Annotated in this window: 43 protein-coding genes and 1 pseudogene (2 of these 44 only partly in view); 16 read left to right on the forward strand and 28 right to left on the reverse strand. The window is 70.8% G+C overall.

Annotation, left to right across the window (positions count from 1 at the left end):
* Positions 1–632 (forward strand): annotated as a pseudogene (locus ASG51_RS14350) (IS3 family transposase); it begins 496 nt to the left of the window's first position.
* 634 nt (positions 633–1,266) lie between these two features.
* On the opposite strand, the gene ASG51_RS14355 reads toward ASG51_RS14350, so the two are convergent.
* The gene (locus ASG51_RS14355) at positions 1,267–1,983 is read right to left on the reverse strand and encodes a gamma-glutamyl-gamma-aminobutyrate hydrolase family protein (RefSeq protein WP_056381458.1); all 717 of its coding nucleotides are present in this window, start codon (positions 1,981–1,983) and stop codon (positions 1,267–1,269) included.
* Positions 1,984–2,320: 337 nt separating this feature from the next.
* Here ASG51_RS14355 and ASG51_RS14360 point away from each other — a divergent pair, with 337 nt between their 5' ends.
* On the forward strand, positions 2,321–3,973 hold the full coding sequence (locus tag ASG51_RS14360) for a GAF domain-containing protein (protein WP_082514010.1): 1,653 nt from the start codon (positions 2,321–2,323) through the stop codon (positions 3,971–3,973).
* A 112-nt stretch (positions 3,974–4,085) separates the two neighbouring features.
* Positions 4,086–4,487 (forward strand): response regulator, encoded by a 402-nt coding sequence (locus ASG51_RS14365; protein ID WP_200941282.1) that lies wholly within the window; start codon positions 4,086–4,088, stop codon positions 4,485–4,487.
* A gap of 112 nt (positions 4,488–4,599) precedes the next feature.
* On the opposite strand, the gene eat is transcribed toward ASG51_RS14365, so the two are convergent.
* Complete coding sequence (gene eat, locus ASG51_RS14370) at positions 4,600–5,970, reverse strand: ethanolamine permease (protein WP_056381462.1); 1,371 nt, start codon at positions 5,968–5,970, stop codon at positions 4,600–4,602.
* 94 nt (positions 5,971–6,064) lie between these two features.
* Complete coding sequence (locus ASG51_RS14375; protein WP_244472767.1) at positions 6,065–7,249, reverse strand: ceramide glucosyltransferase; 1,185 nt, start codon at positions 7,247–7,249, stop codon at positions 6,065–6,067.
* 153 nt (positions 7,250–7,402) lie between these two features.
* On the opposite strand from ASG51_RS14375, the gene ASG51_RS14380 reads away from it, so the two are divergent.
* A complete protein-coding gene (locus tag ASG51_RS14380) occupies positions 7,403–8,374 on the forward strand; it encodes an FAD-dependent oxidoreductase (RefSeq protein WP_156389714.1) in 972 nt (323 codons plus the stop codon).
* A 10-nt stretch (positions 8,375–8,384) separates the two neighbouring features.
* A complete protein-coding gene (locus ASG51_RS14385) occupies positions 8,385–9,287 on the forward strand; it encodes a histone deacetylase (RefSeq protein WP_056381464.1) in 903 nt (300 codons plus the stop codon).
* Here the strand turns inward: ASG51_RS14385 and ASG51_RS14390 are convergent.
* Both ASG51_RS14390 and ASG51_RS14395 read right to left on the reverse strand, forming a co-directional pair.
* A complete protein-coding gene (locus ASG51_RS14390) occupies positions 9,245–9,472 on the reverse strand; it encodes a hypothetical protein (protein ID WP_056381466.1) in 228 nt (75 codons plus the stop codon). The two genes, ASG51_RS14385 and ASG51_RS14390, sit on opposite strands and share 43 nt — an antisense overlap.
* Positions 9,473–9,645: 173 nt before the next feature.
* Positions 9,646–10,218, reverse strand: a complete 573-nt coding sequence (locus ASG51_RS14395; protein ID WP_056212657.1) for a TetR/AcrR family transcriptional regulator — start codon at positions 10,216–10,218, stop codon at positions 9,646–9,648.
* A gap of 306 nt (positions 10,219–10,524) precedes the next feature.
* Between ASG51_RS14395 and ASG51_RS14400 the strand changes: the two genes are divergently transcribed.
* The 3 genes from ASG51_RS14400 to ASG51_RS14410 are packed head-to-tail and all read left to right on the forward strand — an operon-like array spanning position 10,525 to position 15,826.
* Positions 10,525–11,571, forward strand: coding sequence for an efflux RND transporter periplasmic adaptor subunit (locus ASG51_RS14400; protein WP_244476319.1), 1,047 nt, complete (start codon positions 10,525–10,527; stop codon positions 11,569–11,571).
* Positions 11,568–12,659, forward strand: coding sequence for an efflux RND transporter periplasmic adaptor subunit (locus tag ASG51_RS14405; RefSeq protein ID WP_056381470.1), 1,092 nt, complete (start codon positions 11,568–11,570; stop codon positions 12,657–12,659). Before ASG51_RS14400 ends, ASG51_RS14405 begins: the two co-directional genes overlap by 4 nt.
* A 59-nt stretch (positions 12,660–12,718) precedes the next feature.
* Positions 12,719–15,826, forward strand: coding sequence for an efflux RND transporter permease subunit (locus ASG51_RS14410; protein ID WP_056381473.1), 3,108 nt, complete (start codon positions 12,719–12,721; stop codon positions 15,824–15,826).
* Positions 15,827–15,861: 35 nt separating this feature from the next.
* Here ASG51_RS14410 and tsaA read toward each other — a convergent pair whose 3' ends face one another.
* On the reverse strand, positions 15,862–16,359 hold the full coding sequence (gene tsaA / locus ASG51_RS14415; RefSeq protein ID WP_056381474.1) for a tRNA (N6-threonylcarbamoyladenosine(37)-N6)-methyltransferase TrmO: 498 nt from the start codon (positions 16,357–16,359) through the stop codon (positions 15,862–15,864).
* A gap of 105 nt (positions 16,360–16,464) precedes the next feature.
* Entirely contained in the window at positions 16,465–18,840 is a 2,376-nt protein-coding gene (locus tag ASG51_RS14420; protein ID WP_056381476.1) for an EAL domain-containing protein, read from the reverse strand.
* Between the two features lie 283 nt (positions 18,841–19,123).
* Between ASG51_RS14420 and ASG51_RS14425 the strand changes: the two genes are divergently transcribed.
* The gene (locus ASG51_RS14425; RefSeq protein WP_210168765.1) at positions 19,124–20,593 is read left to right on the forward strand and encodes an AMP nucleosidase; all 1,470 of its coding nucleotides are present in this window, start codon (positions 19,124–19,126) and stop codon (positions 20,591–20,593) included.
* A gap of 99 nt (positions 20,594–20,692) precedes the next feature.
* Here ASG51_RS14425 and ASG51_RS14430 read toward each other — a convergent pair whose 3' ends face one another.
* From ASG51_RS14430 to ASG51_RS14480, 11 genes are read right to left on the reverse strand one after another with little or no spacing between them, the layout of a single operon-like run.
* A complete protein-coding gene (locus ASG51_RS14430) occupies positions 20,693–21,973 on the reverse strand; it encodes an ATP-binding protein (RefSeq protein ID WP_056381481.1) in 1,281 nt (426 codons plus the stop codon).
* Positions 21,974–22,001: 28 nt separating this feature from the next.
* Positions 22,002–23,039 carry a lysylphosphatidylglycerol synthase domain-containing protein gene (locus ASG51_RS14435; protein WP_056270971.1) on the reverse strand — a complete coding sequence of 346 codons (1,038 nt, stop codon included), beginning with the start codon at positions 23,037–23,039 and terminating at the stop codon, positions 22,002–22,004.
* 58 nt (positions 23,040–23,097) lie between these two features.
* Entirely contained in the window at positions 23,098–23,808 is a 711-nt protein-coding gene (locus tag ASG51_RS14440) for a uracil-DNA glycosylase (protein WP_244480154.1), read from the reverse strand.
* Positions 23,798–24,562, reverse strand: coding sequence for a PIG-L family deacetylase (locus ASG51_RS14445; protein ID WP_056381484.1), 765 nt, complete (start codon positions 24,560–24,562; stop codon positions 23,798–23,800). Before ASG51_RS14445 ends, ASG51_RS14440 begins: the two co-directional genes overlap by 11 nt.
* 4 nt (positions 24,563–24,566) lie before the next feature.
* Positions 24,567–25,790 (reverse strand): glycosyltransferase family 4 protein, encoded by a 1,224-nt coding sequence (locus ASG51_RS14450; protein WP_056381486.1) that lies wholly within the window; start codon positions 25,788–25,790, stop codon positions 24,567–24,569.
* Positions 25,787–26,632, reverse strand: a complete 846-nt coding sequence (locus ASG51_RS14455) for a sugar phosphate isomerase/epimerase family protein (protein WP_056381487.1) — start codon at positions 26,630–26,632, stop codon at positions 25,787–25,789. The genes ASG51_RS14450 and ASG51_RS14455 overlap by 4 nt, the downstream gene beginning before the upstream one ends.
* A complete protein-coding gene (locus ASG51_RS14460; protein WP_056381489.1) occupies positions 26,629–28,218 on the reverse strand; it encodes a YcaO-like family protein in 1,590 nt (529 codons plus the stop codon). Before ASG51_RS14460 ends, ASG51_RS14455 begins: the two co-directional genes overlap by 4 nt.
* Positions 28,219–28,237: 19 nt before the next feature.
* Positions 28,238–29,254, reverse strand: coding sequence for a Gfo/Idh/MocA family oxidoreductase (locus ASG51_RS14465; RefSeq protein WP_056381491.1), 1,017 nt, complete (start codon positions 29,252–29,254; stop codon positions 28,238–28,240).
* A complete protein-coding gene (locus tag ASG51_RS14470; RefSeq protein ID WP_056381494.1) occupies positions 29,254–30,438 on the reverse strand; it encodes a methyltransferase domain-containing protein in 1,185 nt (394 codons plus the stop codon). The genes ASG51_RS14465 and ASG51_RS14470 overlap by 1 nt, the downstream gene beginning before the upstream one ends.
* A gap of 31 nt (positions 30,439–30,469) precedes the next feature.
* Positions 30,470–31,393, reverse strand: a complete 924-nt coding sequence (locus ASG51_RS14475; RefSeq protein WP_056381495.1) for a hypothetical protein — start codon at positions 31,391–31,393, stop codon at positions 30,470–30,472.
* Positions 31,393–32,583, reverse strand: a complete 1,191-nt coding sequence (locus ASG51_RS14480) for an inositol-3-phosphate synthase (protein ID WP_056212625.1) — start codon at positions 32,581–32,583, stop codon at positions 31,393–31,395. The genes ASG51_RS14475 and ASG51_RS14480 overlap by 1 nt, the downstream gene beginning before the upstream one ends.
* A 314-nt stretch (positions 32,584–32,897) precedes the next feature.
* Here ASG51_RS14480 and ASG51_RS14485 point away from each other — a divergent pair, with 314 nt between their 5' ends.
* Positions 32,898–34,085, forward strand: coding sequence for a transglycosylase SLT domain-containing protein (locus ASG51_RS14485; protein WP_082514011.1), 1,188 nt, complete (start codon positions 32,898–32,900; stop codon positions 34,083–34,085).
* A 1-nt stretch (position 34,086) separates the two neighbouring features.
* Here the strand turns inward: ASG51_RS14485 and ASG51_RS14490 are convergent, their stop codons facing one another.
* Both ASG51_RS14490 and ASG51_RS14495 read right to left on the reverse strand, forming a co-directional pair.
* Positions 34,087–35,625 carry a DHA2 family efflux MFS transporter permease subunit gene (locus ASG51_RS14490; protein ID WP_244480156.1) on the reverse strand — a complete coding sequence of 513 codons (1,539 nt, stop codon included), beginning with the start codon at positions 35,623–35,625 and terminating at the stop codon, positions 34,087–34,089.
* Positions 35,626–35,723: 98 nt separating this feature from the next.
* Entirely contained in the window at positions 35,724–36,995 is a 1,272-nt protein-coding gene (locus tag ASG51_RS14495) for an HlyD family secretion protein (protein WP_082514020.1), read from the reverse strand.
* 220 nt (positions 36,996–37,215) lie between these two features.
* On the opposite strand from ASG51_RS14495, the gene ASG51_RS14500 reads away from it, so the two are divergent.
* The 5 genes from ASG51_RS14500 to ASG51_RS14520 all read left to right on the forward strand — a co-directional run bounded on the left by ASG51_RS14500 (position 37,216) and on the right by ASG51_RS14520 (position 44,908).
* Positions 37,216–37,860 (forward strand): HdeD family acid-resistance protein, encoded by a 645-nt coding sequence (locus tag ASG51_RS14500; protein ID WP_056270948.1) that lies wholly within the window; start codon positions 37,216–37,218, stop codon positions 37,858–37,860.
* A gap of 88 nt (positions 37,861–37,948) precedes the next feature.
* Complete coding sequence (locus tag ASG51_RS14505; protein WP_056381500.1) at positions 37,949–40,504, forward strand: PBP1A family penicillin-binding protein; 2,556 nt, start codon at positions 37,949–37,951, stop codon at positions 40,502–40,504.
* Between the two features lie 164 nt (positions 40,505–40,668).
* Positions 40,669–43,167: a heavy metal translocating P-type ATPase gene (locus ASG51_RS14510; protein WP_056381502.1), complete on the forward strand. Its 2,499-nt coding sequence runs from the start codon at positions 40,669–40,671 to the stop codon at positions 43,165–43,167.
* Positions 43,164–43,640 carry a Cu(I)-responsive transcriptional regulator gene (cueR, locus tag ASG51_RS14515; RefSeq protein WP_082487633.1) on the forward strand — a complete coding sequence of 159 codons (477 nt, stop codon included), beginning with the start codon at positions 43,164–43,166 and terminating at the stop codon, positions 43,638–43,640. Before ASG51_RS14510 ends, cueR begins: the two co-directional genes overlap by 4 nt.
* A gap of 92 nt (positions 43,641–43,732) precedes the next feature.
* Positions 43,733–44,908 (forward strand): M20 aminoacylase family protein, encoded by a 1,176-nt coding sequence (locus ASG51_RS14520; RefSeq protein ID WP_056381504.1) that lies wholly within the window; start codon positions 43,733–43,735, stop codon positions 44,906–44,908.
* Positions 44,909–45,275: 367 nt separating this feature from the next.
* Here the strand turns inward: ASG51_RS14520 and ASG51_RS14525 are convergent, their stop codons facing one another.
* Together ASG51_RS14525 and ASG51_RS14530 are read right to left on the reverse strand one after the other, a co-directional pair.
* Positions 45,276–46,220, reverse strand: coding sequence for an alpha/beta hydrolase-fold protein (locus tag ASG51_RS14525; RefSeq protein WP_082514012.1), 945 nt, complete (start codon positions 46,218–46,220; stop codon positions 45,276–45,278).
* Positions 46,221–46,284: 64 nt separating this feature from the next.
* Entirely contained in the window at positions 46,285–48,477 is a 2,193-nt protein-coding gene (locus ASG51_RS14530; RefSeq protein WP_056381505.1) for a TonB-dependent siderophore receptor, read from the reverse strand.
* Positions 48,478–49,470: 993 nt separating this feature from the next.
* Here ASG51_RS14530 and ASG51_RS14535 point away from each other — a divergent pair.
* Complete coding sequence (locus ASG51_RS14535; RefSeq protein ID WP_056381507.1) at positions 49,471–49,845, forward strand: hypothetical protein; 375 nt, start codon at positions 49,471–49,473, stop codon at positions 49,843–49,845.
* Positions 49,846–50,250: 405 nt separating this feature from the next.
* Here ASG51_RS14535 and truB read toward each other — a convergent pair whose 3' ends face one another.
* From truB to rimP, 6 genes are all read right to left on the reverse strand, one after another.
* On the reverse strand, positions 50,251–51,279 hold the full coding sequence (gene truB / locus ASG51_RS14540; RefSeq protein ID WP_056381508.1) for a tRNA pseudouridine(55) synthase TruB: 1,029 nt from the start codon (positions 51,277–51,279) through the stop codon (positions 50,251–50,253).
* Positions 51,280–51,412: 133 nt separating this feature from the next.
* Positions 51,413–51,847: a 30S ribosome-binding factor RbfA gene (rbfA, locus tag ASG51_RS14545; protein ID WP_056352948.1), complete on the reverse strand. Its 435-nt coding sequence runs from the start codon at positions 51,845–51,847 to the stop codon at positions 51,413–51,415.
* A 297-nt stretch (positions 51,848–52,144) separates the two neighbouring features.
* On the reverse strand, positions 52,145–55,063 hold the full coding sequence (gene infB / locus ASG51_RS14550) for a translation initiation factor IF-2 (RefSeq protein WP_056381510.1): 2,919 nt from the start codon (positions 55,061–55,063) through the stop codon (positions 52,145–52,147).
* Between the two features lie 73 nt (positions 55,064–55,136).
* On the reverse strand, positions 55,137–55,880 hold the full coding sequence (locus ASG51_RS14555; RefSeq protein WP_056381512.1) for an RNA-binding protein: 744 nt from the start codon (positions 55,878–55,880) through the stop codon (positions 55,137–55,139).
* A 74-nt stretch (positions 55,881–55,954) separates the two neighbouring features.
* The gene (nusA, locus tag ASG51_RS14560; RefSeq protein WP_056270923.1) at positions 55,955–57,556 is read right to left on the reverse strand and encodes a transcription termination factor NusA; all 1,602 of its coding nucleotides are present in this window, start codon (positions 57,554–57,556) and stop codon (positions 55,955–55,957) included.
* Between the two features lie 74 nt (positions 57,557–57,630).
* Positions 57,631–57,671, reverse strand: partial view of a ribosome maturation factor RimP gene (gene rimP, locus ASG51_RS14565; RefSeq protein WP_056381514.1) — the 3' end only. The gene runs 778 nt beyond the window's last position; the window shows 41 of its 819 coding nt (coding positions 779–819); the start codon falls outside the window, past its right edge; it ends in the stop codon at positions 57,631–57,633.

Below are 57,671 nucleotides of genomic sequence, written 5' to 3' on the forward strand. Positions count from 1 at the left end.
AACCATAAGCGCACCTACCGGATCTACTGTGACGAAGGGCTGTCGATCCGGTCCAAGCTGCCCAAACGCAAGGGGGCTTGGCGGTATCGCCAGGGACGACCGGCGATCCGTGGACCCAACGAGGTCTGGGCCATGGACTTCGTATCCGACCGCATCTTCGACGGGCGTCCGTTCCGGATCCTGACGGTTGTCGATTGCCATACGCGAGAGGCGCTCTCCCTCACGCCGAGAGCTAACTTCCGCGCCTTCCAGGTGACCGAGGCTCTGGACGCCTTGGTCAAGCTGAGGGGACGGCCCAAGAGCTTGCGGGTCGACAATGGACCGGCTTGCGGGTCGACAATGGACCGGAGTTCGCCGGTCGCATGCTCGACCAGTGGGCCTACCTGAACGGGGTCGAGATCGACTTCTCACGACCGGGCAAGCCGACCGACAACGCCTATATCGAGTCGTTCAACGGCCGCCTACGAGCGGAATGCCTAAACGCCTCGTGGTTCCTGTCGCTGGCTGATGCCCGCGACCGCATCGAGGACTGGAGGTGCCACTACAACGACGATCGGCCCCATACGGCCCTGGGCGGCTCGACGCCACGAGCCTTCGCCAACCAAGCTGTCACAGCCCGAGAACTTGCATAGGCCGTGGACCACAAACGGGGTCAACTCCAAACATGCAGTAGCCTCTCAATCGGCTCGGTCCAAAATACCGGTCAGGTCAACATCCCAACCGCGTTCTGGCGAACGACTTGTGGCTGCAGGAAGCATCGTTTATTTTCTTAATGAATCGTACAAAGGCGGTTCCATTTTATTGCGGTCGATAAGGCAGGAGTGTCCTTAAAGGCCGTTGGTCTTTTCCTGCCGCGCTGCCCAAGCACCTGAGCCAAACTTCTATCCCCTGGTGAGGCTAAGCTCGGTCGGCGCACCTGATGTGACAATCACCTGCAAAGCCTTCTGAAGAACCCGCTGAGTGGTCGCGCGCGTCGCTCGATGGGGGCATCACGCGCTGGCTCGAGCCGACGGGTCGGTGAGGTTGTCCCTTGAACGCAGGGCGAGCCAAGGCCCCACCCTTGTGAAGCTGCGTGTCAAGCGTGGCCGTTCCGGCAGGGTGTCGTGGCGGCGCGGGGGTCGTGGACGCGGAGATCCATCCGCCGGATGCCCCTCGGTTTGGACGCGGGCAGCCGTTCGCAAGGCCCTGGGCCTTCCTCCTGCCCAGCGGTTCGCGCGTCACGTCGCATCGCTCGCGAAGGGGGGATCACGGCCGTGAGCCCTTCGCTCAGACGCCTCGGCCCTGTTCGGCAGGATCCCTGAGGAATCGCCGAATCCATCCGCCGACGCGCGCGCCGTCGTTGGGAGCATCGAGTGACGCCAGGGCCCGGGCCCGCACGGCCGCGTCGAGATCGCCCGGACGGTGCCCGGCGATCAGGGCACGGGCATAGTCGGTGGTGAATTCCGGGTGGAACTGGACGGAGAAGGCGCGCCGGTTCGAATAGGCGAGGATGCCGTGGGGCGTGAAGGCGCTGCCCGCCAGCGTTCGGCTCCCCGGCGGCGCCTCGACGACCTGATCCTGGTGGATGGCCGGGACGGCGACCCGCGGCTCTCCATCCATCCAGTCTGCCGCCCGATGAATGTCGTAGGTGTGCAGCCCGATCCCCCAGCCCTTCGGCGATTTCTCGACCCGTCCGCCGAAGGCGGCCGCCATGACCTGATGCCCGAAGCAGATCCCCACGAGAGGCTTGTCCGGGTCGAGATCACGCAGGGAGGCGATCAGCGTTCCGATCCAGGGGAGGGGATCGTAGGCGCCGGCCGGCGAACCCGTGACGAGGGTGGCGTCGAAGGTGTCCGGATCGGTGGGCCATTCGTCCCGGTTCACCCGGAACACCGAGACGTCGTGCCCGGGGCCGAGCCGGTCGGCGGTCATCCGGCCATAGCCCGGGTATCGGCCGGCGAGCCGCTCCGGGGGCGTGCCCGCTTCGAGAATTGCGATCTTCATGGATGGGAGACGGTGAACCGGCGTTTCACCCCCGATACCAGAACCCCCTCCGGTCAGCCCGCCGATTCTTCATGTCAATCGCGCCGCGGCGGTGATCCACGATTCGGGCTTCGGGAGGTGGGCGATAGGGCCCGCGTCCGGCGGCCCGACCGACCGGCACCGCGATCCGGCGCAGGATCCGGTTTCGCGCGCGCCCCCGTTGTGCAACAGTTCCGGAACACGTCCGCATGGTCTTCATCCATGGGAGTCGTCCCGTGGCACCCTTGTGCCGACACGGGCTCAGTGACTTCATCCGAAACGGAGGATACAACGGCTGGCCGCCGGGGAAGTTCCCTTCATGAGCTGTCATCTCGATCAGGGTATCAGGCCAGATACATCCGATCCGCAGCGGCTTGCTGAGCTGGCCGCGCTCGACATCCTCGACACAGCTCCGGAGCAGGCGTTCGATGATGTCGTTCAACTGGCCCGGTTGCTGTGCGGATCGCCCGTCGCCTTGATCAGCCTGGTCGACAGCGATCGGCAATGGTTCAAGGCCCGCGTCGGGTTTCCCCGCTGCGAGACCGATCTCAATGCGTCGGTCTGCGTCTACGCCCTGAGCGAGCCCGACCTGCTCGTGATTCCCGACCTGACGGGCGATCCCCGCACCTGCCGGAACCCTCTCGTCACGGGAGACCCGCATATCCGCTTCTACGCCGGCGCCCCCCTGCGGATGCCCAGCGGCCGCGTGCTCGGCACCCTGTGCGTGCTCGATCACCAGCCGCGCGCGGGTGGTCTGACGGACGATCAGGCGGACGGTCTGCGCCGCCTGACGCGTCAGGTGACGACGCTGATCGACGAGCGCCGGCAGATCGCCCTGGTGAAGGCCGAGGAGGTCTATGCCCGTGCGGCCTCCCTCCGGCGCGCCGCGCTGATCGAACTCGGGGATTTCCTGCGGAACGAGGCCTCCGTGCCGGCGATGACGCACCGGGCGGCGGAGATCGTCGGCCGGACCCTGGACGCCAGCCGGACCGGATACGGCGAACTCGACGGGGCCGGCGAGTACATCACCATCCATAGCGACTGGATCACCGTCGGCTCGGACAGCCTCGTCGGGCGGCATCGCTTCATGGACCACGAGACCCTCGGCCCCTGCCTTTCGCGCGGGGAGACCCTCGTGGTCGACGCCGTGGCCGAGGATCCGCGCACCGTTGAGGCGGCCGCGCTCCTCTCGCGAATCAATGTCGGCGCGATGCTCAACGTCCCGGTGCGTGAGCGCGGTCGCAGCGTCGGCCTGTTCTTCGTGCACAGTGACGCGCCGCGCCCGTGGCGGCACGAGGAGATCGCCTTCGTCCGCAACGTCGCGGATCGCGTCCAGGTGGGCATCGCGCGCCTGCGGGCCGAGGAACATCAGGCGGTGCTCAACCGTGAGCTCAGCCATCGCATGAAGAACATGCTGGCCATGGTCCAGGCGATCGCGACCCAGACCCTGCGCAGCGCACCCGACCTCGAGACCGCCAGGGACGTGCTGGCCGACCGCCTGATCGCGATGAGCAAGGCCCACGACCTGCTTCTCAGCGGAACCCGCGAGAGCGCCAGCATCGAGGCGGTCATTCGCGGGGCTCTCGAGATTCACGACGATGCCCGGTCGGAGCGGCTGCACCTGGCCGGTCCCTTCGTCCAGGTCGGCTCCAGGGCCGCCCTCTCCCTTGCGTTGATGGTCCACGAACTGGCGACGAACGCGGCCAAGTACGGGGCGCTGTCCCGATCCGAGGGCTCGGTCGCCGTGATCTGGACCATCGAGACCGAGGGGCCCGAAGCGATGCTGTCCCTGTGCTGGACCGAGCGTGGCGGCCCCGCGGTGGTCACCCCGACGCGCCGGGGTTTCGGAAGCCGCCTGATCGAGCGCGGCCTCGCCGGCGCGGTGGGCGGGGCGGTGAGCACCACCTACGCGTCCACAGGCCTGGTCTGTACCCTGGCTGCGCCCCTGCGCGGGATAGAAGCGGAGGAGTAAGGCCCATAGGGTCCGCCGGCTCGGAGTGCGGGACGCGAGGATCGCTCGATGCCGGTGGCGGCGACAGGGCCGCTATGCCGGACCTTTTCTCGACCGCGAAGCGTTGAGGTTCATGCCCTACCCGACCTCCTCCAAAGGCTCGCACGCTCTCGTGGTGGAGGATGACGGTTTGATCCGCATGGATGCCGTCGATATTCTCGAGCGGGCGGGCTACGCCACCCTCGAGGCTCAGACCGCGGATCAGGCCCTGGACCTGCTGCGCCGCTGCCATCGGGACGTGACCGTCCTGTTCACCGATGTCCGGATGCCCGGCACGCAAGACGGCTTCTCCCTGGCGCGGGAGACCGCGCGGACCTACCCGCACATCGCCATCCTGGTCTCGTCGGGAATTGCCCGTCCCGTCGTCGGCGACATGCCCGCGCTCGCCCATTTCATCGAGAAGCCCTTCAGCGCCCGCATCGTCAATCGCCATCTGCAGCAGATGATCGACGAGAACGGGATGAAGGTTCAGTAGCGCCTGGGCCTGGGCTACGCCCCCGGGCGCCTTTCACCGCGCCCCTTGCCCCCGGCCACCACCGCGCGGCATTGCGAAAGGCGCCGCGATCGGCCTCCGGCGGCATTCGGGTTCAGAGCGCCGGGTCGCAGAGCGGCTTGCCCGAGGCCGGCGTCGCAAACCCTTTCGCCGCGAGCACGGCCAGACCCATCAGGACGAGGAAGATCGCGAAGATCACCGGGTTGTAGACGACCAGGGCGACGAAGCAGACCGCCGCCAGGGTGAGGGCGAAGGCGGGCGCCGCCGGGTAGAGGGGAGCGCGATAGGGGCGGGCGAGATCCGGCGCGATCCGGCGCAGCTGGAACAGGCTCGCCAGGCTCATCCCGTACATCACCAGCGCGCCGAACACCGCCATGGTGACGATGCTGGCGGTGAGCGACTGCCCCGCGATGGTCACCAGGTTGTCGCTGTAGATCGCCGCGATCCCGACGACGCCCCCGGCGAGGGTGGCGACGTGCGGCGTGCGGAAGCGCGGGTGCAATCGGGCGAGTCCGCGGGGCAGGAAGCCGGCCCGGGCCAGGGCGTAGATCTGGCGCGAGTAGCCCATGATGATGCCGTGGAACGAGGCGACGAGGCCGAACAGGCCGAGCCAGACCAGCATATGCAGCCAGCCGCTGGATTCCCCCACCACGCCCTTCATCGCCTGGGGGAGGGGATCGTTGAGATTGCTCAGGGTCCGCCAGTCGCCCGAGCCGCCGGCGAAGAGCATCACGCCGAAGGCCAGGACCGTCAGGGTCAGCACGCCCGTGATGTAGGCGAGGGGGATGGTGCGTTTGGGGTCCTTGGCCTCCTCGGCGGCCATCGCCACGCCTTCGATGGCGAGGAAGAACCAGATGGCGAACGGGATCGCGGCGAACATGCCGCCGATCGCCGGCAGGCCGAACCGGTCCGCGCCGGCCCAGCCGTGGGCGGCGAAGTGCGACCAGGCGAAGGCCGGGGCGACGACGCCCATGAAGACCAGGAGTTCGGCCACCGCCAGGATCGTCACGAACAGCTCGAAGGTCGCGGCGATCTGCACGCCGACGATGTTGAGGGACATGAAGACGAGGTAGGCGCCCAAAGCCGCGTGCTTCGGATCGAGGCCCGGGAACTGCACGTTGAGATAAGCGCCGATCGCCAGGGCAATGGCGGGCGGGGCGAACACGAACTCGATCAGCGTGGCGTAGCCGGCGATGCAGCCGCCCACCGGCCCGAAGGCGCGCCGGCTGTAGGCGAAGGGGCCGCCGGCCTGCGGGATCGCCGTGGTGAGTTCGGTGAAGCTGAAGATGAAGGCGACGTACATCGCCGCCACGGCCGTGGTGGTGATGAGGAAGCCCAGGGTCCCGGCGGAGGCCCAGCCGTAGCTCCAGCCGAAATACTCGCCCGAAACGACGAGCCCGACTGCGATGCCCCAGAGGTGGAAGGCGTTCAGGCCCCTGTGGAGGCCGCTCGTCTCGGTCTGCATCGCCCTGGCTCCGTCCGCCCGCCGCGGGCGGGGGAGCTTGAAGCAAGAGCGCTGCCGTGCCCTCGCGTCGGACGGAGGACTGGCACCGGCGCGTTCAGGCGGCGCTGGCGCGGGGCCGCGGGCGGCGCCAGGGGTTGCGCCGGGAGGGCTCGGACGCCTTCGTCCGGATGTCCATGGGATTGCCGCGCCAGACGATGGCGCCCCGCAGCCAAGCGCTCACCCACAGGGCGGGAACCAGGGCGTCGCGGATCAGGAAGGCCAGGAGCAACCGGGGGTGCCGGTACCAGCGCGCCCGGACGGCCAGGGCGATCTCGGCCCCGTACCACAGGCCTGTGAGTCCGAGGAGGAGGCCGGCCAAGGGGATGGACGGCGCGGCCGCGAGGGCGGCCGCGAAGGGCAGGAGCGGGCCGCAGCCGATCTCGGGGGCGAAGAAGAGCGGGAAGGTGACCCGGCGCAGGCGCGCCCAGCGCAGCTGCCGGGACCAGACCTCGGCGAGGGTGCGCTGCCCGAGGGGCTGGTCGAAGGGGACGGCCACGAGATGCACCTGCGCCCCCGCCGCGCGCACGAGCTTCGTCGCCGCCGCATCCTCGGCGATCTCGGACGCGAGCGCCCGGATGCCGCCGCGGGCCTCCAGGAAGGGCTTGTGCCAGAGCATGCTCTTGCCCTGGGCGAAGCCGAGGCCGAGGGCCTCGCCGGTATATTGCCAGCGCGCCTGCAGGGTGTTGAGGAAGGCGCATTCCACCGCGGCGAACAGGCCCGCGGGGCGGGCCCCGATCGGCGTCGAGCAGACGAGGCCGGTGTTCGGGCGCCAGGCCGCCTGCAGCTGCTGCAGGTAGTCCGGCGGCATCGCGACGTTCGAGTCGGCCAGCACCACCCAGTCGTGGCGGGCCGCCTCCCAGCCGCGCACGCAATTGTTCAGCTTCGGGTTGTCGCTGATCCGCTCGTCGCCGACGATCAGGCGGGCGGGCACGCGGGGATGCGCCGCTATCAGGCGCTCCAGCAACGGCACGATGGGGTCGGCCCCGTGGGCGACGCAGAAGATCAGCTCGTAGTCGGGATGGGCGAGATGGAAGCCGCGCGTCAGTAATTCCTCGCTGAAGGCCTCGACGCCGCAGACCGGTCGCACCAGGGAGATCGGGGCGGCGCTCGGAAACACCGACGCGCCGTTGCGCCGCCCGATCCGCAGGGCCGCCACCGCGATGCCCACGAGGTTGATGCAGGTCAGGGCGACGCATAGCCAGAGGGCGGCCGTGGCGCCCGGCTCCGACAGATCCTGCAGCGCCTGGTCCCACATCCGCGACGTCCCCCGTTCGCGAAACCCCACCATCGCAGCCCGGCGCGGGTTGGACACCGCGTCGCGTCCCCGGCTGCACAGCGCCCCTAACAGCCGTGATGCTTCAGTCGTATGACAGCCCCGGATCACGAGGGGGGGATGCGGGTGGCGGAACCGGTGCAAGGGGCGAGACCGGCGCGTGTGGCGATCGTGGGGGCCGGGATGGCAGGGGCGAGCGCGGCACGCGCGCTCCACGCGGCCGGGTTCTCCGTCGCCCTGTTCGACAAGGGCCGGCAGCCGGGGGGCCGCATGGCGAACCGCCGCGACGACGAGACCGGCCTCAGCTTCGACCACGGCGCGCAGGTGATGCGGGCGCACGGACCCGCCTTCCGCGCCCGCCTCGCCGACTGGGCGGTCAGCGGCCGCGTCGCGCCCTACGATGCGCCCGGCAGCGTCACTGCCGTGCCCGACATGACCGCGCCCGTGCGCGACCTCCTCGCCGGCCTCGACGTACAGGTCGGGCGCACCGTCACCGCCCTGGCGCGCACCGACGGCGGCTGGCGACTCACCCTGGCGGAGGCCGGCGAGGACCGGCTCTTCGACGCGGTCGCCCTGACGCTGCCGGGCCCGCAGGCCCTGCGCCTCCTCGCCGCGAGCGGTCTCGCCCTGCCCGGGGTCGAGCGGGCGACCTACGCGCCCTGCTGGTCGCTGATGCTGGCCTGCGCGCAAGACCTGCCCCTCCCGGGCGACGTCCTGCGCCCCGCGGACGGGCCGGTCGCCGCGATGTTCCGCGAGGGCGCGAAGCCCGGGCGCCCGACCGCGCCCGTCGCCTACACCGTCCATGCCACGCCGGACTGGTCGAAGACGCATCTCGAAGAGGCCCCGGAGGCGGTGCGGGCCGCGCTGCTTGCCGCCCTGGGCGACCTGTTCGGCGACCCCGTCATCCCCTTGCAGGCCCGCGCCCATCGCTGGCGCTACGCCCTCGTGGAGGAGACCTGCGGCGCCCCCTGTCTCTACGATCCGGGCCGGCGTCTCGGCTATGCCGGCGACGGCTGCCTCGGGCCGCGCATCGAGGCCGCCTTCGACAGCGGGCTCGCCCTCGCGGACCGGCTGATCGCGGATCTCGCATGAGCCTGTCGCGATGAGCCTGCCCATCGTTTTCCACCCGGCCTACGAGGCGACCCTGCCCGAAGGCCATCGCTTCCCGATGCGCAAGTATGGGCGCCTGGCCGCGCTGCTGGTGGAGCAGGGACTGGTGCCGGGCGGCTTCGCGCGGCCGGAGCCCGCCGGGGCCGATCTCCTCGCCGCGGCCCACGACCGCGCCTTCGTGGAGGCCGTGCTCGCCCTCGACGTCTCCCGCGAGATCGAGCGCACCATCGGCCTGCCCGTGGGCGCCTCGGTGGTCGCCCGTTCCTGCGCCTCGGTGGGGGGGACGCTGCTGGCGGCCCGCCTCGCCCTGGCGCACGGCCTCGCGGGCAGCACCGCCGGCGGCAGCCACCATGCCCGCCGCGAGACCGGCGCTGGCTTCTGCATCTTCAACGACGTGGCGGTGGCCGCGCGCACGCTGCACGCCGAAGGCACCATCGCCCGTGCCCTGGTGGTGGATTGCGACGTCCACCAGGGCGACGGCACCGCCGATTGCCTCGGCGGCACGCCCGATCTCTTCACCCTCTCGATCCACGCCGAGAAGAACTACCCGACGCGCAAGATCGCCGGCGACCGCGATGTCGGCCTGCCCGACGGCGTCGACGATGCCGGCTATCTCGCGGTGCTGGCGGCCCATGTCGGGCCGCTGCTCGATGCGATCCGCCCCGACATCGTCTTCTACAATGCCGGCGTCGACCCCCATCGCGACGACCGGCTCGGCCGCCTCGATCTCACAGATGCGGGCCTGCTGGCGCGCGACCGCTTCGTCGTCGGCGAGGCGCATCGGCGGGGCATTCCCTTCGTCGGGGTGATCGGCGGCGGCTACTCCACCGACATCGACGCCCTCGCGGCCCGTCACGCCCTGGTCTTCGCAGCCATGGCCGAACGGGCGGCCTGACCGGGCACCCGTTCGGCCGTCGCGGCGGTGACCTCGACCTCGGCTTTCGACAGCGCCGCGTGGCGGGCGACGATCCGGTCGATCGTCCGACCCGGCTGCCCGCCGCAATACGGCGTGCGCAGGAGTTCGAAGCCCTGGGCATCCTCCTGCGCCAGGATGTGGCTGTCGCCGGAGGCGGGCGGCACCGGCCAATGTCGTAGGGGGGGCGTCCCGCGTGCCTTCCGCCGGCGCGCTCCCGGCGTAAGGGAGGCCCGGTCGGCCGGCGACCGAAACGCGTCGGCATCGCTACGCGGCAGAGGTCTGTGTCGCCGTTCGCTCCGCAAGGTTCAAGAAACGCACGCGCGGCGCGCGTGCGGCTTCAGGCCGGGATCGGCTTTGGCAGGCTCCGGGCGGCGCTCTCCATGGCGTCGAACAGCTTCTCCAGTTCCGCGCCCTCGAGACAGTGGAAGCCCAGGGTGCGGCTGAGCAGCAAGCCCAGGGTGGCGAAGGTCAGCATCGCGCCGGCCCCCGGGCAGCAGGCCACGTCCTCCATCTGGGCGAGGCGCTGCTTCAGGAAGGCGTTGAAGCCCGCGAAGGCCTCGGGGTTTTCCGCCGAGGCCAGCAGGAGCGCGCGGGGAAACCCGTCCTCGTCGGCGTAGACCTGACGGGCATGCGCGATCAGGGCGAGGGGGAGTGCGGCCGGACCCGGACCCTGCTCGACCTCGTGCGCGGCCACGCTCTCGCGGATCTCCCGCAGCTTGCGCTCGGCCAGCGCGGAGATCAGTGCGTCCTTCGAGGCGTAGTGATGCAGCACGCCCCCCTTGCTGAGCGAGGCCTCGGCCGCCACCGCGTCGATGGTGAGCGTCCGGGTGCCCATGCGCCGGATCAGTCGTTCGGCGGCATCCAGGATGACCACCGGTCGGTCTTCGCGGCGGGTACGCGCCTTCATCATCGACGATCCAGCCGGTTCACCGGCGGTTTCGAGGGCGGGAGATCTGTTGCCAGAACCGGCGCGAAGATCGGGAAACGACAATGGGATATCGGGGAACGACGGCGGCGGGAAGACGGTTCGCCGAAAAAAGAAACCGTCTGGACGGTCGGTAACAGAGCCGATATGGGTGACGCCAGAGAGGGCCTTTTCGAGTTCGAGGACGCGATGGTGGGTAGGCTGAGGGTGTGGCCGCGCAGGTGCGCGGGCGTGGCCTTCGTGCTCGCGGTTTGTGCCGTCGCGCTGGCGCCGGCCCGGGGCGGCGAGGCGGTGGCCGGGGAAACGGCCAGGGAGACGGGGAAGCCGGCAAGCCCCGCCGTCGCCGTCGTGCGCACGGCCGTGGCGCGCGCCACCACGATCGCCTCCGACCTGATCTTCACCGGGGATATCCAGGCCCAGTCCCAGGTCAACGTGGCCTTCCGGACCAACGGCAAGATCGCGCAGCGCCTCGTGGAGGTCGGCGACCACGTCACCGCCGATCGAGTGCTGGCCAAGCTCGATCCCCAGGAGCAGCGCGCCAACCTCAACAACGCCCAGGCCGCGCTCACCTCGGCCGAGGCGCTGCTGACCCAGGCCAAGCTGAACTTCAAGCGTCAGGAGCAGCTCCTCGCCAGTGGCTACACCACCCGCCCGAGCTACGACGATGCCGAACAGCAGCTGCGCACCACGCAGGCCTCGGTGGATTCCGCGAAGGCCGCCCTCGGCAGCGCCGAGGAGCAGTACTCCTACACGGACCTGAAGGCGGGCGTGGACGGCATCGTCCTCAGCCGGACCTTCGAAGTCGGCCAGGTCGTGCAGACCGGCCAGACGGTGCTGGCGATGGCCCAGGACGGCCCCCGCGACGCGGTCTTCAACATCTTCGAGGCGGTGCTGGCCGCGCCCCCCGAGAGCAAGACCGTGGAGGTGACGCTGCAGGCCGACCCGCGGGTCAAGGCGACCGGCCGGGTGCGCGAGATCTCGCCCAGCGTCGATGCCGCCTCCGGCACGGTCCGGGTCAAGGTCGGGCTCGACGCGACGCCCCAGGCCATGAGCCTCGGCGCCATCGTGGTCGGCACCGGCAAGTTCCGGCCGCGCCAGGCGATCGTGCTGCCCTGGTCGGCCCTCTACCGCTGGGAGAACGCCCCGGCCGTCTGGGTCCGCGATCCCACCCACAGCACCGTCGCGCCCCGTCCGGTCGTGATCGAGCGCTACGGGCCCAACACCATCGCGCTCAAGGGCGGCGTCGAGCCCGGCGAGGAGGTCGTCATCGCGGGCATCCAGCTCCTGCGCCCGGGCCAGACCGTTGCCGTCTCGCAGACCCTGGAGGCGGCGCGATGATCCGCCCGACCCTGCTCCGGTCGACCCTGGGCGCCCTGGCGCTCGTCTCGCCCCTCGGCGCCTGCCAGGCCGCCGAGGAGACGGCCCCGCCGCCACCCGTACGGCCGGTCCTGTACCGAGTCGTGAAGCTGGTAGCGGCCCAGGTCTTCGGCCCCTTCGCGGGGGTCGTGGCCCCCCGCTACCAGTCGGAGATCGGCTTCCAGATCGCCGGCCGGATGATCGCCCGCGACGTCACCGTGGGCGACATCGTCCACAAGGGCCAGCGCATCGCCGCCCTCGATCCGGTGGTGACGCGCTTCGCCCTGACCCGCGCCGAGGCGGACCTCGCCGACGCGAGGGCGCAGGCCGAGAACGCGAGCGCCACGGAATCGCGGCGCCGGCGCCTGCTGGCCGGCGGCAACGTCACCCAGGCCCAGCTCGATACCGCCGTGGCGAGCCGCGACACCGCCCAGGCCCGCGTCTCCCAGGCGGAGGCGAACCTGCAGCGGGCCCGGGACCAGATGGGCTACACCGAGCTGCACGCGGATTTCGACGGCGTCGTCACGGTACGCAGCGCCGAGGTCGGGCAGGTACTCAGCGCGGGCCAGGCCGTGGCGACCCTGGCCCGCCCTGAGGAGCGCGAGGCCGTGGTGGACATCCCCGAGGAGCTCGTCGGGACGATGCCCACGGATGCCCAGTTCACGGTGGCGCTCCAGAGCGCCCCGGACGTCACGGCGACGGCACGGGTGCGCGAGATCGCCCCCTTCGCCGACCAGACCACGCGCACCCGGCGCATCCGCATGACCCTGCTCAAGCCCTCCGAGGCCTTCCGGCTGGGCTCGACCCTCACCGTCACCCTGGCGCGGGCCGAGGCGCCTCACGTCGACCTGCCCGCCGCCGCGGTGCTGACGGAGGACGGCCGCGACGCGGTCTGGGTCGTCGCGCCGGACGGGAAGAGCGTGCGCAAGCGGCCGGTCACCGTCACCCGCCGCGACCCGGAGCGCGTGAGCATCGGCACGGGCCTGAACGCCGGAGAGCGGGTGGTCCTGGCCGGGGTCCACTCGCTCCAGGAGGGGCAGGCCGTGCGCTTGCCCGACCCGACGCCCTGAGCCCGGGCACCGCCGCCATCCATGATCAGCCGCCATCCCGGTGAGGCGAGAGCAAACCCGTGAAGTCCTTCAATCTCTCCGAATGGGCCTTGGAGCATCGCTCCTTCGTCTGGTTCCTGATGCTGATCTCGGTGGTGGCCGGCTTCCTGGCCTACGAGCGCCTCGGCCGCGAGGAGGACCCGCCCTTCGCGATCAAGACCATGATCGTGCAGGCGCGCTGGCCGGGCGCCACCATCAGCGACACCCTCGATCAGGTCACCGAGCGGATCGAGAAGGAAGTGCAGCAGATCGATGCCGTCGATTTCAGCCGCAGCTACACCACGCCGGGCCAGGCCACGGTGTTCGTGCAGCTGCGCGAGACGACGCCACCCAAGACCATCCCGGCGATCTTCTACCAGGTCCGCAAGCGCATCGGCGACATCCAGGGCACGTTCCCGCAGGGCATCCAGGGTCCGTTCTTCAACGACGAGTTCGGTGACGTGTTCGGCAACGTCTACGCCTTCACGGCCGACGGCGTGACCCCGCGGCAGCTGCGCGACTACGTCGAGCGCGTCCGCGCCGAGGTGAAGAAGGTGCCGTCTGCGGGCAAGATGCAGCTTCTCGGCGCCCAGGACGAGGTAATCTACCTCGACTTCTCCACCCGCAAGCTCGCCGGCCTCGGCCTCGACACCAACTCGGTCATCCGCACCCTGCAGTCGCAGAATGCCATCGCGCCCTCGGGCGTGATCCAGGCGGGCCCCGAACGGGTCTCCGTCCGGGTGGGCGGCCAGTTCGTCAACGAGGAGAGCCTGCGCGCCGTGAACCTGCGGGTGAACGATCGCTTCTTCCGCCTCTCCGACGTCGCCGAGATCTCCCGCGGCTTCACCGACCCGCCGACCGACCTGTTCCGCTTCAACGGCCAGCCGGCCATCGGCCTCGCCATCGCGATGCAGCCCTCGGGCAACCTGCTCACCTTCGGGCACGACCTGAAGGAGCGGATGCGCAAGCTCGAGGGCGAATTGCCGGTGGGCGTCGGCATCCACCTCGTCTCGGACCAGCCCAAGATCGTCGAGGAAGCGGTTGGCGGATTCACCAAGGCGCTCGTCGAGGCCGTGGTGATCGTGCTCGCGGTCAGCTTCATCTCGCTCGGCTGGCGCGCCGGCCTCGTGGTCTCGCTGTCGATCCCGCTGGTGCTCGCCATCGTGTTCGTGGTCATGCAGGTGATGGGCGTCACGCTCCAGCGCATCTCGCTCGGCGCGCTCATCATCGCGCTGGGCCTCCTGGTGGACGACGCCATGATCACCGTCGAGATGATGGTCGCGCGGCTGGAGGTCGGCGACAGCCTGAAGAAGGCCGCCACCTTCGCCTACACCTCCACCGCCTTCCCGATGCTCACCGGCACCCTGGTGACGGTGGCGGGCTTCCTGCCCATCGGCTTCAACGGCTCGTCGGCGGGCGAGTACACCTACTCGCTCTTCGTCGTCATCGCCGCCTCGCTCCTGGTCTCCTGGGTGGTGGCGGTGCTGTTCGCGCCCCTGATCGGGGTGAAGCTCCTGCCGAAGCAGATGAAGCACAAGGACCACGGCGCCCCGAGCCGGTCCATGCGGATCTTCACCGGCCTGCTGCTGAGCGCCATGCGCTGGCGCTGGACCACCGTCGCGGCCTGCGTCGGCATGCTCGGCGCGGCGATCGTCGGCATGGGCTTCGTCCAGCAGCAGTTCTTCCCGGCCTCCGACCGGCCCGAACTCCTCGTCGACATGACGCTGCCGCAGAACGCCAGCATCGCCGAGACCAAGGGCCAGATGGACCGCTTCGAGGCGACCCTGGTGGGCGACCCCGAGATCGTACGCTGGTCGTCCTATGTCGGTCAGGGCGCGGTGCGCTTCTACCTGCCCCTCGACCAGCAGCTCGGGAACGCCTTCTTCGGCCAGATCGTGATCGAGACGAAGTCCATCGAGGCGCGCGAGCGCATGAAGCTGAAGCTCGACAAGCTCGCCCGCGAGCAGTTCGTCGGCACCGACTTCCTCATCCACTCCCTCGACCTCGGCCCCCCCGTGGGGCGTCCGGTGCAGTACCGCCTCAGCGGCCCCGACCTGCAGACCCTGCGGGCTCAGGCGCTCACCCTCGGCAACATCGTCGGCGCCAACCCGCATCTCGATGTGCCGACCTTCGACTGGAATGAGCCCGGCAAGGTGCTCAAGGTCGACATCATCCAGGACAAGGCGCGCCAGCTCGGCGTGACCTCGGAGGACATCGCCGGACTGCTCAACGGCATCGTCGGCGGCCGGTCGATCACCCAGGTCCGCGACTCGATCTACCTCGTCAACGTGGTCGCCCGCGCGCAGGCCGTGGAGCGCAACTCCCTCGACACCCTGCAGAGCCTGCAGGTGCCGCTGGCCAATGGCAGCGTGGTGCCGCTCCTGGCCTTCGCCACCATCGGGTACGAACTGGAGCAGCCCATCGTCTGGCGCCGCGACCGCCTGCCGACCATCACGGTGCGGGCCTCGATCGCGGACGACACCCAGCCCGCCACGGTGGTCGCCCAGCTCGACGAGACGATCACCGCGTTCGGCAAGTCCCTGCCCGACGGCTACGTCCTGGCGGTGGGCGGGGCGGTGGAGGAGAGCGCCAAGGGCCAGGGGCCCATCGCCGCGGTGGCGCCGGTGATGCTCCTCACCATGGCGATGTTCCTGATGATCCAGCTCCAGAGTTTCCAGAAGCTCTTCCTGGTGGCCAGCGTGGCGCCGCTCGGACTCATCGGCGTCGCCATCGCGCTCCTCACCTTTAACAAGCCCATGGGCTTCGTGGCGATCCTGGGTGTGCTGGCGCTGATCGGCATCATCGTGCGCAACTCGGTGATCCTGGTGACCCAGATCGACGAGTACGAGCGCGACGGGCTGACGCCGTGGGACGCGGTGGTGGATGCCACCTGCCACCGCATGCGCCCGATCCTGCTGACCGCGGCGGCGGCCAGCCTCGGCCTCGTCCCCATCGCCCGCGAGGTGTTCTGGGGACCGATGGCCTACGCCATGATCGGCGGCATCCTGGCGGCCACCTTCCTGACGCTGTTCTTCCTGCCCGCCCTCTATGTCGGCTGGTACCGGATCAAGGCGCCGCCGAAGGGCACTCCGCGCAAGGTCCACGGCGCGGACGGGCAGGTCCACGGTGCCGAGGCGCCCGCAGGCTGACCCGCGGATCCGCGGATCCGCGGGCGGGCACCGCGTCAGCGCGGGCTCGTCCCGGCCCGGTCCACCGTGGCGCCGGGGCGCGAATCCGTCGACGCGAAATAGGGCTTGATGTCGAGGAGCGGGGTGCCGTCGCGGCAATCGAGACCGCGCACCCGCAGGCTCGCCCCGTCCCGCGCCAGGAGCTCGACCACCGAGAGGGCGACGGGGTTCGGGCGCGCCGGCGAGCGCAGGGAGAAGGTGCCCCGGCTGCCCTCCGCATGGCGGGGGCGCTGCAGCGCGAGGTCCCGGGCGGCCTCGTCCATCCAGTAGAGGACGATGAGGTGGCTCGCGCCCTCGACGTTCTGGAGGGCCTCGGCGAAGGGCGCATCGACGGCGAGCGTGCAGACCGCGTCGGTCTTCAGGCCGTTCTTCGGGCACTCGCCGCGCGTGGCCCAGGGCGTGCGGACGCGGCCGATGAAGTAGAGCCCGGCGTCGAAGGCGTCGGGCAGCGGGATCGCCACCTCACCGGGACGATGGTCGGTCTCGTCGTGCATGCGCGGCGCCTCTCCTCCGGCGCGGGTCGAAGCGCCGGGCCTCTCGTTTCGGGCAAGCCGAGACCGGGAGCAAGCCGAGACCGGGAGCGGGCCGGTCGCCGCCGGTCAGGCGGCGACCGGCGACCGTTGCCGGGCGCCGCGGGTCTGCTGCGCGAACTCGCTGATGGGGCCGGGCCGGCCGATGAAGTAGCCCTGCGCGGCGTGGCACTTCTCGGTGACGAGGAAGCCGAGCTCCTCGGCGGTCTCCACCCCTTCGGCGATGACCGGCAGCCCGAGGCCGGCGCCGAGCCCGAGCACGGAGCGCACGATGGCGGCCGCCTGCGGGTTCGAGTCGACGGACGCGATGAAGGAGCCGTCGATCTTAATGGTGTCGAAGGGGAAGAGCCGCAGGTTCGAGAGGGACGAGTAGCCGGTGCCGAAATCGTCCATGGCGAGGCGCAGCCCCAGCGCCTTCAGCCGACGCAGGTTGGTCAGGGCCCGCTCGGGATCGCGGATCAGGGCGGTCTCGGTGATCTCGAGTTCGAGGCGCGCCGGATCGAGGCCAGTCTCGGCCAGGATCGCCTGGACGGCCGGCGCGAAGCCGGAATCATGGACCTGGACCCCCGAGACGTTGACCGCGACCGCCAGGGGTACCTCCCAGCGTGCGGCCTCCCGGCAGGCCTCCCGCAGCACCCAGGCGCCGATCTCCCGGATCAGACCGCTCTCCTCGGCGATGGGGATGAAGACCGCCGGCGAGACCAGCCCGCGCCCGGGCTGGTGCCAGCGCAGCAGGACCTCGAAGCCGATCACCGTCCCGGAGCGGGTCTCGATCTGCGGCTGGTAGACCAGGCGCAGCTGGTCCTCCGCCAGGGCGCGGCGCAGCTGCTTCTCTAGGAGGCGGCGCTCGCGCACATCCTGTCCCATGGACGCCTCGAAGAAGCGGTAGGTGTCCCGCCCCTCGGACTTCGCCAGGAGGAGCGCCGTATCGGCCGCGTTCACGAGGTCGTTGCGGTCGCGCGCGTCGTCCGGGAACACCGCGATGCCGATGGTGGCGGCCGGCACGGGCTCACCCTGGAGCGCGCTCTCGGCCGCGGCCTGGAGGGTCGCCCGGATGGTCTCGGCGAGGCGGCCGGCCGTCACCGCGTGGGTGCAAGGCGTCAGCACGGCGAACTCGTCGCCGCCGATCCGCGCCATCGTCTGGGTGTCGTCCAGGAGGCCGCCGACGAGGCGGGCGACCCGCACCAGGGTGGCATCCCCGATCGGGTTTCCGAAGAGATCGTTGATCTCCTTGAACCCATCGAGGTTGATGTGGAGGAGCGCCAAGCGCCCGCTGCCCGCCTGCCGGATGTTCCGGTCCAGGCAGTCCTGGAAATGCCGGCGATTCGGCAATCCGGTCAGGAGGTCGTGCCCGACGAGGAACCGGATCTGGCGCTCGGCCCGCCGCCGCGTCGTGAGGTCCCGCACCGCCAGGGCGACGTGCGGCGTCCGCCCATAGGCGACCGGGCGCATGATGAGCTGGACCGGGAGGTCGGACCCGTCGAGCCGGTACAGGGTCCCCTCAACCCCGTCGTCGGGGTGGTCGGCGAGGCTGCCGCGGGTCGCGCTGTCGGGAACGAACTGCGCCAGGGGCAATCCGGCCAGGGCCTTCGCCTCGCCGCCGGCCAGGGCCGCGAAGCTGTCGTTGGCGCTGACGATGACGCCGTCCTGGCAGATCACCAGGCCCTCGACGGCGGCGTTGGCGAGGCTGTGCAGGCGTCCGCGATAGACCTCGCGCTGGCGGTCGCGCAGGTCGAGCACCAGGGTCGTGCAGGCCATCAGGAGGATCGTCAGGCTCGCGAGCCCCACCGGGAGGGCGAGCCAGAGCGAGGGGACCGTCTCCTCGGGCACGACGACCGAGGGATCCGGCATCACCGTCAGGGCCAGCATGCCGAGGATGTGGTGGCCGCAGATCGCGCCCGCGAGGAGCGCGGCCCCGACGACCCGACCCCGCGCGCGTGCGCTGGTCAGCCCGATCCCCAGGGCCGCCATGGCGAGCCCGACGCCCACGGCGACGGAGAGCGCCACCAGCGCTGGATTCCAGACCATGCGCCCGGCGACCTGATAGGCCGCCATCCCGGTGTAGTGCATCGCGGCGATGCCGAGGCCCACGATGGCCCCCCCGACCAGGGGGGCGCTGCGGGCGCTCCAGAACGCCGCGGTCGCGAGGCCGATCCCGCTCACCCCGATGCCGAACACCAGCGACAGCACCGTCAGGCCGACCGCATAGGCCGCGACCAGGCCCGGATCGGAGGCCAGCATGGTGAGGAAATGCGTCGCCCAGATCCCCGAGCCGCCGGCGACGGCCGCGACCCCGACCCATCCGCTGCGCCAGCCGATCCGGGTCTGCTTCGCGTGGTGCAGGAGCGCGACCGTAGACGTCGCGGCCAGGGCGCAAATGATCGCCGCGAGCGTCAGCAGCCACGGGTCATGTTCGGTAGTGAAGCACCCGAAGACTGTGAGCATCGACGCCCTGTTCCCCCTGTCGTCGCCGCTTATGCCAGTCCGAGGACCCAGTCTTCGTCTCTTCCGGACGAAACGGATACCTTGCATATGTTAAGGGAATCGGAGGCGAAACGAAATGGTTGTATTGGAGCCAAGCGGCAATTCGGAATCGCCCAGGCCGCGATGACGGTGGATAAAAATCCCCGATCCGTCCCGCGTTCGCCTCCCGGGTTCGCCCGGTGTAAGACCCTGGGGACCGAGCGCCTGGGCAGGAGTCACCGTGATCCGCGACGAGTTGCGACCGATGGAATCCGTCTCCGATGCCGAGACCGCGGTGGAACGCCTGGCGGCGCTCCATGCGGGGGCGATCGCGGCGTTGCGTTCGGCCCTCGCGCGCTATCTCGATGGCGGCCCGCCGCCGGACGCGACGGAGCGGCTGCAGTTCCGCTATCCGGAACTGCGCCTCACCTACCAGCCGGCCGGGCCGATGCCGCAGGTCTCCCGGGCCACGGCCAAGCTCCAGGCGCCGGGCACCTACGCCACCACCGTGACCCAGCCGGACCATTTTCGCGGCTACCTGCTGGAGCAGTTGCGGCCCCTGGTTCGGGACTACGCCGTCACCCTGGAGGTCGGCCTCAGCGCCCAGGAGATCCCGTATCCCTACGTGATCGAGCCGGGCGCCGATCTCGGGCGCAGCGGCGTCACCCCGCGGGACCTCGCCACCTACTTCCCGGTGCCGCTGCTCTCGGTGGTGGGCGACGAGATCGCGGACGGGCTCTGGCAGGACCTGCCCGACGCGCCGCGCCCGCTCGCCCTCTTCGACGCGATCCGGACCGACTACTCGCTCCGGCGCCTGGTGCACTACACCGGCAGCGACTGGGGCGACGTGCAGCCCTGGATCCTGCTGACCAACTACCACCGCTACGTCGACGGCTTCATCCGCCACGGCCTGGAGCGCCTCGCCCGCGGCGACGAGGGGTTCGAGCGGATGATCCTGCCGGGCGGCGTCACCGTCTCGCGGGCGGAGGCCGCCACCGTCGATCCGGCCGCGCTGATCGCCGCCTCGCCCTGGCACAAGTACCAGATGCCGGCCTACCACCTCGTGGCCCGGGGCCCCGACGGCAGCCAGCAGGGGACGACCCTGGTGAACATCGGCGTCGGCCCGTCCAACGCGAAGACGATCACCGACCACCTCGCGGTCCTGCGCCCGCATTGCTGGCTCATGGTCGGCCATTGCGGCGGCCTGCGCCAGTCGCAGACCATCGGCGACTACGTCCTCGCCCACGGCTATTTCCGCCGCGACCGCATCCTCGACGAACTCGTGCCGCCGGACGTGCCGGTGCCGGCGCTGGCCGAGGTGCAGCTCGCCCTCCAGGCGGCGGCCGCCCACGTCACCGGCGAGCGCAGCGAGGACCTGAAGCGGCGGCTCCGCACCGGCACGGTCGTCACCTACGACGACCGCAACTGGGAGCTCCGCTTCAGCCAGGAGCGGCGGCGCATCAACCTGTCCCGCGCCATCGGCGTCGACATGGAGAGCGGCACCATCGCGGCGCAGGGCTATCGCCTGCGGGTTCCCTACGGCACGCTGCTCTGCGTCTCCGACAAGCCGCTCCACGGCGAGATCAAGCTGCCGGGCGCTGCCAACGCCTTCTACGAGCGCGCGGTGGCCGAGCACCTGCTCATCGGGCTCGCCGCCCTCGACAACCTGCGGGCCGAGCGCCACGGCCTGCATTCGCGCAAACTGCGCAGCTTCGACGAGCCGCCGTTCCGCTAGAGCATTTTCGGTGATCTCCGGATCACCGAAAATGCCCTTTCCTATTGTGTGGTCGCGTTGTCTTCACGCGAGCCGGCATCCACCGCGCTTGAAAACGCTCTAGGCCGGCTCGGCGAGGAGGTCCGGGGGCTCGACGGCCTCGAATTCCGGAAAAATCGCCCGCACGGTGGTGCCCGCGTCGGGCACGCTCTCGATCAGCAGGCGGCCCCGGTGCCGGTTGACGATGTGCTTGACGATGGCGAGGCCGAGGCCGGTCCCGCCCTGGTCGCGGCTGGAGGCGACGTCGACCCGGTAGAACCGTTCGGTCAGGCGCGGGATGTGCTCGGCCGCGATCCCCGGCCCGTGGTCGCGCACGGCGAGCTCGATGCTCGTCCGCCCGCTGGCCGCCTCGGTCTGGCGCCGAAGCGCGACCTCGACGCGCCCTCCGCTGCCGCCGTACTTCACCGCGTTCTCGATCAGGTTCTCGACGACCCGCAGCAGCTCGTCGCGCTCGCCCAGGATGGGGAAGGCGCCCTCGGCGGCGACGCTCAGCACCACGCCGCGGTCGCGGGCCAGCGGCCCCTGCGTGTCCACCATCTGCCGGGCGATCCGGGTCAGGTCGACGGGGCGCGTCGGCGGAACGTGCTCGCGCAGCTCGATCCGCGACAGCGACAGGAGATCGTCGACGAGGCGCGCCATCCGCTGTGCCTGGGTCTTCATGATGCCGAGGAAGCGTTCGCGCGCCGGCGGGTCGTTGCGGGCCGGGCCCTGCAGCGTCTCGATGAAGCCCAGCAGCGAGGCCAGCGGCGTGCGCAGCTCGTGGCTGGCATTGGCGACGAAATCGACCCGCGTCGCCTCGAGGCGCCGGGCCGAGGTGAGGTCGCGCAGGAACAGCACCACGTTGGGCTGCCCGCCCACCACGCCGTCCGGCATCGGCAGGGCGCCGATCTGCACCTCGAAGGCGCGCTCGGTGGGGACGCGCGTGGCGTAGAGCGTCTTGAGCGGGGCGCCGGTGCGCAGCACCTCCTCGATCCCGTCGAGGACGTCGGGGGCCCGCAGGGCGAAGGAGAGCGGGTGGCGCAGCTTCAGGGCCGGCAGCAGGGCCCGGGCGGCGGGATTGACCTCGATCACCACCGCACGGCGATCCACGAGGATGACGGGATCGGGAATGTTGGCGAGGAGCGCTTCCGCCACCGAATGCCGGCTGGCCCCGGGGCTCTCGGTCACCCGCACGATGCGGGCCCGCCCGAGGCTGCCGATGACGCCGCCGAGGCAGAGGACGACCAGGGAAGCCGCGATCATCGGTCCGTCGAGGGTTCCCCGTCCGGCCGCGAACACCCCGAGTCCCACCGTCGCGACGGTGGCGGCGGTCCAGGATGATCGGCGTGCGCCCCGTGCCATGCGGACCCTCCCGGCTCAGCCCCGCGCCTCAGGCCCGGGCGTCCCGGGTGCGCTTGACGATCTCGTAGACGGTCAACATGGCCAGCGCGATGACGAAGGGCACGAGATAATAGCAGACCCGGAACAGCAGCAGCGATCCGAGCACCTGGTCCCGGGGCAGGCTCGACAGCGCGAGGAGGATCGTCGCCTCGAACACCCCGATGCCGCCCGGCGCGTTCGAGGCGATGCCCAGCATGGCCGCCAGGACGTAGATCGCCACGAAGGTGGTGAAGCCGATGGAGGTGCCCGCTGGGAGCAGCACGTAGAGGGTCGCGGCCGCCGCGCAGACGTCGCCGATGCCCACCACCATCTGGCTCAAGGAGACCGAGGCGCCCGGCAGTTCGAGCCGCCAGCTCTTCACCCGGACGTGGCGGCGCTTGAGAGAGACCCAGAGCAGGTAGGCCACCACGGCGAGGAGGGCGCCGAAGCCGACCCCCTGGTTCAGCGCGATGCTGGTGAAGGTGAGGGCGGCGAGCTGGCCGGCCTCGACGATGAGGCTGAGGCCCAGGACGACGCCCATCCCGAGCCAGAAGGTGAAGCCCGCGATCACCGTCAGGGCGGCGATCTTGGCCGCTCCCAGCCCCTTGCTCGAGTAGATCCAGTAGCGGATCGTCCCGGCCGTCAGGAGCGGGAAGCCGAGGGTGAAGCTGACGGCGTAACTCGTGAACGAGGCCAGGGCCGTCGTTCGGTACGGAACCTTCAGCTTGAGCTGCCGGAGGGCCAGGGCATCGTAGCAGGTGAGGAAGAGGTAGCTCAGGCCGACGAACAGGAAGGCGAAGCCGAGCTGTTCGGCCGAGGCGCCCGTGAAGGCCGCGTGCATCTCGGCCCAGGTGACCGTCTCGACGAGCTTCCACAGGACGAACAGCGAGCCCGCCAGGATGGCGAGGCTGGCGATGGTGCCGAGCCAGGCGTAGCGACCGCGCAGGCCGCCCTTCGGCGCCTCGGTCTCCGCCGCGTCGATCGGCGACGCCTCGGGCGCGAGCGCCTCGGCCGTCTCGATCTGCTTCTGCTGTCTCGCAAAGTTCATCGTGTCGGCGTCCGCCTCCGCTGGGCTCCCCGCGCACGGCCGCATCGGCGGCATGGGGTCAACCCGAGCTTGTGCCGGACCACGGCCCGTCGCCCGCATTTAGGGGCATCGGCCGGCAATTGCCAGCGAGGGAGGCGCAATGCCCACCGGCGATGCAGGCTTGCGCCTCCGCCAGCCCCGCCCGGATGCGCGCGGCGACGCTCGGCGCCGTGCAGACAAAGGTCGGGCTCGGATGCGGAATCGGGATCAGCATCAAATCCGGACGCGACGCTTCGAGGTCCGACTGCGCGAAGCCCGCGACCCGTCCGGAGAGCACGACGACGCGCAGGTGCGGCAGGCAGGCGAGGAGGGGCGCCAGCCAGGGCAGAGCCTGCCGCACCTCGGACCGGCGCGGGGGCCGGTTGCGGGCGCCGGGGGCGTGGATGACCCACGGAATCGTGTTCCAGATCAGGGTGTCGCGGCGGGCGATCCCGGCCTCGGCGAGGAAGCGGAAGAGGTTGGCGGCGGTGCCCGTCGGGTTGTCCCGCGAGACGAGGCCGGTGCCGCGGATGCGCGGACCCGGCGTCTCCAGGAGCAGCAGCAGGCGGGCCGCGACGCCGCCGTCGAGGGGGTCGGGCTCGGGGACTTCGGCGCCCTGCGCCGCGGCGATCGCCCGGCCGAGGGCGCGGATCGGGGCGAGGTGGGGGCTGTCGAGCCGGGACTTGCGCGCGGCCAGGGTGACGGGGTCGCGCAGGCTCTTTGGTTCGGCGGGCGGCGCCTCAGCCGACATCGGCGACGAGGCGCCCCAGGCTGTCCGGCAGGGTGCCCTGCCGGCGGAAGCGCTCGCGCCCGTCCTCCTGCGCCAGGCGCCGGGCGAGGCCCTCGGGACCGCCGAACTGGAAGCCGAGCTGCGTCGCGTAGGCCGCGCAGGCCGCGCCCTTGGCCACCCGGCCCTCGGGGCCGAAGCGGCATTCCGTCTCTGGCAGATCGGCGAAGCGCGGGCGCAGGGGCTCCTTCGGGGTCTGGTCGCGCACCGTGTAGGGAAAGTCGCGCCACCACAGGATCGGCGCGGTCGGCTCGGCCGCGTCCAGGGCGCGGACCACCTGGACGTGATCCACATGCCCGCCGATGCCCTGGGGGGCCAGGACGAGGTCGGGTGCCGTCTCGGCGAGGAGCGCTCGGATCGCGCGGGTCAGGTCGGGCACGATGGTGTCCTCGGCCCGCACCGCGCCGAACAGCTCCGGCGCCGAGCCGTAGCCGCGATGCGGCGCCTCGCGGAAGGGCCAATGGCGCGGGGGTGCGAGCAAAAGGGCGGCCACGGCTGCCGCATCCTCGGCCCGGCGCAGGTCCATGTAGTCGATCTCGGGCCCGAGCCCCTTGTCGGTCTGGCAGGCGAGGGCGAAGCCGGTCGGGTTCGCCACCGAGGCGGTGAACACCGTCACGGTCTCGACCTGCCAACCCGCCCGGCCGAGGGCGTGGAGCAGCCCGCCGCAGGAGAAGGCGGCATCGTCGAGATGCGGCGACAGGGCGAGGGCGGTGGGCATCGGCTCAGAGCAGGTGCGGTTCGGCGCGGAAGCGGCAGGACGGGTCGTGCGGCAGGGTCGCGGCGAAATCGGTCGCCGGGCGCTCGTTCGCCACGCGCGCGTACACGTCCATGATCTGCCGGCCCACCGCCCGCCAGGAATAGACCTGCCGGCACTCGGCGAGCCCATCCTCGGCCAGGCGCCGGCGCAGGGGCTCGTCCTCGATGATGCGGGCCAGGGCCTCGGCCAGGGCCGGTACGTCGCCGGGCTGGACCAGGAGTCCGTTCTCGCCGTCGCGCAGGCAGTCCGAGACGCCGACCGCATGGGTCGAGACCACCGCGAGCCCGGCGGCCATCGCCTCCAGGATCGTGTTGGAGAATCCTTCCGCATAGGTCGGCGAGACGAAGACGTCCGCCGCCCGGTAGAGATCCGGCACGGTGTCGTAGTCGGCGTAGCCGGTGAAGCGGATCTCGGCTTCCGAGAACTTCAGGTCCGCTGCGCGCGCCTTCGACGAGTCCACGTCCGGCCCGATGCCGGAGATGGTCGCTTCGAACGGGATGGCGCGGGCGCGCACCAGCGCGAGGGCGTCGATGAAGTCGAGGACGCCTTTCCGGCGGTCGACTCGGCCGTGATAGAACAGCCGCACCGGGCCGGGATGGTTATCGGGGCCGGGCGTGAAGCGCGCGGTGTCGACCGCACCCGGCACGATGGTGAAGCGGGCGGGGTCCGAGCCGAGCCGGTCGCAGACCTCACCGACGAAGGAGGCGCCGCCGATCAGCAGGGCGTTGGCATGGGCCAGGACTTCGCACATGGCGACCCGGTGGGTCTCGCAGCACGAGCCGACCCAGTGGCCGTCGCCGCCCTGGATCGAGACCACGTTCGGCACGCCGAGGGCGCGCGAGGCCAGGAGCGTGGCCCAACCGGTGGGGTAGCCGTACTGCGCGTGCAGGATGTCGAAGGGCTTCTTCGCGTGCTCGGTGCGAATCGCCGCCACCATCGTGTCGATGTCGCGCTCGAAGTCGCCGCTCTCCTGCTCGCCGAGCTGTTCCAGGCCGATCACGGTGACGCCGGGGACGTCGGGCGGCGGGCCGCCGCCATAGACGCGGGTGCCGAAGGCGTCGCCGCGATACTGGGAGATCATCGTGACGTCGTGGTCGGCCTCGACCAGCTCGCGCAGCAGGTTCTGCGCGTAGACGCTCATGCCGGAGATCGCCGGGAAGTAGCGGCGCGAGACGAAGCAGATCCTCACGCGGAGGCTCCCGGGTTCGGATTGCGGCAATCGCGGAGGTAGTTCAGCGAGGCCGGCACCATCAGGTCGGCGCGGTGGCTCTCGCGGGAGAGCTCGACGCAGATCAGCCGGTCGAACCGGATCGCCTCGAGGGCGTCCAGCACGCCGGGCACGTCCATGTCGCCCTCGCCGAAGGGCAGGTGGACGTGGATGCCCCGCGCCATGTCCTCGAGGGCCACGGTGCCGATGCGGTCGGCGAACTCGCCGACGGCGACGGCCGGGTCGCGCTCGCCGGTGACGAGGCAGTGGCCGGTGTCGAGGGCGAGCTTCAGGCCCGGCAGGTCCAGGGCGGCGTAGTCGTCCAGGGTCTCGATCAGCATGCCGGGCTCGGGCTCCAGGCAGGCGACGACGTTCTGCTCGGCGGCGTAGGCGACGACCTCGGTCAGGCCCTCGCGCAGCCAGACCCTCGCCGCGTCGGGATCGATGCCGGGCTTCGGCACGCCGGCCCAGAACGAGACCGCCTCGGACTGCAGGATCGCGCCGATGTCGATGGCGCGCTTGAGGAACCCGATGCGGCGGGCCCGCCCCGTCGCGTCGCCGCTGACCAGGGTCGGCTCGTGCTTGGCTTTCGGGTCGAGGAGGAATCGGGCACCGGTCTCGATCACCGAGCCGAGGCCGAGGCGCTGCAGGCGGCTCGACACCCGCTGCGCCTCCTGCACCCAGGTCTCGGCGAAGGGGTCGAGGTGGTGGATGTCGAGGGTCAGCGCCACGCCCTGGTATCCGGCCTCGGCGATGAGGTCGATCGCATCGTCCAGGCGGTGATGGGCGGTGCCGTTGGTGTTGTAGGCGAAGCGCAGACTCATGCGGCGCGGCCCTGCTGGCTCAGGCGGAACGGCGCGTGGTGCGATTCCGGCTCGCGATAGAGCGGGTAGTGGGCGCCCACGATCCGGTCGGCCAGCGCGGTGTCGAACAGCGGCTGCCCGCCGAAGTGCTCGATCGCCTCCGGGGTCAGGCGCACGGGCTTCAGGGTGTCGGTGGCCTCGCCGAAGCGGATCAGCGGGTGGTCGCGGTCGATGAGCTTCTGCGTGTTGCGCGCCCCGATGCGGTGATAGCTCATGGTCTCGACCTCGAGCCCCGGCACGATGGCCTTGACCACGCCGACCCGGCCGCCGGGCGGCGAGCAGTCGACGTAGAGCACGTCGAACCCGGCGTCCTCCAGCCTTTCGCGGGCGATGCGGCCCCGTGCGTGCCCGTCCGGGGCCTGCGTCGTGGGCAACTCCGAAAAGCGCTTGGTGGCGCGCTCGGAATAAACGGTGTCGCGCAAGGTCGCGGCGATGCCCTCGGGGGGCTGCACGATCCATTCGAGCATCGCCTTGAGGGCGCGGCTCTCCTCCAGATCGAGGCTCGGCAGGGCCTTGTCGATGAAGGCTTGCACGTAACCCGGCGGCGTCACCTGCTCGGCGAAGGCGAGCGGCCCGTGGCCGAAGGCCTTGCGCACGCGGGCGGCCTGGAACTCGAGCAGCGCCTTGCGCAGGGCCCGCTCGCGGTCCGGGTCGCAGGCCTCGCCGCAGGCCGAGAGCGCGATCGGCACCGGCGTGTCGGCCAGATTCCGGTCGTAGCCGACGACGTAGAGGTTGGTCAGGCCGAACTGGTCGGTGGCGAATTTCGGCAGGGCCTTGATCCCGAGGGAATCCAGCCGATCGAGCATGCCGCGCGTCTCCGGGCCGAGGCCCTCCGACAGGTCGAGCACCACCCCCTGGTCGAGGGCGCGGAACAGGAGGCCGTTGCCGTCGCGCTGCAGGAGTTCGAGCAGGCCGTGGCCCAGCGCGAAGTCGACGTCCGGCCCGGCGCCGAGACCGTTGGTAATGAGGTTGGTGAAGGGCTTGTAGCCCTCCGACAGCTCGAAATAATCGGTGGCGGCGATGTCGAGCGGCATCAGCACCGTCTCGCCGCTGCGGGCGCGGAGGGCGGGCGTCCATTCGAGGGTGGTGGCGCGCCCCACCGGGCTGCCGGCGGGCAGGCACAGGGTGAGGGGATCGGCCACCGCGCCGGCGCCGTAGACCCGCACGAGGTCGTCGTAGCTGGCGCGCTCCTTCTTGCGCGGCATCACGGCGAGCGAGGGCATCAGGTTCTCGGCGATCTCCGCGACTGCGCCGATGATCGCCTCGTCGTCGGTGGCGCCGTAACCGATGCCGCTCGGCATGGCGCCGACGAAGAACGGATCATCGAGGAACAGCGACACGAACCAGACCGGGATGCCGGTGCGGTCCAGCGGCGCCAGGGGGAAGCCGACGATGCGGCCCTCCGGCAGGATGTCGAGATAGGCGCGCACCGGCTCGGGCAGGGCGGCCGGCAGGCCCTCGATCCGGCGGGGAGCGCCGTGGGTGTAGGCGCGCGGTGCCTTGATCCGGCTGTGGCGGGCGCGGTCGTCCTGGTCCTGCTCGTTCACGGTCGTGCGTTTCCGTTGTTCAGGCCGACGCTTCGTAGGCGCGGGCCAGCAAGCGCATGGTGTGAAGGTCGCGCGTTGCGCTGTAGGCCTCGCGCTCCTCCGGTCGGCGCAGGGCCGAGCCGAAGGCCTTCACCTGTTCGAGGAAGGGCGAGGCCTCCCCATCGAAGGGCAGAGTTTCGGAGACGCCGGTTGACCCGTCGGTGAACGACAGGGTTCCGCCTGCCACCTGTCCCATCGTGTCGACGGCGGTGAGCAGGCCCTGGGTGCCGGTGACTTCGAGGCGCCGGCGCGGCAGGGCGTCCGGGCAATTGTAGGCGACGTGCAGGTTGGCGAGGACGCCCGAGGGTGTGCGCCCGATCAGGAGTGCACCGTCGTCGACGGCGTAGTCCTGCGCCCGCGCCTGGGTCAGGGCGGCCAGATCGTGGATCGATTCGTCGAGGAGAAAGTCGACGAGGTCGAGGCCGTGCGGGGCGAGATCCATCAGGGCGCCGCCGCCGGCCTTGGCCGGGTCGATGCGCCAGTTGTCCTGGCCCGCGAAGGAGGTCCAGGCGCGCGGCAGCCAGCAGGCATAGACGATGCGGATCGCCGTGACGGTGCCGAGGCGGCCCGCGCGGATGGCATCCCGCATGGCCCGGTGGGCCGGGTGGTGGCGCTGGTCGAAGGCGGTGCCGTAGAAGGTGTCGCCGCGCGCCAAGGCCGCGACCATCGCCTCGGCATCGTCGAGGGAGGCCGCCATCGGCTTCTCGCACAGGATCGCCTTGCCGGAGCCGGCCAGCGCCGCGATCGCCTCCCGGTGCAGGTGGTTCGGGGTGGCGACGTAGACCGCCTCGACCTCCGGGTCGTTCACGAGGTCTTCGAGCCGCGCGTAGGCCCGTGCGCCCTCGGCCTCGGCCGCCGCGCGCGAGGCCTCGCCCGGATCGGCGACGGCGACGAGCCGGTGCCCGGCCGCGCGGATACCCGGTGCCATGTAGTCGCGGGCGACCCAACCGTAGCCGACGATGCCCCAGGCGACGGGGCTCCGTTCCGAACCTCCCATCACCAGCGCTCCGGCAGGTCGACATAGGTCCGGTCTCGGACCCGGTCGGCCTCGGGCGCGTCGAGGTCGCCCTGCCAATCCAGGGTGTCCGGCCCGGTGTAGGTCGACGGATAGGTGGCGCGGGCGGCGTACTCGGCCTCATAGCGCTCGGACGGCCAGCGGATCGCGTGCCGCGCCCCGCCTTCGGAGTGGAAGAGCGGGTTGAGCCGAAGGCTCCGGCCGGGGCGCGGCACGGTGATGCCATCGATCACGCGGCGGGGGGCCGGGCGCATTCCGGGACCCGCCACCACCGAGAAGGCCTCGCAGGCGGTGAGGTCCTGGGGCTTGCGGGGGGAGGGGGCACGCCGCTCCACCATGGCCCGGGTCAGGTCGTCGTCGTCGTAGACGAGGCCGTCGGGGAAGAGCTCGTCGATCTCGGCGGCCGAGACGGCGCGCCCCGCCGAGAATCCCGGGCGGTCGCTGTTGTGGATGTGGCTGACGGCGAGCCAGCCGTCGTCACCGGCATTCTGGCGCAGGCATTCCAGCACCTCGGTCTTGCGGTCGAGGAAGTAGAAGGCATCGTTGCAGACGACGAGGTCGACCGGCGCGCCCGGGATCGGCCAATGGGGCGAATTCGCATCGAAGCAGACGAGCTGGGCCGACTTGCCGACGACCCAGTGCCGGGCGACCCACAGCTTGGCGAAGACGACGTCGGCGCCCGCGACCTTGATGCCGCGGGTCTGGAATTCGCGCAGGTAGTGGCCGATGCCGCAGGCGAACTCGAACACGCAGACCGGGTCGTTCCAGTGGGCCTCGAGGAGCGTCAGCCCGGCCAGGAAGGTCGGGTCGGTCCAGCGATTCAGGAAGTAGTCGCCGACCCGGCCCCAGCCGAGGAGCCGCACCGCGTCGCGCAGGGAGCGTTTGTCCCACTCGCGCACGAGTTCGTGGAGGTCCAGGGGATCGGCCGGCGGGCCCGTCCACCAGTCGTCCTGGTCGGCGAGGAGACCTTCGAGGGCGAGGTTCGCCTCGCCGGAATCGAGCAGCGCCAGGGTTTGGGCCACGAGGTCGGCGCGGTTGGTCCGCAGGTAGGGAATGCCGTCGATCACGGGCCAGCGCGCCCCGCTCGCCCCGTCTCGGAGCGAGTGCGGGGTGTCGGCCTTGAGGGGCTCACCGGTCTCCGGCGAGCGAAGATCGAAGGGGATCATGACGGGGCGCCCGCGCGGTCGCGAGGAAACATCACGGGATCTGCATGTCCTTGAGCACGCGGTCGTGGAAGCCCTTCACCGGACCCGCGTGGACGAGCTCCATCTCGTCGAGGACCGTGCCCATGGTCAGGGTCGCGGCCCGCAGATGCTGAGCGATCTGCAGGACGCGGTCGATGCAGTCGGCGGCGTGGAAGGCGCGGCCTTCCGCCGTGGCATCGTCGGGCAGGACGGCACGCGCCCGCTCCACGGTCTCCCGCAGTCCGGGATCGAGCTCGTCCAGGGCCCATCGCGTGGTGCGGGCCATGATCGGCAGGAGGTGGTCGCCGAGGAGCATCTCGCCGGTGAAGCCGGCATCCGGCATCGCGGCGTTGTGGAAGTGGTGGGCCATGGCGGCCAGGAAGACCTGGGTCGGGTCGGCCCGGTAGAACGGACTCAGCACGAAGCCGTAGACCGCCACCATCAGGCAGTGCTCGGCGTGGTTCTCCGGCGGCTCCAGCAGGATGCGAGGCTTGCCGGGGCAGGTGACGCCGGCGCGGGGCTGATGCGCCAGGGCGGCGACGAAGCCCGGAAGGGGCCCCTGCCCGAAGCCCGACGGCGCGCGCAGGGCCGCCCGGAGGCGGTCCCGCAGGCCGGATTCGACGCTGCCGGTGACGGCATCGAAGCCCGCCACCAGGACGTCGGCCGTTTCGCCCGCGTCGAGCCCGGCGGAGGCCAGGAAGGCCGCGTCGAGGTCACAGAGGCGGGCGGCGGCGAGCGCCTTGGCGGTGATGTCGAGGGCCACGGCCTCCGGCGCGGCGCCCCCCGTGAGGGCGCTCCAGCCCTGCGCGAAGAGGCGCTCGGCGATGGAGCCGGTGCGCCCGGCGGAGTGCACGCGCTTGAGGTCGTTGACCTCGACGAGGAGGGCGCGAAGCGCCAGCGGGGCCGCGGGACCGGCGCCCTCCGTCTGGGCGATCATCAGTGGGCGCCGAGCCACTCGAGCAGCATGGTCTGCTGCTTGCCGAAATCATGCTCGGGGCCGTGGCCGTTCTTCACCATGGGCGCCTTGAAGAAGCTCGAGAGCTGCTCCTGGGGGCCGCCGTCGCCGCGCTTCTTGGCGAGGTCGAGAACACGGGCGATCTCGATGACGAGGGGAGCGGCCAGGATCGAGTCCTTGCAGAGGAAGTTGACCTTGATCTGCATGCGCTGACCCAGGAACCCGGTCACGTCGATGTTGTCCCAGGCTTCCTTGTCGTCACCGCGGGGACGGTAATAGTGGATGTGCACGAGGTGGTCCTCGACCGGGTAGCCGAGGATCGAGTCGAGCACCGTGCCCTTGGTGTTGAGCTTCGACTGGAGCGAGTCCTTGTCGTTCAGCGCGAGGCCGTCACGGTTGCCGAGGATGTTGGTGGAGAACCAGCCATCGACGTGCAGGGCGCGCGCCTTCAGGGCGGGGGCCAGCACCGTCTTCATCATGGTCTGGCCGGTCTTGCCGTCCTTGCCCGCCACGGGGACGTTCAGGTCCTTGGCGAGTTCGAGCAGGGCCGGCACGTCGGCGGCGACGCTGGGGGTGAAGTTGGCGTAGGGGACGCCGCTCTTGATCGCCGCGTAGGCGTAGAGCATCGCCGGGCTGATCGACTCGTCGCTGCTGTCGAGGCCCTTCTCGAAGGCGGCCGTCGAGTTCAGGGTCGGGTCGGAGAGGTCGGGCCAGCGCTCGGTGGAGGCGAGGTTGATCACCACGACCTCGTCGAGATTGCTCTCGGCCTTGAAGCGGCGCAGGTCGTTGGCAATGACGGAGACCGCCTCGCGGTGGTCCTTGGCAACGATGCGGTTGGCACCCTCGATGTTCTTGCAGAACTTGGCGCTGCCGACGGCCGGCCAGGGCTTGATGCCCTTCAGGACCTGGGCGCCATTCTCGATATCCTGGGCGTTGAGGACGCCGTGGCCGGTAGCGGCGGAGGCGAGGTCATCGTCGTTCAGGTCCCATCCGCCGAACACGAGGTCCTTGTAGTCGGCCATCCCGGCGACGGGGACGCCCGCGAGGGGCAGGCCATCAAGGCGGTTCGATCCGGATTTAATCATCTCGATGCCTGCGATGGCGGTGGTGGCGACAGCGCCACCCATGCCAACGAACGCAACGCCGACGCGGCGACCGGTCTGCATGCTCATTGGGAAACGGCTTCCTTCTTCAGGCGAACGGGAGCCTGTCCCAACCTGGGGGCCGTTCCGCTCAGCCCTCACTAACTGGGCTTCCGGGGTTGCGTTCCAACCCTGGCCAGGACGCCTTTTTGACGCGGTGCGCCTGAACGGCCTCCGAACGAGGCGTTAAAAATTCGTAAATACAAGGGCTTAACCCAACGTTAAGCCTGCCATCGTTGAATCACGGAGCTGTCCCATTCTGGTCACAGCAGCCGGCGAGACGTCCCCTCGCTGAACGACAACGAAGCCGCGCCCGACGAAGGCAGCGGTACGAACAAGGACCAATGATGGGGGTTTTCCCGGAGCCGGCGCTCTGCGCCGACGACGTGAGCCGTCTCGTGCCCAACGAGACCTTCAACGCAGATCTGACCGTGGCGTGGCTGCCGCGGACCGAGCGCAGGACGCGCCGGACCTTCGCCACTCTTCGCCGCCGGACCCTCGCGACGCTCGTCACCGGCGTGCTGCTGGGCGGCGCCCTGCCGCAGAACGCCCTGGCCCCTGCCGCTGCGGCCCATGACCGGATCGACGAGCGCGCCCTGACGGCGCAGACCCTCGTCCGGGAGCAGTCCGCGCCCGCACCTGAAGCCACCAACGCGGCCGACTGGGCCGGTGTTCCGGTGGTCGAGCAGGAACCCGCGACGCTGTCGCTGATCGAGAGCGACCTCGCCGCCCTCGCCCCGAGCCGCGACGCCGCCGGCGCCGAGCGCCTGCGCTTCGGCGACATGGCCGTGCCGCGCGAGATCGTCGACACCATCCTGCGGGCCGCCACCGAAACCGGGGTCGATCCCGCCTACATGATGGCGCTGGCCGACAAGGAATCGAGCTTCTCGACCACGGTGAAGGCCTCGACCTCCTCCGCCGAGGGCCTGTTCCAGTTCCTGTCGGGTACCTGGCTCGAGCTCATCCGCACCTACGGCGCCCGCCACGGCCTCGCCGACGAGGCGGCGGCGGTGAAGGGGCGCGGCAGCGCCATCACGATCGCCGACGAGGCGGTGCGGACCCGCGTGCTGCGCCTGCGCCAGGACCCCTATGTCGCCGCCCTGATGGCGGGCGAGCTCATCAATCGCGACAAGGGCCGGATCGAGCAGCGCATCGGCCGCGACCTCTCCACCGCCGAGCTCTACTTCGCGCATTTCCTCGGCACCGCCAGCGCCGGCCGCTTCCTCGAGCTCACCGCCGAGAAGCCGGGCCAGGTCGCCAAGCAGGTCTTCAAGGCCGCGGCAAAGGCGAACCGGAGCCTGTTCACCGAGAAGGCCGGCAAGGGCCGCCGCAGCCTCACGGTCGCCGAGGTGCGCGAGAAGATCGGCGGCATGATCGACCGTCGCCTCGACCGCTACGAGGGCGTGGCCGCCCTGGCGGGACCCGAGCTGAAATCCGAGGTCACCCTCATGGAGATCGAGACCGACGCGGCTCCCACCCCGGCGCCGGCCGCGCGCGTCCACGTCACTGAGGCGACCACGCCGGCCGACTGACTCAATGCCCGGCCGGCGCGCCCCCGCCGAGCTTGACCTTGCTGAGGATCATCGCGAGCGGCACCGCCGCCCCCGAAACGAGGCAGAGCGACCAGAACACGTCGATGTAGCCCCAGTACGCCACCTGGGTCTGGAGCTGCTGGCCGATCCAGGCGATGGCCTGGTTCTGCGCCTCGACGCCGGACGCCCCATGGGCCTGGAAGTACTGCGTCGCCGCCCGCAAGGTCTCCTGGTAGTTCGGGTTGGCGCCGGAGATACTCTCCCCGAGCCGGCTCTGGTGGAATTGCTGCCGGTAGGCGAGCACGTTCTGGGCGAGGCTCACGCCCATCGAGCCGCCGACGTTGCGGGCGACGTTGATCAGCGCCGAAGCCTGGTCGGTCTGCCCCTTGTCGATCCCCTCGTAGGAGGCGGCGGTGATCGAGATGAAGATCATCGGCAGGCCGATGCCGATATAGATGCGCGACCAGGCGAAGAACCAGAAGCTGGTGTCGCCGTAGAGGCGCGTGAGGTCGTACATCGCCGCAGAGACGATCGCGGCGCCCAGGGCGATGAGGTATTTCGGCTGCACCTTGCCCGAGATCCGGCCGATCACCAGCATCATGAACACCGTGACGAGGCCGCCGGGCGCCAGGACGAGGCCCGCGAGGGTGGCGGTGTAGCCGTAATATTCCTGCACCAGCTGCGGCACGAACTGCGTCGTCGCGATCAGGATCGCGCCGGTGGCCATCATCACCAGGAAGCACGCGCCGAACTGGCGGCTGCCGAGGAGCCGGAGGTCCACGACCGGGTTCTTCCGGGTCAGCTCCCAGGGGATCATCGCCACGAAGGCGACGACGCAGATCGCCGCGAACACGATGATGAAGGTCGAGCCGAACCAGTCCTTGCGCTGGCCCTCGTCGAGGACGACCTCGAGCGACCCCAGGAAGGTGGCGACGAGGAGGAATCCCACGAGGTCGAAGCGCACGCCCGCGCGGCGCAGGCGACGCCGTTCCGCCGCCGCCCCCGGCGGGTCCTCCAGCAGCACATGCATCAGCCCGAGGGCGATCAGGCCGATGGGGCCGTTGATGAGGAAGCACCAGTGCCAGGAGACGTTGTCGGAGAGCCAGCCGCCCAGCGTCGGGCCGATCACGGGTGCCACCACCACGGCGAGGCCGTAGAGGGCGAAGGCCTGGCCGCGCTTCGCCGGCGGGAACGAATCGGCGAGGATCGACTGGGCCAGCGGCGCCATGCCGCCCCCGCCCAAGCCCTGGAGCACGCGGAAGACGAGGAGCGATTCGAGGTTCCAGGCAAAGCCGCACAGCACCGAGGCCACGGTGAAGAGCGCGATGCTCCACATGAAGAACGCCTTGCGGCCGAACCGCTTGGCGAGGAAGCTCGAGGCCGTGAGCACGATGGCGTTGGCCACGAGGTAGCTCGTCACCACCCAGGCGGCCTCGTCGGGGCCCACCGCCAAGCCCCCGGAGATGTAGCGCAGGGCCACGTTGGCGATGGTGGTGTCGAGCACCTCCATGAAGGTCGCCAGCGAGACGACGAGGGCGATGGCCCAGGGGTTGTGCCCGCCCGGCGCCTTGGCGGAGGCCCCCGACGCGCCGCTCGCCTTGCCCCCCGCCTTGCCCCCCGCCTGCGAAGCCGCACCGCTCACCGGACGTGGACCCGCGGCACGATCGACATGCCGGGGCCGATGGCGACGTCGGTGGGCCACTGGTCGACGACGATCTTCACCGGGATGCGCTGGACCACCTTCACGTAGTTGCCGGTGGCGTTCTGGGCCGGGAGCAGGCTGAAGGCGGTGCCGGAGCCGGGCTGCACGGACTCCACGTGGCCGGTGATCTTGCGCTCGGGATAGGCATCGATCTCGATGTCGGCGTGCTGGCCCGGCCGCATGTCGGTGATCTGCGTCTCCTTGTAGTTCGCGATCACCCAGATGTCGTCGGGCACGAAGGTCGACAGCGTCTGCCCGGCCTGGGCGAACTGGCCCTTGGCGCCCGACAGCTGTACCAGCCGGCCCGGCTGGGCCGCCGTGACGGTGGTGTAGCCGAGGTTCAGTTCGGCCTGGGCCACCTGGGCCTTGCCGGTGGCGAGGCTGGCCTCGGCCCCCGCCTTCTGCGCATTGAGCGCGCCGACCTGGGTGCGCGCCGCGACGACGTTCGCCCGCGCGCGATCGTAGGCGGCCTGCTGCTGGTCGAGGGTCGAGGACGAGGATTGCGAGCGCTGGATCGTGCCCGCCCCCTTCTCGGCGAGGTCCCGGTAGCGGGCCGCATCCTCCCGGGCGAATTTCAGCGAGGCCTCGGCCTGCGTCACCTCCGCCTGGGAGGCGGCGACCTGCGCCTTCTGGCCCTCGATCTGCGCCTCGAAGTTGTGGATCGAGGCCTCGGCCGAGGCGACCTGCGCCTTCGCCTGCGCCAGGGCCACCGCGTAGTCGCGCCGGTCGATCTGGAAGAGAACGGCCCCGGTCTCGACATGCTGGTTGTCGGTGACCGGCACGTCCACGATGTAACCGGCGACCTTGGGCGCGATGGAAAATTGCCGCGCATCGACGAAGGCGTCGTCGGTGGATTCGAACGGGTGCAGGCGGGTCAGCCAGTAGACGTAGGCGCCGGCCGCCACGGCGACGACCGCCACGGCGATGCCGAGGGCCCAGAACGGATGCCGGCGCAGGAGGTTCGGCTTGCTGTCCGCGTCGGACTCCTCGGCCGCGTCGGACTCCTCGGCCGAGCCGGACTCTTCGCCCGAGCCGGACTTCTCGGGCGCGCCGGACTCCGCGCCCGGCTCGGTCTCGCCGGGGGGCGCCTCTCCGGGGGACCTCGTCGCGGACGCCGTCTCCTGCGGATCGGCCCCTTCCGGGTCGGAGGGCCGCACCGCGTCGCCCCGTGCGGGCTGGCGCCCCACGGCCTGCTGATCCTGAAGCATCGACGAACCGTCCGAACGCATCCAGGGGCCGCGCGATCGAAACCGCGCCGCCCGAAACTCCCGCCTCGGCGACAACAAGAAGTAGCGCCGGCGATTGTTCCCGGTGCGCATGACGTTTGCGGGCCCCGTCCGCGGCCCGACGGAACGTCCGAAATCCGGCGCGCGTTTTCGGGTTTGACGGGCCGGATCCCGGTTCGTCCGCAACCTGCAGGAGGCGCGTATGACAGCCGGTTCTTCCCTGTCGCCACCGGGTGCCGCCGGTCCGGGCGGCCTCGACCGTCTCGACGCGATGAGCACGGTGCTGGCCCGCAATTGGTGGTTGATGGCCCTGCGCGGGGTCGTCGCGATCCTGTTCGGGCTGATCGCCTTCGTGGCGCCCGGCGCCTTCGTCCTTTCCCTCGTGCTGTTCTTCGCCGCCTACATGCTGGTGGACGGCATCGTCGGCGTGATCGCCTCGGTGCGGGCCGCCCAGCGCCACGAGCGCTGGGGCTTCCTCCTCCTCGAAGGGCTCCTCGACCTCGTCGTCGGCGTCGCGGCCGTGCTCGTCCCGGCGGCAGCCGTCTGGGCCTTCGTCTACCTCGTGGCGTTCTGGGCCCTCGTCACCGGCGGCCTCATGGTGGCGGCGGGCTTCCGCCTGCATGCCCATTACGGGCGCTGGTGGCTGGTGCTCGGCGGCGTCGTCTCGATCCTGTTCGGCATCGCGCTCCTGGTCGATCCCGGCATGTCGGCCCTGGTCCTGACCTGGTGGATCGGCAGTTACACGATGGTGTTCGGAATCCTGCTGGTGCTTCTGGCCTTCCGCCTGCGCGGCCGCCACGCGGAGGCGGGCCGGCCCGGCCCCCTGGGGCGCCCCGGAACGGCGTAGCTTTGGCCGCGCGAGATGGTCTAGAACCGGCGGGACACCGCGGGGCGCTTCGCCGCCCGAGCCCCGCCCCCCGTGACCATGGCCCGCGATGACCTCCCCCGACCCGGAACGCCCGCGCCCCGCGCGGGTCGACCCGCCCCGGCCCGCCCCTGAGCCCGAGCCCCGGAGCGCCGCCGGGCCGGACAATGCGGACACCCGCGCCGCGGCGCGGGAAGCCGCGGCGGCGGCGCGGACCCTCGGCCGCCAGCTCGGCGTGCTCGCCGTCGGTGCGGCACGGGGTGCCGGACGCCGGGCCGCCGGCGCGGCGCGGGCGGCGGGGCCAGCTTGGCGGGGATGGGCTGACCGCATGCGCCCCCGCGCGCCGGCCGGACCTCCGCCCCCGTCCACCGCCGCGCCTGCGGCGGGGCCGACGCCCGCGCCCGCACGCGCGCCGGCGCCCCGCGCCGCCGGCTGGCCGGCCCGGCTCCGCCGCCATCCCTGGCGCGCCGCGGCCCTGGCGGTCGTCCTGCTGCCGTTGCTGGCCCTGGCCGGGCTCGTCCTGTACAGCTTCGCCACCCTGCCGCCCCTGGGCGGCGTGGTGCCGGAAGCGGGCCAGCGGGCGCTCACCGTCGAGGCCGATGACGGCCGGGTCTTCGCCACCCGCGGGGCGTTCCAGGGCCAGAAGCTGACGGCGGCGGAGATGCCGGCCCATCTCGGCCAGGCGATCATCGCGATCGAGGACCGGCGCTTCCGCTCCCACTGGGGCCTCGACCCGCGCGGCTTCCTGCGCGCCCTGTACCGCAACGCCGTCGGCGGCGGCGTGCGCGAGGGCGGCTCGACGATCACCCAGCAATATGCCCGGCTCGTCTCCCTGAACCAGGAGAAGTCGCTGCGCCGCAAGATCCAGGAGGCGTTCCTGGCCCTGCGCGTCGAGGCGACGATGTCGAAGGACGAGATCCTGCTCGGCTACCTCAACACCGCCTATTTCGGGGCCGGCGCCTACGGCGTCGATGCCGCCGCCCGGCGCTACTTCGGCAAGGGGGCCAAGGCCCTGACCCTGCCGGAGGCCGCGATGCTGGCGGGCCTGGTGCGCGCGCCCTCGCAGCTGGCCCCGACCCGGAACTTCGGCGGCGCCAAGGAGCGCGCCGACGTGGTGCTGCAGACCATGGTGGAGACCGGCGCGATCACGGCCGCCGAGGCCGACAAGGCCCGCGCCCAGACCATCACCCTGCGCACGCCCCCCGAGACGCCGCCGGGCACCAACTACTTCCTCGACATGGTCTCGGCGGAGTCGAAGAAGCTCGCCGACGCGCCGGGCGACGTCACCGTGCGCACCACCCTCAACCTCGACCTGCAGAGCCTCGCGGAGGGCGTCGTCGCCCGCCGACTCGATGCCGAGGGGGCCAAGAAGAAGGCCGGCCAGGGCGCCATGGTGGTGCTCAACAAGGAGGGCGCGATCCTCGCCCTGGTGGGCGGGCGCGACTACGAGGACAGCCAGTTCAACCGCGCCACCCAGGCCAAGCGCCAGCCCGGCTCGCTGTTCAAGCTGTTCGTCTACCTCACGGCCTACGAGAACGGCTTCAACCCCGACACGGTGCTGGTCGACCGGCCGATCCAGATCGGCGACTGGGAACCGCAGAATTCCACGGGCCGGTTCAAGGGCGCGATGCCCCTGCGCAGCGCCTTCGCGCAGTCGATCAACACGGTGGCGGCGCAGCTGGCCGACGAGGTCGGCATCCCGGCGGTCATCGCCACCGCCCACCGGATGGGCGTGACCGCGGAGCTGCCCAACGTGCCGAGCCTCGCCCTCGGCTCGGCCGAGGTGACGCTGCTGGAGATGACCCGCGCCTATGCGGGCGTGCTGGCCGGGGCCGCGCCGGTGGACACCCACAGCGTCCACGCCATCCGGGGCGCCCAGCCGCAGCCGCTCTACCTGCGCGCCGACGCCAAGGGCGGCACCGCGATCCCCACCGAGGCCCGGGCGATGATGCTCGACTCCCTCCAGGCCGTGGTCGACGGCGGCACCGGCAAGGCTGCCCGGGTCGCCGGCCTGCCGGTGGGCGGCAAGACCGGGACGACCCAGGACTATCGCGATGCCTGGTTCATCGGCATGACGCCGGACCTCGTCGTGGGCGTCTGGGTCGGCAACGACGACAATGCCTCCATGAACCGCGTCGGCGGCGGCGATCTCCCGGCGAGCATCTTCCACGACTTTGTCCAGCGGGCGACGGCGCAGCTGGCCAAGGGCCGCAAGCGCCCCTCGGCGGCGCGGGGCGAGCCGGCCCGGGCCGAGCCGGCGCCCGCCCGCGAGGTCGCCGCCAGCGCCGCCGCGCCCGGCATCCGCGGCGTGCCGGAGGTGGTCGACACCGGCACCCTGGCCTTCCGCGGCCGCACCGTCCGCCTCCTCGGGGTGGAAGGGGAGGGCGGGGCGCTCGCCCGGCAGCTCGCCCGCTACCTGCGCCGCCGCGAGGTGACCTGCGCCCCCGCCTCCGGGGCCGAGGCGGCTGGCGAGCAGCTCCGCTGCCAGATCGATGGCGACGACCTCGCCGCCCTGATCCTCACGGCCGGCGGCGCCCGCGCCGCCGAGGACGCGCCGGCCGACCTCCTCGCCGCCGAGGAGCAGGCCCGCTCCGAGCGCGCCGGCATCTGGGGCCGGCGGCGGTAGGGGCCGGGATCCTGGGCCGAGCGGAACATCGCGTTCCGCACCGTCCCGCGATGCGTTGGCCCCCCTCCCGCGGATGCGGCGCGCCGACTGGGCGGAAGCGGTCCGGTCAGTACCCCCGCCCGCCCCTTGACCTTCCCACCATGGGAACCCCCACATGGGGGAACATGGACAAGCGCCCGACCCTCGATGCCACGATTCCCACGCCCGGCCGGCGGCTCGGCTTCCCGGTGGAGGGGCTGACCTGCGCCTCCTGCGTCGGGCGGGTGGAGCGGGCGTTGCGCGCCCTGCCGGGAGCCTCGGAGGTCTCGGTCAACCTCGCCACCGGACGGGCCGAACTGCGTCTGCCGGGTCCCGGTGCCGCGGCGGTGGAGGCCGTCGCGCGGGCCGGCTACGCCGTGCCGGAGGCCGTCACCACCCTGGAGATCGCCGGACTGTCCTGCGCCGCCTGCGTCGGGCGGGTCGAGCGCGCGCTGGCCGCCGTCCCGGACGTCGCCGCGGTCACGGTCAACCTCGCCACCGGCCGCGCCACGGTGCGCCACCCCGAGGGGCTGGTGGCGCGCGCGGACCTGGAGGCGGCGGTCGCGAAGGCGGGCTACCAGCCGCAGGCCCCGGTCGAAGCGCCGGTCGCGGCCCGGGAGACCCGTCTGGCGCGGGAGGGCGCGGCCCTGCGCCGGGACCTCGTCGCGGCGGCGCTCCTGTCGGCGCCGATCGTGGTCCTCGACATGGGCGGCCACCTCGTCCCGGCCTTCGGCCACGCGGTTCACGGCGCCCTCGGCGCCTGGGCCGGCGGGATCGAGGCCGGTCTCGCCACCCTGGTGCTCGCCGGACCCGGGGCCCGCTTCTTCCGCCAGGGCCTGCCCGCCCTGGTCCGCGGCCACCCGGACATGAACGCCCTCGTGGCCCTCGGGGCCGGCGCCGCCTACCTGTATTCCCTGGTCGCGGTCCTGGCGCCGGCGCTTCTCCCGGCGGGGACGGCCCACCTCTACTTCGAGGCCGCGACCCTGATCGTCACGCTGATCCTCCTCGGCCGGACCCTGGAGGCGCGGGCCAGGGGGCGGACGGGCGCGGCCATCGCCCGCCTCGTCGGCCTCAGCCCCGCCACCGCGCGGGTGATCCGCGATGGCGTCGAGACGGAGGTGGCCCAGGCGAGCCTCCGGCGCGGGGACGTGGTCCGGGTCCGCCCGGGCGAGCGGGTGGCCGCCGACGGCGTCCTGGTCTCCGGGGCGAGCTACGTCGACGAGAGCATGATCACCGGCGAGCCGGTGCCGGTGGCCAAGGCGCCCGGCGACGGCGCGGTGGGCGGCACCCTCAACACCCATGGCAGCTTCGACCTGCGGGTGGACTCCGTCGGGGCCGACTCCGTGCTCGCCCGAATCGTCCGCATGGTCGAGGCGGCGCAGGGCGCCAAGCTGCCGATCCAGGCCGTGGTCGACCGGGTGACGGGCTGGTTCGTGCCGGCGGTCATCGCCGCCGCGGCGGCGACCTTCGCGGGCTGGCTGGCCTTCGGGCCGAGCCCCTCCGTCGGCCTCGCCCTCGTCAACGCCATCGCGGTGCTCATCATCGCGTGCCCCTGCGCCATGGGCCTCGCGACCCCGACCTCGATCATGGTGGGCACCGGCCGCGCGGCCGAGCTCGGCGTGCTCTTCCGCGATGGCGGCGCGCTCCAGCGCCTGCGCGCGGTCCGGGTCGTCGCCCTGGACAAGACCGGAACGCTCACCCTGGGCCGCCCGACCCTGACGGACCTCGTCGCCGGGCCGGGCGTCGCGGCGGACGAGGCCCTGCGCCTCGCCGCGAGCCTCGAATCCCGCTCCGAGCACCCCATCGCCCGCAGCCTCGTGGCGGCGGCCGCGGACAGGGGCCTGGCCCTCGGAACGGTCACGGCCTTCGCGGCGGAGCCCGGCTACGGCATCGCCGGCACGGTGGACGGCCGCGCCGTCGTCGTCGGCGCGCGGCGCTTCCTCGACCGCCTTACGATCCCGGCCGGAGACCTCGACGACGCGGCCGACCGCCTCGCCCGGGAGGGCCGCAGCCCGCTCTTCATCGCCCTCGACGGGCGCCTCGCCGCCCTGGTCGCGGTGGCGGACCCGATCAAGCCCGGCGCGGCCGAGGCCGTGGCGGCGTTGCGCGCCCGCGGCCTCGCGGTGGCGATGGTGACCGGCGACGGCCGCGCGGTGGCCGAGGCCGTGGCCCGCACTCTCGGCATCACGTCGGTCTCGGCCGAGATCCTCCCCGGCGGCAAGGTCGCGGCGGTGCAGGCCCTGCGTGCCCGCCACGGCGCGGTGGCCTTCGTGGGCGACGGCATCAACGACGCGCCGGCCCTGGCCGAGGCCGATGTGGGCATCGCCCTCGGTACCGGCACCGACATCGCGGTGGAGGCCGCCGACGTGGTGCTGATGTCGGGCGCCCTCTCGGGCCTCGTCGGCGCTTTCCGGCTCTCGGCCGCGGTGATGCGCAACATCCGCCAGAACCTGTTCTGGGCCTTCGCCTACAACGTCGCGCTGATTCCGGTGGCGGCGGGGCTGCTCCACGCGGTCGGCGGACCGCTGCTCTCGCCGGTCCTGGCGGCGGGCGCCATGGCGCTGTCGAGCGTCTTCGTCCTCGCCAACGCCCTGCGCCTGCGCCGGGCCGGCGGCACCGCGTCGACGACGGGAGCGGGGGCGTGAGCGCGGTGACCATCGGGGAGGCCGCCCGCGCCACCGGCGTCTCGGCCAAGATGATCCGCTACTACGAGGAGACCGGCCTGCTGGCGCCGGCCGGCCGGACGGCCGCGGGCTACCGCCTCTACACGGAGGCCGACCTCCATGCCCTGCGCTTCGTGCGCCGGGCCCGCGACCTCGGCTTCACCATGGAGGATATCCGGGCGCTGCTCGCCCTCTGGCACGACCGGGCGCGGGCGAGCGCCCAGGTGCGCCGCCTCGCCCTCGACCATGTGGCGGACCTGCGGCGCCGGATCGACGCCCTGGACGGCATGGCCCGCACCCTGGAGGATCTGGCCGCCCATTGCGGCGGCGACGCCCGGCCCGACTGCCCGATCCTCGACGACCTCGCCAGCGGTCCCCACGGCCGGCCCGGCGCGACACCGCGGCAGGGGGAGCGCGACCCCGGAGCGTCGCCTTCGCGGCGCGGGACGCGTTGACCGCATCCCTGGCCTCTTGTTTGCTGGGACCGGCGTCGCAACCCCGGCGCGTCCCCCCCTTGAGAGCCGTCGCCTCTCGAAAGTCGCTGTCCATGCCCGTCCTCGACCGGATCGCCGCCTTCGCGGACGAGATCGCCGCCTGGCGCCAGGATCTCCACGCGCATCCCGAGCTGCAATACGACGTCCACCGCACCGCCGGCTTCGTCGCCGACAAGCTGCGGGGCTTCGGCTGCGACACGGTCGCCACCGGCATCGGCCGAACGGGCGTCGTCGGGGTGATCCGCGGCCGGGCCCACGGCTCGAACCGCGCCATCGGCCTGCGCGCCGACATGGACGCCCTGCCGATCCAGGAGGCGCGCGACCTGCCCTACCGCTCCACGGTGCCGGGAAAGATGCATGCCTGCGGGCATGACGGGCACACGGCGATGCTGCTCGGGGCGGCGAAGTACCTCGCCGAGACCCGCGCCTTCGACGGCACGGCGGTGCTGATCTTCCAGCCGGCGGAGGAGGGCGGCGGCGGCGGCGAAGCCATGGTCCGCGACGGGCTGATGGAGCGCTTCGGCGTCGAGACCGTCTACGGCATGCACAACATCCCGGGCCAGGCGCTGGGCACCTTCGCCATCCGGCCGGGCCCGATCATGGCCTCCACGGACCGCTTCACCATCACCATCACGGGCCGGGGCGGCCACGCCGCCCAGCCGCACAACGCCATCGACAGCGTGCTGGTGGCGAGCCACGTGATCACGGCGCTCCAATCCGTGGTGTCGCGCACCGTCGATCCCCTGGAGAGCGCGGTGGTCTCGGTCTGCGCCCTGGAGGCGGGGGAGGCCTTCAACGTGCTGCCGCAATGCGTGGTCCTGCGGGGCACCATGCGGGCCCTCTCGAAGCCGATGCGGACCCTGATCCAAGACCGGATCACCGAGATCGTCACCCACGTGCCCCGGGGCTTCGGCGCCACCGGCGCCATCGACTTCAACAGCGGCTACCCCGTCACCGAGAACCATCCGGCGGAGACGGACTTCATCGCCGACGTGGCGGCCGGGCTCGTCGGCGAGGCCGGCGTCGACCGGGCGGTGGCCCCCATGATGGCCGCCGAGGACTTTTCCTACATGCTCGCCCACCGCCCCGGCGCCTACATCTTCCTCGGCAACGGCGACAGCGCCGGCCTGCACCACCCGGACTACGACTTCAACGACGCCGCCGCACCCTACGGCGCCTCGCTCTGGGCGCGGGTGATCGAGACGGGGTTGCCGATCCGGGGCGCGTGACGCGGATCGTCACGCGAGGCAGGCTCCGGCCGAGCCGGGCGCCCTCCTGTAACGGCGGGTTCCGGGCGGCCGGGCCGCGCAGACCGATCGACGGCCGTGACAGGGCCCGGCCCTGGGGGCAACAGCCGATCGTCCCGACCCTGCGAGGAGCGACTTGCGACCCCGTGTTGGACCTCTGGAGGTCCGCTTCTCGGAAGCTTGCCGGACGACGCTCTACGGCCGGATCGGTTGGGTTGGTGCCGGATTGCCGACAGACCGAAACGTCGTGACGTCGGACGTTCGCTGGAGCAGGGGCCGGCAGCGGATCTGTCGTATGCCCGAACGAACGATCCCAGCATTGCCGAAGCCGTCGAGCTACTTGGCGAGGCTATCCCGAACGTTGCATGAAGAAGGTCACCGCCTCGTTGAGTGCTTCGGGCAGGACGGTCATGTGAGTTCGGCCAGGGATAAGGCTGAAGGTGCTTGTCACGCCCGAGATCCGGCTCAACCGCTCCGTCATCGCACGGGTCAGTTCCACGGTGCGGGTCGATGCGAGGCGGGCGCGCCGCGCCTCATGGTCCGGGGCGACCCGTTGGAACGGGGCGAGGGCTTCCTCGTAGGCACCGGCCAGGAGAAGCACGCGCGCGCCGTTTGGAGAGGCCTTCTCCAACTCCGCGATGCTTTCGAGCACCACGGCGTCTTCCCAGTAGATGGACGGGCTGGCGGCGATCCAGTGCGAGAAGGCCGTGGGCGCCCGAGCGAGGGCGTGGAGGACGAACAGTCCCCCGAACGAGTGTCCGAACACCGCTTGCCGCGAAGGATCGACCCTGCAGCGTCGTGCGATCGCAGGCCGGAGATCGTCCAAGACGAAGCGCAGGAACGCGTCGGCGCCGCCCGTCCGGATCGGAGGACCGCCGAGCCGGGCCGGTGGGTAGGACCGTCCGGGCGGTGGCGTGTAGTCCCAGGACCGACGCGGGCCATCGTAAGGATCGTCCCCGGGATAGCCGATGCCGACGACGACGAAGCGCGTGGCGATACCCGTGGCGTCGGGGTAGGGCGCCTGTACGCGTTCGATATCGATCGCCGTGGCCGTCACCGCGTTGCCGTCCAGCAGGTACAGCACGGGCCAGCCGTCCGCAGGCACCTCGCCGGGCGGAACGTAGAGCGTGATCCGCCACGGCACCTGCTGGCCGTTGCCGTCCAGATCGAAGGCGACTGCGCCAGTGAGCCGGGCCGGCTCGTCGGCAGTCGCACGGGCCAAGCTCGGCTTCAGCAGTAGCCAGGCGGCGGCGGGAAGAGCCGCCAGGCGGCGCCGCGAGGGAAGTGCCTTCATCGGTCTCGGCTCGCGGGGGTCTCAACGGATGCGGAGAGGGGCGCTCCGGTGTCAGCTCTGCCGTCTACCATCGGTAGATCAGGCTGCCGATGACGGTCGCCGGCGCGCCGCGGTAGCAGAAGCCCGCCTGACAGGTGAAGTAGTCGCGGTCGAAGACGTTGTTGGCGTTGATCTGGGCGCGAAAGCCTTTGTACGCCGGATCGATGGCCGCAAAGTCGTAGGCCACCAGCGCATCGAACAGCGTGACGGTCGGGTTGCGGACGGTGTTCTCGTCGTTGGCGAAGCTGTTGGCGTTGAAGCGGATGCCGCCACCGAGCGTCAGTCCGCGCAGGGCCGAACTCGACGGGAACAGGTAGCTCAGGAAGCCGGTGAACGTGTCCCCGGGAATGCCCGAGAGGGCGTTGCCGTCCAGGGATTGGCCCGCGAAAGAGGTCTGGCTGAGATAGCGCAGATTGAGGTGGGTGTAGGCGAGGGTGAGGTTGGTGCCCGGCGCGAAGTTGGCGATGGCCTCCATCTCGAAGCCGCGGGACTCGACGGCGCCGGTGGCCACCTGGAAGGCGACGTTGTTCGGATCCGTGCGCAGGACGCTGCTCTGGACGATATCGAAGCCGGCGAACCCTGCCTGGATGTTCGTGCCGGGGATCAGGTATTTGACGCCGGCCTCGATCTGGTCCCCCGTCGCCGGTCTGAAGGCGCGTCCGGCGGCATCGACGCCCGGCTGCGGCGCGAAGGTGGTGGCGTAGCTGGCATAGGGGACCAGCCCGGGGGCCAGCAGATAGTTGAGACCGACGCGGCCCGTGAAGGCCTGGTCGTTCTGCTGGGTCGCGGCAGCGGGGGCCGCGGTCGTGGTCTGGGACACCCAGTCGTAGCGCCCGGTCAGGGTCAGCACGAAGCGGTCGAACTTGGCCTGCTCCTGCAGGTACAGCCCGACCTGATCCTGGCTCTGCGCGGTGCGCGGGCCCAGCAGCGGCGCGAGGATTGGCTGCAGGCCGTAATTGCGCGTGACCAGGTTGAGATCGGGGGCCGCACCGAAACCGAAGCGATAGTTGAAGTCGGAATGCGCGTAGTCGAGCCCCGCCACCAGCGTATGCGCGACCGGCCCCGTGGTGACATGGGCCTCGATCTGGTTGTCGAGCGTGATCTGGCTCAGGAACTGGCGCGAATATCCTGTCGATCGGCTGGCGCTCAGGCCGTCGGGGCTGAGCGCGGCGATCGACGCGTAGCGATAGTCGTTGCTGATGTCGTAGAAACGGAAGTTCTGCCGGAAGACCAGATCCCCATCGAAGCGGTGCTCGAACGCGTAGCCGACGCGCCCCTGCTGCTGCCTGAAGTCGTTGAAGGCCGGGTCGCCTGAGTAGATCCGGGTCGGGCGCAGGTTCTGGTTGAAGAACGTCGTGCTGCCCGGAAGCTTGGTCTCCTGATACTCGCTCAGGAACGTGAAGGTGGTGTCGGCGGATGGCTTCCACGTGAAGGACGGCGCGATGTAGCTCCGGTCGTCCGAGCCCCCGGGGATGAAGGTGTCCGACTGCCGCTTGATGCCGGTGACGCGGTACGCGAGGGTGCCGCCCGTGCCCTCCACCGGGCCGCCGATGTCGAAATTGCCCTGGTAGCGGTCGAAGTTGCCGACCTGTAGCTGCACCTCGCCGAAGGGCACGAAGACCGGGCGTTTCGTGGTGACGTCGAGAATGCCGCCGGGCGAGCCGAGCCCGTAGAGACCGGAAGCCGGCCCTCGCAGGATCGTAGCCGCCTCGATGCCGTAGGGTTCGATGCGCGGTACCGTCAGGCCCGATGCGACCTGGCGCAGGCCATCCCGGAAGATGCCGTCATAGGTCAGGCTGAAGCCGCGCACGAAGAACGAATCGAAGCGCGGATCGAAGCCGAAGACGTTCGAGGACACGCCGGCCACGTAGCCGATGGCCTCGTTGAGCGTCTGGACGTTGCGGTCGTTGAGCGCCTCACGGGTGAGCACCGTGACCGACTGTGGGGTCTCAAGCAGCGGTGTGTTGGTCTTTGTCGCCGTGGGGCTGATCCGAGCGGTGTAGCCGGTGATTCCGGAAGGGCCTCCGCCGCCGCCGCTGGTCGCTGCCGTGCCGCCATCCCCACCACTGAGATTGGCCCCACTACCAATCCGGGGTCCCGGTGCGACGCCTTCGACGGAGAGCTGGTCGAGCTGCACGCTCGTTTGCTGTGCGGCCACGGGCCAGGAGAGAGCTGTTGTGGCGAGAAGTAAAGCAAGGGAGGGGGCGCGATGGGGCATATGGCACGCTGATAAGCGCCTTAAGCGGCGCAGTATCGTACTCATTGCCAGATACGATCTGCATGGCAAGTTGGAAACGTGATATTTATCACACAATTAGAGCACTTCAAATCTGAAGTTGTTCCAATCTGTAACCCTATAGCGTTGGATAATGAGATTTTACATCGGTCTATCATCGCTTTCCTTCATGGCCGATTCCATCAGCCTTAAGCCACTGGCTTGATCGAAGGAAATGACTGATTGCGGCGATGAAGTCGGGTCGATCACTGAACGCCCGCTCAGGGCTGGAGGGTCTCGTATTGAAGCGACTCCTCATTGACCCGATCAAATCGCTGACGAGTGGCCGCCTTCGAGATGCCGCAATACCGGTCGTTCTGCCTGACGGGGGTCGGTTTTTGCCCTTCCGCTCGACCACCGGATCGAGTGGATCGCGAATATTTCACTTCGTAAGCTCCTCGAATGCGAAGGTCCGATGAAGCCAGGCAGAGAAGCTCCGCAGCGCTGCTTCTCGGCTGCGTCAGTGCACTGGTCATGCTCATCATCGTGGGCCGCATCGTCTGGGCCGTCGCGACCGTACCAACGACCGCAGACGCCTTCCGGCTGTCACATCAGGCGATCCGAGACAAAGCTCTTTCGGAGACGATCGCGGCACGCCCTGACGCTTGTACGATCAAGGGCGCACCCGGTTTTGGTTGGTCCGTGGAATGTCGCGACATCGAACGCACCTCGGGTTCCGAATGCCGCTCCGTTTGGTGGAATATCGACCCATGGGGAGTCCCATCCAACGGGAGCGGAGGCCGCTTGGACTCCCTTCACGACAGATGCCGGAAGGACTTCTGAGGGACGAGCGCCGTCGGCCCGCCGACGACCGAGCTGGGTCATCGCGAGATCGTCCGCTCCAGGGCAAAAGGCCAAGCTCCGCTTCTCACTCTCAGCGGCCCTTCACACAGACGAGCGGACCGAGTTTCAGCCCGAGGACGGAGAGTTCATGCGATGCGCAGACAGATCGATCGTTTCCTGCTTCCGCTGCTTCTCTGCATCCCTTCGACGGCCTTCGCCGGCGATGCGGTCAGCCTGACGGTCGCATCGACATCGGTGCGGGCAAATGGTCAGGGTCCGAACCAACCCGACATCGTGGTCCGCTTCGATGATGGCGGTGCGGCGGCGTTCGCGACATTCACGGCCGCGCCTGTCGGCTGTCGCCTGACAGTCCGGCTCGACGGCCTCCCTGTCTCGCAATCGGGGCGCCTCCTCACGCCCATGACGGGAGGGCTCGCGGTCCTCGTTCCCCACCATCCGGATCAGGCGGTCGAGGTCGCCCGAGAGATCGCATCGCGTTCCGAGAGCCTCACCGCCGCCTGCGCGTAGGCGACCGTTTCGCCGGAGCGGGAAGGGCCGTGGAGTTGCCGACCGCTTCGGGGAAGCGCGTGACGCAGGTCCATCGAGGACGAGTTGGCAGACGCGACGCCGCCTCCTGTCCAGGAAAGGGCGATCGCAAGGGCCGATGCTCGAACCGAAAGTCGGAGTCCGGAACCCCCTCATCCCCGGGCCGCGCAGCGGAGCCCGGGACCCGGGCACGCCGAGCGTGCCGGACCTGACACGGTCGGCGGCCTCGGACGGCGCGCCTCTCCTTCGGGGCGGGCTCGACTGCGGCGCCCCCGGATCGACGGGCACGGGTGCCACCGCCCGACGGCGAGGGGGCCTGCGCGGAGCCCGTCCGGCGTGCGCCTGCGGTCACCCTCCCCGTGGGAGGAGGGCCCCCGGAAGCCCCGCTCAGACCGGGCGGTTGGCGGTCCCGCCGAGGTGGAACACCCGGTGTGGCACCAGTTCGCCGCGCTCGACGTCGCCCACCGCCACGAGGATGCCGCCGCAGGTGGCGAAGGCCTTGCCCTCCACCGGGGCGTCGCGCCCGCGCAGGATCACCGGCTGGCCGCGCATCAGGCGCAGGGCCATGTCCCGCGACACCGGCACCGAGGGCACCGCGTCGAGGGCGGTCTCGACGGCGTGGAGATGCCCGGTATTGCCGTCCGGCCCGGCTTCCTCGAGGGCGGCGACCTGGCAGGAATCCGCCTCGGTGAAGGGGCCGACGCGGGTGCGGCGCAGGGCCGAGACGTGGCCATAGCAGCCCAGCAGGCGGCCGAGGTCGCGGGCGATGGCCCGGACATAGGTGCCCTTGCCGCAGGCGGCCTCGATCACCGTGCGCTCGGGGCTGTGCTCAACCACCGCGAGATGGTCGATCTGCACCGGGCGGGCCACCAGCACGACCTCCTCGCCGTCGCGGGCGAGGTCGTAGGCGCGCTCCCCGGCGATCTTGATGGCCGAGTAGCGCGGCGGCACCTGCTCGATGGCGCCGATGAAGGTCGGCAGCGCCGCTTCCACGGCCTCGCGGGTCGGACGCGCCTCGCTGGTGGCCACCGGCCGGCCCTCGGCGTCGTCGGTGTCGGTCTCGATGCCCCAGGTCACGGTGAAGACGTAGGCCTTGCGCCCGTCCATCACGAACGGGACCGTCTTGGTCGCCTCGCCGAGCGCGATCGGCAGGATGCCGGAGGCCAGGGGGTCGAGGGTGCCGGCATGGCCCGCCTTCTTGGCGTTGAAGGCGCGCTTCACCACCGCGACCGCATGGGTCGAGGTCATGCCCACCCCCTTGTCGAGGATCACCCAGCCGTTGACGTCGCGGCGCTTCGGCCGGTCGGGGCGCGGCGCGCCCCGCGGCGGACGCCGGCCCTCGGCGGCCACGGGCCGGTCCGCCGGGTTCGGCGGCGCTGAGCCCTCGGTGCGCTCGACGGTCGGTTCGTTGATCATGGGGGTCCTCGGTCAATGCTCACAGGGGGCGGGCGGCACGTTCTGCGCCGTCATCCGTCCCGGTCGGGGTTCGCTGTTCGGTGTCCCCGCCGCCTCGGGCCGGAGACGGGGGACCGCTCAAGGCCGGTGCGCGTCAGGCGGCGTCGGGGTCCGAGGCGCCGTCGTCCTTCTCCGGGGCCGGCGATTCGAGGTCACGGCGCACCTTATCAGTCCGCAGCAGGGCGTCGATCCGGTCGGCCTCGTCGAAGGTCTCGTCGCGTAGGAAGCGCAGGTCGGGCGCGTATTTCAGGTTCACCCGGCGGGCGACCTCCTGGCGCAGCGCCTTCTTGTTGCGCGCCAGCGCCGCCAGGACCGGGGCCTCGTCCAGGCCGCCGAGCGGCATGATGTAGGCCGTGGCGAGCTTCAGGTCCGGCGACATCCGCACCTCCGGCACCGTGATGACGTGGGCGCTCAGCACCGGGTCCTGGATGTCCCCGCGCTGGAGAACCTCGGCGATGGCGTGGCGGATCAGCTCGGCGACGCGCTGCTGGCGCTGCGAGGGTCCGGTGGGGGTCTGCTTCTGGGCCATGTCGGATTCTGATCGTCTTGTCGTCGAAACGGTTCGACACCGGCGCGCCGGGAGCCGCGGACGATGCGTCGCTGAAACGGAACATCGAGGTGCCGCCGCACGGAAACGCCGAGCCGGCTGAAACGAAGCGGACGTCGAAGGCGACCCTCTTAGCGCAGATCGGCGTCCGGGATATAGGCCCGTCGCGCCAGTTTCCGCGTCGTCATTCCGAGAAGACGGCCGGCACCGGCTCCGAAACGCGCAACGGGGCCGCGACCTCGTCGCGACCCCGCCGGTATTCCGAAGCGAATCCGCCGCTCAGAGCGTGCGACGGATCTCCTCGACCCGGTAGCACTCGATGGTGTCGCCGGCCCGCATGTCCTGGAAGTTCTCAAAGGACATGCCGCATTCGTAGCCGGCGGTCACTTCCTTCGCATCGTCCTTCAGGCGCTTTAGCTGGGCGAGCTTGCCCTCGTGGATGACCACGCTGTCGCGAATTAGGCGGACATGGGCACCGCGCTGCACCACACCGTCGGTGATGCGGCAGCCGGCGATCTTGCCGACCTTCGACACGTCGAAGATCTGCAGGATCTGGGCCTCGCCCAGACGCTCCTCGCGAAGCGTCGGCGGCAGCATGCCCGACAGGGTCGCTTTGATGTCATCCACGAGGTCGTAGATGATGTTGTAGTAGCGGATCTCGACGCCCTTGTTCTCGGCCGACTCGCGCGCTTCCTTGTGGGCCCGCACGTTGAAGCCGATGACGACGGCCTTCGAAGCCTCCGCCAGGGTGATGTCCGACTCGGTGATGCCGCCGACGCCCGCCAGCAGAATCCGCGCCGACACCTCGTCGTTGCCGAGCTTCTCCAACGCGCCGTTGATGGCCTCGACCGAGCCCTGCACGTCGCCCTTGACGACCAGCGCCAGTTCCTTGCGGCCGGCGCCTTCCTTCAGGTCGCGCATCATGTCGACCAGCGAGCGGTTCGCGCCACCGGTACGGGCGGCCAGGCGCTCGCGCTTCTGGCGGGCCCGGTATTCGGTGACCTCACGGGCGCGGGCCTCGTTCGGCACGACCACGACGCGGTCGCCCGCATCCGGGGTGCCGTTGAAGCCGAGCACCTCCACCGGGACCGAAGGACCGGCGTAGGGGACGTTCTCGCCCTTGTCGTCGATGAGGGCGCGCACACGGCCCCATTCGGCGCCGGCCACGACGATGTCGCCGGTGAACAGGGTGCCGCGCTGGACCAAGACGGTCGCCACCGGGCCGCGACCGCGATCGAGCTTGGCCTCGATGACCGTACCCTCGCCGTCGCGCGTCTCGTTGGCGCGCAGGTTCATGATCTCGGCCTGGAGCTGCAGGCCCTCGAGAAGCTCCGGCAGACCGTCGCCCGTCTTGGCCGACACCTCGAACTCGAGGGTTTCGCCACCCATCGATTCGACCTGGATGTCGTGCTGCAGCAGCTCGGTTCGCACCCGCTGCGGATTCGCCTCGGGCTTGTCGATCTTGTTGATCGCCACGATCAAGGGAACGCCGGCGGCCTTGGCGTGGGAGATCGCCTCCACCGTCTGCGGCATGACACCGTCATCTGCCGCCACCACGAGCACGACGATGTCCGTCACCTTGGCACCGCGGGCGCGCATGGAGGTGAAGGCCGCGTGGCCGGGGGTGTCGATGAAGGTGACCATGTCGCCGCTCGGGGACGCGACCTGGTAGGCACCGATATGCTGCGTGATGCCGCCGGCCTCACCGGAGACAACGGTGGTCTTGCGGATCGCGTCGAGCAGCGAGGTCTTGCCGTGGTCGACGTGGCCCATGATGGTAACCACCGGGGGACGCGGATCGAGATCCTCCTCCAGCTCCGGCTCGTCGCTGAACAGGCCTTCCTCCACGTCCGACTCCGCAACGCGGCGAACGGTGTGGCCAAGTTCCTCGGCGATGAGCTGCGCCGAATCCGAGTCGATCACGTCGGTGATCTTATGGATTTCGCCTTGCTTCATGAGCAGACGGATTACGTCCACCGCCCGCTCCGACATGCGGTTGGCGAGCTCCTGGATCGTGATCGTCTCCGGGATCGTCACCTCGCGGGAAAGCTTCTCCTTCTGCTCCACCTGCCGGTTGCCGCTCATGCGCTGCTGGCGGCGGCGGAACGAGGCTACGGAGCGCGTGCGCTCGTCCTCACCCGACGTGGCGGTGGCGATCGTGAGACGGCCGCGGTTGCGATCGCCGCCCGGCTGCTTCGGCGTCTTGGGCGGCGTGATGATCTTGAGCGGCATGCCGGGGCGGCGGATCACGCGCTTCTGCTCGCTCTCCTCCTCGGCAGCCTGCGGGCGGCCAGCCGTACGGGCCGGCGTGGCTCCACCGGCCGGACGGGCGGCCGTGGCCGCGGTCGGAGCGGTGGGCTCGGGCTCCGGCGCCGGAGCCGGGCGGGCCATGAAATTCAGGTCGCGCGGCTTGCGCACGTCGGCTGTGATGGTCTTGCGCGGCTCGGCCGTGGCAGGACGCGCCGTCAGCGGCGGGCGGGCAGCCGGACGGGCCGGCGCTGTCGGAGCCGCAGGCCGGGCGGGAGCGGCAGCCTGAGCGGGACGCTCCGCCGCAGGGGCAGCCGGGGCCGGAGGCGCCGAGCGCACGATGGTCGGGGCCGCCGGCATCGGGGCGGTCTTCGACACGGTCGGGGCGGCAGCTGGTTCGGCATCGGCCTTCGCAGCGTCTTGAGCCGCAATTGCAGCGGCGCGTTCTGCCTCCTCGGCGGCGCGGCGATCCTCTTCCTCCTTGCGGCGGCGGGCCTCCTCCTCGCGCTTCTTCGCCTCGGCGGCCTCCCGCTCGCGCTGTTCGGCAGCGATGCGCTCGCGCTCAGCCGCGGCTTCTGCCTCGGCACGCCTCTGCGCCTCGGCTTCGCGGCGCTTGGCGTCGGCGAGGGCAGCCGCACGGGCGTTGCTCTCCTGCTCGCTGAGAGTGCGAAGCACCACGCCATTTGCGGACCGCTGGGCCTGACGCGGTGCGGCGGGCGGCGGAGGCGGCGCCACCCGCGTCGCAGGGGCGACGGGCGTCGTCTCACGCGCGGGGGCGGCCGGCGCGGCACCGATGACACGGCGCTTCACCGTCTCGACCACGACCTGCTTGGAGCGGCCATGGGAGAAGCTCTGACGCACCGTTCCCTGCTCGATCGGACGCTTCAAGGACAGCGGCTTCGAAGGGGGTCTCGCCTGCGTCTTGTCGCCCGGATTGTTCGTATCGCTCATTCAGTCCAAACCCTGAGGGTTTCCATCGTCCCGTGAACCGGCAAACTGCTGTGCGCCGGGTAGATCCATCGCTTCAATCGTCGTGCAGATCGGAAACGGCCTGCCCAATACGGGCGGAGCCGGCCTCCTCGGCCGTCGTCGCCAAACCTTCGAAGGTGCGGAGCCGACGCCAACGCGCAAGGCAGCCGGAAGCTCCGACTCCTGCGACGAGAGCCGCATGTATCACATGATCCCGACCCAAGGCCATGTCCAATTCTTCGTTGGACAGGTCATCGATGACGGGAATGCACGATATGGCACTGCCATGCCGCCGGTGCAATGCCGCGACGATCTTCCGCCGTCCGTCGGCGCTACCGTCGGAGGCTTGAATCACCGCCGCCACACCGGCCTTGTCGCCGATGGCCGACTCGACCTTGGCGAAGCCCGCGACCACGCAGCCGGCCTTGTTGGCCAGGGACAACGATTGACGCAGGTCGGCGCGCAGACCCTCGGCGATGCGGTCGGCGAGGTCGGATGCCATGGCATCCTTGCTTTTGAAGGCGCGTTGAAAGGCGCGCCGCTTCACCGCTTCGTTGACCGCCGCGCGGGTGGGGGTAAGCCAGGCACCGCGGCCGGGTAGGCGAGCCCGCAGATCCGGCACGACGGCGCCGTCGGGCCCGAGCACGAAACGGAACAAGCCGGACGGCGCCTGCGTCACCCGCGTGACGAGGCATGTGCGCAGAGCATTGGCACGACCCCGCCCCAGACCCGGATCGAGCAGCGTGCTCGGATCCGGCTCGACGGCATCGTCGGTCACATCTGCGGTTTCGCCCGTCATGTGGCGTGGGATTCTTTCGTCAACTGGAAAACATCCCCGCGATCCGTGGCCGCGGGGAGCCATGATTCGCCTTCTCAGACGGAGACGGGCTCCTCATCGGTGGACTCGCTCGCCTCAGGCTCGGCCGGCGCCTCGATCCAGCCGGCATGGACGCGCGCCGCCATGACCATGGCCTCCGCTTCCGCCCGCGAAATCTCGAATCCCTCGAGGTAGCCCGTGTGCCGCTTGGCCTCGGGGCCGCGCCCTTCGGTGTAACCCACGAGATCATCGGTGGCGCAACCGGCGAGGTCCTCGATCGTCTTCACGTCGTTCTCGCCCAACGCCACCAGCATGGGCGTGGTGATGCCGTCGATCTCGCGCAGCTCGTCCTGCACGCCGAGTTCCTGACGTTTGGCATCGAACTCCGATTCGACGCGGGCGAGGTGATCCTGGGCGCGTGCCTGGATCTCGGTTCCGCTCTCCTCGTCGAGGCCCTGGATGTTGGCGAGCTCGCCCGGCTCGACGTAGGCGATCTCCTCGACGTTGCGGAAGCCCTCCGCCGCCAGGAGCTGGCCCACGGTCTCGTCGACGTCGAGGGCTTCCATGAAGATCGCGGTACGCTCGGCGAACTCCTTCTGACGACGCTCCGACTCCTCAGCCTCGGTCAGGATGTCGATGTCCCAGCCCGTGAGCTGCGAGGCGAGGCGCACGTTCTGGCCGCGGCGGCCGATGGCCAGGGAGAGCTGGTCGTCGGGCACTACCACCTCGATGCGGTCGGCCTCCTCGTCCAGCACCACCTTCACGACTTCCGCCGGCTGCAGCGCATTGACGATGAAGGTCGCCTGGTCCTCCGACCATGGGATGATGTCGATCTTTTCACCCTGGAGTTCGCCGACCACCGCTTGGACGCGGGAGCCGCGCATGCCGACGCAGGCGCCGACAGGGTCGATCGAGCCGTCCCGCGAGATCACGGCGATCTTCGCGCGCGAGCCGGGATCGCGGGCTACGGCCTTCACCTCGACGATGCCATCGTAGATTTCCGGCACTTCCTGGCCGAAGAGCTTCGCCATGAACTGCGGGTGCGAGCGCGAGAGGAAGATCTGCGGTCCGCGCACCTCGCGGCGCACGTCGAACAGGTAGGAGCGGATGCGGTCGCCCGGACGGAAGGTCTCGCGCGGGATCATCTCGTCGCGGCGGACAATCCCCTCGCCGCGGCCCAGGTCGACGATGACATTGCCGTACTCGACGCGCTTCACGAGGCCGTTCACGACCTCGCCGATGCGGTCCTTATACTCGTCGAACTGCCGGTCGCGCTCGGCGTCGCGTACCTTCTGCACGATGACCTGCTTGGCCGACTGGGCGGCGACGCGGCCGAAATCGAAGGGCGGCAGGGTGTCGGAGATGACGTCGCCCACGAGGGCGCCGGGGTTGTAGCGGCGGGCCTGCTCCAGGGTGACCTCCCGGGCGTCGTTCTCGACCTGGTCGACCACCACGAGGTGGCGCGACAGGCGCAGCGCGCCCGTCTTCGGGTCGATCTCGGCATGCACGTCGGTCTCGGCGCCGTAGCGGGAGCGTGCGGCCTTGGCGATGGCTTCCTCCATCGCGTCGATCACGATGGACCGGTCGATCACCTTCTCACGGGCGACCGCTTCGGCGATCTGCAGGAGTTCGAGCCTGTTGGCGCTGACGACGGCCATCGGTTTTCGTCCTTCTCTTCGTCGTGTTCTGTCGCGATCCCCCCGCCGCTCGGCGGGGCAGGGATCCGGGCGTGTTAGTGGAGCTTGCCGTCTTCCTTCACCCGCACCGCCTTGG

Origin of the sequence: Methylobacterium sp. Leaf465, assembly GCF_001424705.1 — a bacterium.
GTDB lineage: Bacteria > Pseudomonadota > Alphaproteobacteria > Rhizobiales > Beijerinckiaceae > Methylobacterium.

Coding starts and splice junctions, on each gene's coding strand:
- ASG51_RS14355 (WP_056381458.1), bottom strand. CDS start 1,983: ATGAAGATCGCAATTCTCGAAGCGGGCACGCCCCCGGAGCGGCTCGCC.
- ASG51_RS14360 (WP_082514010.1), top strand. CDS start 2,321: ATGAGCTGTCATCTCGATCAGGGTATCAGGCCAGATACATCCGATCCG.
- ASG51_RS14365 (WP_200941282.1), top strand. CDS start 4,086: ATGCCCTACCCGACCTCCTCCAAAGGCTCGCACGCTCTCGTGGTGGAG.
- eat (WP_056381462.1), bottom strand. CDS start 5,970: ATGCAGACCGAGACGAGCGGCCTCCACAGGGGCCTGAACGCCTTCCAC.
- ASG51_RS14380 (WP_156389714.1), top strand. CDS start 7,403: ATGCGGGTGGCGGAACCGGTGCAAGGGGCGAGACCGGCGCGTGTGGCG.
- ASG51_RS14385 (WP_056381464.1), top strand. CDS start 8,385: ATGAGCCTGCCCATCGTTTTCCACCCGGCCTACGAGGCGACCCTGCCC.
- ASG51_RS14395 (WP_056212657.1), bottom strand. CDS start 10,218: ATGATGAAGGCGCGTACCCGCCGCGAAGACCGACCGGTGGTCATCCTG.
- ASG51_RS14405 (WP_056381470.1), top strand. CDS start 11,568: ATGATCCGCCCGACCCTGCTCCGGTCGACCCTGGGCGCCCTGGCGCTC.
- tsaA (WP_056381474.1), bottom strand. CDS start 16,359: ATGCACGACGAGACCGACCATCGTCCCGGTGAGGTGGCGATCCCGCTG.
- ASG51_RS14420 (WP_056381476.1), bottom strand. CDS start 18,840: ATGCTCACAGTCTTCGGGTGCTTCACTACCGAACATGACCCGTGGCTG.
- ASG51_RS14425 (WP_210168765.1), top strand. CDS start 19,124: ATGGAATCCGTCTCCGATGCCGAGACCGCGGTGGAACGCCTGGCGGCG.
- ASG51_RS14430 (WP_056381481.1), bottom strand. CDS start 21,973: ATGGCACGGGGCGCACGCCGATCATCCTGGACCGCCGCCACCGTCGCG.
- ASG51_RS14435 (WP_056270971.1), bottom strand. CDS start 23,039: ATGAACTTTGCGAGACAGCAGAAGCAGATCGAGACGGCCGAGGCGCTC.
- ASG51_RS14440 (WP_244480154.1), bottom strand. CDS start 23,808: ATGTCGGCTGAGGCGCCGCCCGCCGAACCAAAGAGCCTGCGCGACCCC.
- ASG51_RS14445 (WP_056381484.1), bottom strand. CDS start 24,562: ATGCCCACCGCCCTCGCCCTGTCGCCGCATCTCGACGATGCCGCCTTC.
- ASG51_RS14455 (WP_056381487.1), bottom strand. CDS start 26,632: ATGAGTCTGCGCTTCGCCTACAACACCAACGGCACCGCCCATCACCGC.
- ASG51_RS14465 (WP_056381491.1), bottom strand. CDS start 29,254: ATGGGAGGTTCGGAACGGAGCCCCGTCGCCTGGGGCATCGTCGGCTAC.
- ASG51_RS14470 (WP_056381494.1), bottom strand. CDS start 30,438: ATGATCCCCTTCGATCTTCGCTCGCCGGAGACCGGTGAGCCCCTCAAG.
- ASG51_RS14475 (WP_056381495.1), bottom strand. CDS start 31,393: ATGATCGCCCAGACGGAGGGCGCCGGTCCCGCGGCCCCGCTGGCGCTT.
- ASG51_RS14480 (WP_056212625.1), bottom strand. CDS start 32,583: ATGAGCATGCAGACCGGTCGCCGCGTCGGCGTTGCGTTCGTTGGCATG.
- ASG51_RS14485 (WP_082514011.1), top strand. CDS start 32,898: ATGATGGGGGTTTTCCCGGAGCCGGCGCTCTGCGCCGACGACGTGAGC.
- ASG51_RS14495 (WP_082514020.1), bottom strand. CDS start 36,995: ATGCTTCAGGATCAGCAGGCCGTGGGGCGCCAGCCCGCACGGGGCGAC.
- ASG51_RS14500 (WP_056270948.1), top strand. CDS start 37,216: ATGACAGCCGGTTCTTCCCTGTCGCCACCGGGTGCCGCCGGTCCGGGC.
- ASG51_RS14505 (WP_056381500.1), top strand. CDS start 37,949: ATGACCTCCCCCGACCCGGAACGCCCGCGCCCCGCGCGGGTCGACCCG.
- ASG51_RS14510 (WP_056381502.1), top strand. CDS start 40,669: ATGGACAAGCGCCCGACCCTCGATGCCACGATTCCCACGCCCGGCCGG.
- ASG51_RS14520 (WP_056381504.1), top strand. CDS start 43,733: ATGCCCGTCCTCGACCGGATCGCCGCCTTCGCGGACGAGATCGCCGCC.
- ASG51_RS14525 (WP_082514012.1), bottom strand. CDS start 46,220: ATGAAGGCACTTCCCTCGCGGCGCCGCCTGGCGGCTCTTCCCGCCGCC.
- ASG51_RS14530 (WP_056381505.1), bottom strand. CDS start 48,477: ATGCCCCATCGCGCCCCCTCCCTTGCTTTACTTCTCGCCACAACAGCT.
- ASG51_RS14535 (WP_056381507.1), top strand. CDS start 49,471: ATGCGCAGACAGATCGATCGTTTCCTGCTTCCGCTGCTTCTCTGCATC.
- truB (WP_056381508.1), bottom strand. CDS start 51,279: ATGATCAACGAACCGACCGTCGAGCGCACCGAGGGCTCAGCGCCGCCG.
- rbfA (WP_056352948.1), bottom strand. CDS start 51,847: ATGGCCCAGAAGCAGACCCCCACCGGACCCTCGCAGCGCCAGCAGCGC.
- infB (WP_056381510.1), bottom strand. CDS start 55,063: ATGAGCGATACGAACAATCCGGGCGACAAGACGCAGGCGAGACCCCCT.
- ASG51_RS14555 (WP_056381512.1), bottom strand. CDS start 55,880: ATGACGGGCGAAACCGCAGATGTGACCGACGATGCCGTCGAGCCGGAT.
- nusA (WP_056270923.1), bottom strand. CDS start 57,556: ATGGCCGTCGTCAGCGCCAACAGGCTCGAACTCCTGCAGATCGCCGAA.